This is a genomic window from Streptomyces endocoffeicus, from assembly GCF_016741935.1.
Taxonomy (GTDB): domain Bacteria; phylum Actinomycetota; class Actinomycetes; order Streptomycetales; family Streptomycetaceae; genus Streptomyces; species Streptomyces endocoffeicus.
The window spans coordinates 173,015-230,685 of the sequence record NZ_JAERRG010000008.1 but is presented as its reverse complement, the minus strand read 5'-3'; the positions used below and the strand labels follow the sequence as shown (position 1 = coordinate 230,685).

The window sequence follows — 57,671 nt, the reverse complement described above, 5'->3', positions numbered from 1 at the left end:
CCAGGCGGGCGGGCCCGGCTATCTCAAGGCGCTGCGGGGGCCGTTCCCGCAGGAGGTGTTCGTACCGGTCGGCGGCGTCGACGAGGCCGCGGCCCGCGCCTATCTTGCCGCCGGGGCGACCGCGGTCGGCATCGGCTCGCCCCTCGTCGGCGACGCCGCCGACGGCGGCAGCCAGGACGCCCTGCGCGCCCGCGCCCGCGCCTTCCGCACCGCGGTCCGGGAGGCCACCCGGTGACCGGGGAACCGCGCCCCACCCGCCCCGACCGCCTCGGCCTGGGCGAGGGCATCCGCTGGACCGGCGACGCCCTCGTGCTCGTCGACATCCTCGAGGGCCGTCTGCTGACGGCCCCCCAGGAGCCCACCGCGCCCCTGGAGACGCTGGCCGAGCTGCCCGTCCCGCTCGGCGCGGTGGCACCCGTGGCGGGCCGGCCCGGCACCTGGATCGCCGCCGCGGGCACCGGGATCTGCCTGCTCGGCCCCGGCTCCGCCACCACCTGGCTGGCGCGGCCCGAGGCGGATGCCCGCCCCGCCCGGCGCATGAACGACGGCACCGCCGACCCGTCCGGCAGGTTCTGGGCGGGCAGCATGGCCTACGACGCCGACGAGGACGCGGGTTCGCTCTACCGGGTGGACCACGACGGCACGGTGGTGCGGGTGCTGACGGACATCACCATTCCGAACGGGCCCGCGTTCACCGGCGACGGACGCACCATGTATCTGGCCGACAGCGCCCGCGGTGTCGTCCGCCGCTACCCGGTCGACCCGGCGACGGGCACGCTCGGCCCGCCGACGACGTATCTCACGGTCGACGACGGCAGCCCGGACGGGATGGCCGTGGACGACGAGGGCGCGGTGTGGACGGCGGTCTGGGGGACGGGGACGGTACGCCGTCATCTGCCGGACGGCACGTTGGAACGCACCGTGCGGCTGCCCGCGAGCCGGCCCGCCGGGGTGTGTCTCCAGGGTGACGTCCTGCACATCACGACGGCCACGGTGGGCCTCACGGCACCGGGCCCGTACGACGGCGCCCTGTTCTCGGTCCGGGTGGGAGTGTCGGGACCACCGGCGGCGGAGTACCGCCCGGCGGCCGGGACGATCGGGGGCCCGGTGTGAGCGCGTCGCGTGCCGCGGGCGATACGGGAACGCGTGCGGCCGCGCCGGACGCGGTGGCCGGTGGCGGTGAGGCGGGCGGTGGCGGCGGGGCGGCGCGGGCGGACGTGTCACGGGCGGAGGGCTGCCGTGAACCGGTCGTCGGCGGCGAGGCATCGCGGGCCGCCGCGTCCTGGCCGCCCGCCGACGGCACCGTGGTGTGCGTCGGCGAGACGATGGCCGCGCTCGCCCCCGAACCGCCCGCGTCCCTGGACACCGGTGAGAGCCTGCGGCTCTCCGTGGCGGGCGCGGAGTCCAATGTGGCGATGTACCTCGCGGACCTGGGCGTTTCCGCCGTATGGCTCTCGGCCCTCGGTGACGACCCGTTCGGCCGGCGGGTGCGTGCCGCCGTCGCGGCGGCGAACGTCGACGTCTCGGGCGTACGGTCCGACCCGCACCGGCCGACGGGCCTGCTGGTGAAGGACCCGGGACCCACCGGCACCCGCGTCCACTACTACCGGCGCGGTTCCGCGGCCTCGGCGCTGGGCCCCGAGCTCCTGGACGATCCGCGGCTCGGGTCGGCGGCGCTCGTGCACCTCACGGGCGTGACCCCCGCGCTCTCCGCGTCCTGCGGCGCCCTGGTGGAACGGGCGCTCGCGACCCCTCCGGCCGACCGCGCCCACGCCATCAGCTTCGACGTCAACCACCGCCCCGCGCTGTGGCCGGACGGCACGGCCGCCACGGTCCTGCGCGACCTGGCCGACCGCGCCGACATCGTCTTCGTCGGCCTCGACGAGGCGCGGCACCTGTGGGGCGCGGGCCTCGACGCGGGCGGCGTACGCGAACTGCTGCCGCGTCCGCGCCTGCTCGTCGTCAAGGACGGCGGGCGGGAGGCGACCGCCTTCGGCGACGGGCCGGAGGTCACCGTGCCGGTTCCGCGTACGGAGGTGGTGGAGCCGGTCGGCGCGGGTGACGCCTTCGCCGCCGGTTTCCTGGCGGGGCTGCTCCGCGGCGGGGCCCTGACCTCGGCGCTGCGGCTCGGCCACATCACGGCCGCGTCCGCGCTCGGGGTGACCGGGGATCACGGCCCGCTGCCGGACGCCGCCACGGTCGAGCGGCTGCTCGGGCTCACCGAACGGGGCTGGGCGGCGCGCGCCTGAAGCCCGCGCTGAAGCCCGCACCGGAGTCGTCGCCGAAGTGGTCACCGAAGGCCGCCGCTGAAGCCACCGGTGAAGCCGTCGCTGAAGCCACCGGTGAAGCCGTCACGCGCCGCGCGTGGAGCCTCCCGCCGGGCAACCGATGCCACCCATTTGCCTCGTATGGCGTGAATGCGCCTTTCGGTCCCTAGGTCCCGCCAAGAGTGGCCCACAGCCCCTTCCGGAACTATCGTCCGCTTCATACCGTCAAGGGCTGCGGTACTCCGCTTCACGCCGACCGACTGGACGCCTTCCGTGCCCGATCCCTCCCACGCCGCCACCTGGCGCTTCGCCCTGCCGCACACCACGGCCGCCGTACCGCTGGCGCGTGCGCTGATCCGGAACACCCTGGCCGACATCGGGGCGCCCGTGGACGGCGACACGGCGGAGCTGCTGACGGCCGAGCTGGTGGCCAACGCGGTGCGGCACACGACCGGCGACGAGCCGATAGAGCTGGTGGTGGAGCTGGTGCCGACCGGGGGCTGGCAGGTCGAGGTGCACGACCAGGACCCGAATCCGCCCGGCGGGCTGGACTCCCTGGGGCGACCCGAGGAGCCCCGGAGACCCGACGGCCTCGCCGAGGGCGGACGCGGTCTGCTGCTGATCCGGACCCTCAGCGCCGACGCGGGCTACCGGCCGACCCCCTACGGCAAGGCCGTCTGGTTCGTCCTCCCGCCCACGGACACGGAGGGCTGAGGGCCGCCCGGTAACCCTCGACGACCGAGGGCCGCCCGTCGAGCGCTACCGGGCGCCGAGCGTCGCGACCAGCACCGCCTTGATCGTGTGCATCCGGTTCTCCGCCTCGTCGAAGACGACGGAGTGCTCGGACTCGAAGACCTCGTCGGTGACCTCGAGCTCGGTCAGCCCGTGCCGCTCGTGGATCTCCCGGCCGACGTCGGTGCCCAGGTCGTGGAAGGCCGGCAGGCAGTGCAGGAACTTCACCGCGTCGTTGCCCGTGGCGCGCAGCACATCCATCGTCACCGCGTACGGCCCCAGCAGCGCTATGCGCTCGTCCCAGACCTCCTTGGGCTCGCCCATGGACACCCACACATCGGTGGCGACGAAGTCCGCGCCGCGCACGCCCTCCTCGACGCTCTCGGTGAGCGAGATCCGGGCGCCGGTGGACGTGGCGAGCTGGCGCGCCAGCTCCACGATGGTGTTGTCGGGCCACAGCAGGCTGGGCGCCACGATACGGACGTCCATGCCCAGCAGGGCGCCGGTGACGAGGTAGGAGTTGCCCATGTTGTACCGGGCGTCGCCGAGGTAGGCGTAGGCGACCTGATCCAGCGGCTTGTCGCTGTGCTCGGTCATGGTCAGCACATCGGCGAGCATCTGGGTGGGGTGCCACTCGTCGGTGAGGCCGTTGTAGACGGGCACCCCGGCGTGGGCGGCGAGCTCCTCGACGACGCCCTGGCCATGACCCCGGTACTCGATCGCGTCGTACATCCGGCCGAGCACCCGCGCGGTGTCCCGCACCGACTCCTTGTGACCGATCTGGGAGCCGACCGGATCGAGATAGGTCGTCGAGGCGCCCTGGTCGGCGGCCGCGACCTCGAAGGCACAGCGGGTGCGGGTGGAGGTCTTCTCGAAGATCAGGGCGATGTTCCGGCCCCGCAGCCGTCGCTCCTCGGTCCCCGCCCGCTTGGCCGCCTTCAGCTCGGCGGCCAGATCGATCAGGCGGCGGAACTCGTCGGCGGTGAAGTCCAGCTCCTTGAGGAAGTGGCGGCCGGTGAGGTCAATCGCCATAAGGGTGGCTCCTAGGTCACGGCGAACACGTGGCGGATCAGCGGCTACGGCGGGGTGCCGCGGCCCGGAACCATGGAAGCATATACGAGGTTCTGCATATATACGGAGACGGGTGGGTGAATCCTGGCCCTACGGCTCGAAGGTGAACTCCGGCCCTCCGCTCCAGGGCGGAACTTCGGCCCTCCGCTCCGGGGCGGCACTTCGGCCCTACGGCTCCACCGGGTCCCGCTCGACCGGACAGCTCATGCACCGAGGCCCGCCCCGGCCCCGGCCCAGCTCGCTGCCCGGGATGTCGATGACCTCGATCCCGCACTTGCGCAGGAAGGTGTTGGTCGTCGCGTTCCGCTCGTAGGCGACCACCACGCCCGGCTCGACCGCGAGCACATTGCAGCCGTCGTCCCACTGCTCGCGCTCGGCCGCGTGGACGTCCTGGGTGGCGGTGAGCACGCGGATGGAGTCCAGGCCGAGGGCCGCGGCTATCGCGCGGTGCATATGCTCCGGCGGATGGTCGGTGACCTTGAGTTCCTGGCTGCCCGCGCCCGGCTCGATGGTGTACGAGCGGAGCATCCCCAGCCCCGCGTACTGGGTGAAGGTGTCCCCGTCCACCATGGTCATCACGGTGTCCAGATGCATGAACGCCCGCCCCTTGGGCATGTCGAGCGCCACGATCGTCCGGGCCGAACCGGCCTCGAAGAGCCGGTGCGCGATCATCTCCACCGCCTGCGGAGTGGTCCGCTCACTCATCCCGATCAGCACCGCGCCCTTGCCGAGCACCAGCACATCGCCGCCCTCGATGGTGGAGGGGTACGCGGCCTGGCCCTCCGACCAGACGTGGAAGTCCTCCTTCGCGAAGAGCGGGTGATGGCGGTAGACGGCCTCGTAGTGCACCGTCTCGTGCCAGCGGGCGGGCCAGCGCATCGCGTTGATCGACACCCCGTCGTACACCCACGCGGAGGCGTCCCGGGTGAAGAGGTGGTTCGGCAGCGGATTGACCAGGAAGTCATCGGGTTCCATGGCGTGGAAACGGACGGAGATCGGCTCCGGGTACCGCCCCAGATACTCCCGCTTGGTCATCCCGCCGATCAGCGCCTCGGTCAGCTCCGGAGCGGTCAGCTCGTCGAAGGCGGCACGCAGATGATCGGTGGCCAGCGGCCCGTACTCCTTCTCGTCGAAGACCCGGCCCAGCACCAGCGCCCGCGCGTCCGGCAGGGTCAGGCTCTCGGCGAGCAGATCCCCGAAGAGATGCACCTCGACCCCGCGGTCCCGCAGCACATCGGCGAAGCCGTCGTGCTCCTGGCGGGCACGGCGCACCCACAGGACGTCGTCGAAGAGCAGGGCGTCCTTGTTGGTGGGCGTGAGCCGCTTGAGCTCCAGGTCGGGGCGGTGCAGTATGACGCGGCGCAGCCGCCCGGCCTCGGAGTCGACATGGAATCCCATGACCCCATCTTCGCCGCTCGCGGCCCGTTGTGAACGCTCCACGACACGGATCTCTCGATCTCTCACGCGGACCGCCCACCGCCTTCGGCGGAGTGGCGGGGGAAAAGCGCGCGCCGCGGGCGGTGAGCGGGCGCCGGTCGGTCCCCGCTGGTCCCGCCGTGGGGCGGGAGAGCCGCCAAGGCCCGGTGAGCCGGGCAGCAGGGATATGCGCGCCGCGCGAGAGGCGCCACGCGGTCCGCCACGGGCGGTGAGCGGGGGCCGGTCGGTCCCCGCTAGTCCCGCGAAAGCTGCCCATCGGCCGACCCCGGCGAGGGCGGGGCCCGGGTCGGCCTCGCCGGGGGTGGGATCCGTGTCGGTCCCGGCGGGGGCGGAGCCCGGGGCCGGGGCCGCGCCGGGCGGCTGAGCGGCCTCGCTGATGTCCGGTGCGGTTCGGTTGCGGCCCGGAGGGGCGCGGGGCTGTGTCGATATGCGGCTCCGCCGCGTGGCCGGCCACGACGCGGCCGCGGATGGACGACCGCACCTCGCGCCACTTCCCGCGGAGCGCTCAGCCCGCCGCGAGCACCACGATCAGCACCAGCGCCACCGCGATGAACCCCAGCAGGGCGGAGACCCACAGCTGGCCGGGCTTCAGATCGATACGGCTGGCGTCCTCGGCGCTGCCGCGCCGCCAACGCCGCCGTGCCGCGCGCCGGGCGGCGCGGACCGCCGCCTCCTGATGTTCCCGGGACTCCTCGGCCACGCCGCCGAACAGCGCCTTCCAGCCCTTCTCGCCGAACCCCGTGCTCTGCCGGGTGCCGACGATCCGGCGCACCACTTCGCGGCCCGCGCCGTCCCCGGCCGTCCACAGGCCGGGCAGGACGCAGGCCATCAGCTCCGGCACCGCGCCGCGCCGCGCGTACGGGCGGACCAGCCCCTCGTACAGCATCAGCGCGTTGCGCACCCGCAGCCTGCGGTCGGGGTCCGGGGCCGGTCCGCCCGCGCCGCCCGCCCCGCCCGCGCCGCCCGGGGCGCGGTGCGGCGGGTCGAGGTAGAGCTGGGCGAGCAGCACCTTCTCGCAGACCGCGTCCGCCAGCTCCGGGCCGCGCTCGGGCGCGCGGCGCACCAGCTCGACCACGACGCGGGTGGCCCGCTCGGCGGGCAGCCCCTCGTCGAGCGCGCTCAGCAGCAGGCCGTCGTCGGCCTCCCGCAGCGCCGCGGACAGGGCGTCCCCGCCGTGGCGCAGCGCCTCGCGCAGCATCCGCGCCCCGGTGACCGAGATCCGGCGCGCCCCCGCGCTCGCCGGCCTCTCGTGGGCGTGGTCGTGGGTGGTCTCGTAGGTGGTCTCCTGAGTGGACTTCTGGGTGGACTCCTGGGTCGTCTCCTGGGTCGTCTCCGTACCTGTCGGGTCCGCTGTCTCTTTCTCTTTCACCATCGACGTTCTCCTCACAGTGCCTCCAGCACCTCCCGTATCCGCGTGGCCGCCCCGGCGTCGAGCGGCTCGTCGCCGTCCTGCGCCAGCCGGGGCAGGAAGTCGCACAACACGGCCAGCTGCCGCTCGTCCCCCGCCGCCCGCCGGATCCAGCCGACCAGCGCGTCCTCGGCCGCCCCCGCCGATCTGGCCCAGGTCAGCGCGGCCCGCAGCAGTTCGGCCAGCCGTGGCCCGCACTCCGGATGGGCCGCGAGCAGCGCCGTGGCCAGCGGCCAGGCCGCGTACGGCTCCAGCTCGGGCACCTCGCCCAGCCCCCACAGATGCGAGGTGCGGGTGGTGACCGCGCGCAGCGTCGCGAGCAGCGCCAGGTCCCGGCGGGCCCGCCGGGTGTCGCGCAGCCAGTGGGTGAGCGCGGCCAGTACGGTCTCCGGCTCGGCCCCGGCCAGCAGCCGCACCACGCTGTGGGAGGTGGTGCGGCCGTCGTCGGCGCGGGCGAGCCGGCCGAGTTCCTCGAGGGACACCGCGACCGAGCCCGCTGCCAGGCCGTAGCCGTGGGCGAGCGCGGCGGTCTCGCGTTCCCGTTCGTCGTCGTCGCGCGCCCATGCGTGCAGCAGCCCGTTCACGGCCGGACGCACCTCCGGGGCGCGGGACGCCTCGGCGAGCGCGGTGGCCGCCGCCATCCGCTGCACCGGGCTGTCGGTGCGGGCCAGCGGCAGCGCCAGCTCGACCAGGCCGTAGAGGTAGTCGCGGGCGCACAGCACGCCCGCGGCGACCGCCGCGCGCACCCACACCTGGGGGCGCGGGTCGTCGCACAGCGCGCGCAGCCAACGGGCCATCGGGCCGCGGAGGTTGTGGTGGGCGTCCCAGGCCTCGTGGAGCACGGCGGGCGCCAGCCGCCGCCCCTCGAACCACACCGCGCGCACGGGCACCGAGGCGTCCCCGAGGTCCTCCACCCCCTCGCCGTGAACCGCGCGCGCCGTGGCGAGCCAGGCCCCGGGTCGGGCGGAGAACAGCGGGCGGCCGGGCGCGTACTGCGGATCGAGCGTGACGGCCAGTTCCCAGGCCAGCAGCTCGGCGGCCTCCGCCATGACGCTGTGGGCCGAGCCGTCGAAGACGGCGAGCGCGATCCGCAGCGCGGCGGCGCGCAGCGCGGGCAGCCCGGCGGGCAGGGTGCCGGGGTGCCCGGCCTCCAGGAACCAGTCCCGGGCCTGGTGCGGGGCGAACGACCGGCAGTGCTCCAGCAGCCGCTCGCCGGACAGCCGGCCCTCGGCGTGCGCGGCCAAGTGCCCGGCCAGCCGGGCGGCCTCGCCGGGCCGTGGCTCGTCCAGACCGAGCGCCTCGGCCACCTCGGCGCGCCGGGCGGTGGCCCGCGCCGTCTCCAGCAGTCCGGTGGGGCGGTCGGCGAGCAGCTCGGTGAGGTGGCGGTCGAGGACGTCGGCGGCGGCCGGGGGCCGGTACGCCACGGCGTGGCGGCGGCCGCGCAGCAGCCGGTCGGCGGCCGGGCCGCCCGCGACCAGCACCACGCAGAACGCCTCGTGCTCGGCGAAGTGGGCGCGCAGCCGGTCCAGCAGGGGTTCGGCCGTCACGTCGGCCTGGTCGGCGGGGAGTTCGAGGAGATAGCCGTGGCCGCGCTCGGTCTTCTCCACGCCGGACGCCCCGTCCGGGCCGGCGTATCCGAGCCGGGAGACCCCGCCGCCGGTCAGCTCGGTCAGTTCGGCGAGGAGGGCGAGCCCGGTCCAGGCGCGGCCGGTGCCGGGTTCGCCGCACAGCGCCACCAGGTGGGTGCGGCGCAGATGGTCGCGCATCGCGGCATGGCCGGGGACGGCCCGGTGGAGCCGGCGCAGCCGGGCCAGTTCCTCGCGCGGCACCGGGCCTTCGGGCAGCGGGTACGGCGCCGGATCGGCGCACAGCCGGGCCGGGCCGTAGGCGATGTGCAGATGGGCGCGGGCCTCGCGCGCCGTACGGGCGCCGCCCGGCTGGCCCGCCCCCTCCAGCGGGCCGCCCTGGGGGATCTCCAGCCGTCGTCCCCGCGACTGTGCCGGGGCGTTCACCTCTTCCGGTGCGCTGACGTCTTCCGGTGCGCTCATCGCCCGCCGTCCTTCATGCCGTGGCCCCCGTCCCGCGATGTGGTGGTGACGGGGTGCCGGTGATCGCCGGAAGCGGGCGGCGGGGCTCGTCCCCCTGCCCACCCCGCCGCCCTTCTCCGGTGCGGGGCGCTCGGGCCCTGTCCGGCAGACCGTCACCGGACAGCGGCCGGGCCGTGCGCACCCCCGTCGCTCACGGTCCCGCGCCCTGTGCCAACTCCAGGGTCGCCGGGGAACGGCGGGACGGCTGTAGCCGTTTACACAGTCGCGTCAAAACGCCGGGGAGTGCGCGCCCGCGCTCAGTCGCGGGGGCGCGCCGGGATCTGCTCCCCCGTCGCGCGGCCCTCGGCCAGCAGCCGAAGCAGCCCGATGTCCATCACCTCGAAGCGGCGCGAGGCGGTCCGGACCACGCCCTGGCCGCGCAGCAGCCGCAGCGCCTTGGCGACCGCCTCCCGGGTGGAGCCCACGGCGGCCGCGATGTCGTGCTGGGGCATCTGGAGATCGATGGTGATGGTGCCGTCGGCGCCGGAGTGGCCGGTGCGCTCGGCGAGTTCCACGAGCCGGGCCGCCAGCCGCTGCAGCACCTTCTCCGAGGCGAGTGACCGCCGCTCCCCGTCGGAGCTGCGCAGCCGGGAGCTGAACTGACGCATGATCAGTACGGTCGCGACGGGACGCGCGGCCAGATACGCCCGGAACCGGTCGCCGGAGACCACCACCGCCTCCATCCGGCCGAGCGCGGTGACGGTGGCGCTGCGCGAGCCGTGGTCCACCGCGGCCTGGTCGCCGACGACCTCACCCGCCCCGCGCAGCGCCAGGATCAGCCGCACCCCGCGCTCGGTCTCCACCGAGACGGTGGCCCAGCCGGAGGTGATCGCCACGACGAAGGTCGTACGGTCGTGCTCGCGCAGCACGACCTCGCCGGGGGCGTAGGCGCGGGGGGTGCCGAGGGTGAGCAGCGCGCGGCGGTCCTCGGCGGGGAGCGCGTGCAGGAAGGGCCGTCCGTCCTCGAAGAGGCTCATCCGCCCTCCCCGCTCAGCTCGTCGTCGTCATTGCCTGCGGAGAACCCAGGGGCCGCTCAGCACGCTAGGCAGGTGGCACGGGCACGTCAATGGTGCCGTATCGGGTCCGTGCCGGATCCACGGCTCTCACCGGGGCCGGCGGGCATCTCCCCGGGATCGGTGCGAACGCGTGTGCGCAAGGCGGCGCCCGCGACGGCCGCGAGTGCGGCCGTCACCGCCGTGAAGACCCATCCGGCGCGCAGCGCGTCAAGACCCGGCCGCGCGGCGCCGCCGGTGATCACGACCAGGGCCGCGACGCCCAGGGCCGAGCCGCCCTGCCGGGACATCATCAGCACCCCCGAGCCGAGGGAGAGCTGACGGGCCGGAAGCAGTCCGGCGGCCGCGAACATCACCGGCTGGTAGAGCCCCGCCCCGAGCCCGGTGAGCACCAGGCCGGGCATGAACTCCACGGCGTAGTGCGCACCGTCGCCGCCCGCGAGGAGCAGCCACCACATCGGCCCCGCGGCGAAGCACAGCCCGCCGACGATCGCCGTGGTCCGCTCACCCAGCGCCCGTACGATCCGCCCCGACAGCATCGACACCACCAGGACGGTGAGCGGCCAGGGCGTGACGGCGAGGCCCGAACGGGCCGAGGACCAGCCCCACACCCCGGTGAACAGCAGGGTCGCGGCGAGGAGCGAGGCGGCGTAGGCGAGGAAGTAGCTGAGCAGACCGAGCGCGGCGGCGGTGAAGGCACGGGTCCGGAACAGCGCCGGCTCCACTACCGGATCCGGGTGGCGGCGTACGTGCGCCACGGCCAGCGCGCCCAGGACCAGGCCCGCGGCGAGGAAGCCGAGGGTGGCCGGGGCGCCGTAGCCCCAGTCGGCGGCCTCGACGCAGGCGGTGGTGAGGGATCCGGTGCCGAGGAGGACGAGCAGCGTGCCCAGCGGATCGAGGCGGCGGCGCGCACCGCGGACGGGCCCGGTGCGCGGCAGCAGCCGCAGTCCGGCCACCCAGGCCACCAGCACCACGGGCGGGTTGATGAGGAAGATCCAGCGCCAGTCGGAGGCGGCCAGCAGACCGCCCGCCACCGGCCCCGAACTCGCCGCGACCGCGCTCACCGCCGTCCAGACGCCGACGGCCGTGGCCCGTTCGCGCGGCGGGAAGGCGGGCAGGGCGAGCGAGAGCGAGGTGGGCACCAGAACGGCCGCCGCCACGCCCTGGACCACGCGCGCCGCGATCAGCGTGCCGAGCCCGGGGGCGGCCCCGCAGGCGAGGGAGGCGAGCCCGAACAGCGCGATGCCGGTCAGGAACGAGCGCCGCCCGCCGATCGCGTCGGCCAGCCGCCCGGCCGGGACCAGCAGCGCCGCCAGCACGATGGTGTAGGCGTTGAGCACCCAGGACAGCTCGGCGGTGGACGCCGAACGGAAGTCCGCGCCGATCGCGGGGAAGGCGATATTGACCGCGATCATGTCGAGCACGGCGAGGAACTGGGCCGCCGACGCGACGGCGAGGATCAGCCAGCGGCGGCGGCCGGGGGCGGTGCCGGGGGTGTCGGCCGTATCGGGGGCGGTGGCGGGGGCTGTATCGGGGGCGTGGGCGGGGGCGGGGGCGGGCACACCGCTCCCCTGGGCCTTCGAGGAAGGGGTCGTCATGCCCGTCCAGCATCGGCCCCGGGGCACAGCGGAACGAGTGGCAGGAGTGACAGCATGCGCTACATTCCTGCCATGCGGTCCATAGCCCTCGCCGTCACCCCGGGCATGCCGATCTTCGATCTGGCGGTGCCCTGCCATGTCTTCGGCTCCGATCGCCCCGGACTCCCCGACCCCTGGTACGAGCTGCGGGTCTGTGCGATCGGGCCGGGCGGTGAGGGGGCCGGTGCACCGGTCGCCGCCCGCTCGTGGTTCGCCGCCCACACCCCGTACGGCACCGAGGAGCTGATCGCGGCGGACACCGTGATCGTCCCGGCCTCGGCCGATGTACGCGGCGATCCGCCCCGGGAGCTGATCCACGCGCTGCGCGAGGCCCATGGGCGCGGCGCCCGCATCGTGTCGCTGTGCTCGGGCGCGTTCACCCTCGCCGCGACCGGACTGCTCGACGGCCGTACGGCGGCCACCCACTGGATGTACGCGGCGCTGTTCGCCGAGCGCTATCCGGCCGTACGGCTCGATCCGTCCGTGCTCTACGTCGACCACGGGGATGTGCTGACGGGGGCGGGGTCCACGGCGTGCATCGACGTGTGTCTGCATCTGGTGCGCGAGGACTACGGCACCGAGGCGGCGAACACCCTGGCCCGGCAGCTCGTCGCGCCCGCCCACCGGCCCGGCGGCCAGGCCCAGTACATCGAGGCGCCGCTGCCGGAGCGCACCGACGACTCGCTCGCCCCGCTGCTGCACTGGGCCGCCGAGCGGCTGCACGAGCCGCTGACCGTGGCCGACCTCGCCCGCCGCGCCCACACCAGCCCGCGCACCCTGGCCCGCCGCTTCCACGCGGCCACGGGCACGACGCCGCTGCGCTGGCTCCAGGGCCAGCGGATCGCGCGCGCCCGGGAGCTGCTGGAGGGCGGCGACCTGCCGGTGGACCGGATCGCGGAGCTGTGCGGGCTGGGCACGGCGGCCAACCTGCGCCGCCACTTCACCCGGGCGGTCGGGGTGCCCCCACACGACTACCGCCGCGCCTTCCGCACCCGGGAGGCGCGGACGCCCTCAGCCGTCTGACGCGGGGCGCGCCGGGCCCACGGGGTGTCCGGCGGATCTTTCCCCTCCCCGCCCCTTCCCGATACTGGGGCTTCGCCCCAGCCCCCCGGGGTCCAGGGGCGAAGCCCCCCACGCGGCGGAGCCGCATAACGTCAGGTGCCGGGAAGGGGCGGGGAGGGGAACAGCCCGCCGCAGGCGCCAAGACCAGCCGGGCACCCCCAGACCGTCGCCCCTACAACCGTGGGTCCACCGGCTCCGACTCCAGCGCGAGCACCGCGAAGACCGCCTCGTGGACGCGCCACAGGGGCTCGCCCTCCGCCAGTCGGTCCAGCGCCTCCAGGCCGAGCGCGTACTCGCGCAGGGCGAGTGACCGCTTGTGGCCCAGGTGGCGCTCCCGCAGCCGGGCCAGGTTCTCCGGGCGGGTGTACTCCGGGCCGTAGATGATGCGCAGATACTCGCGGCCCCGGCACTTCACGCCCGGCTGGACCAGCCGGCCGTCGCCCTTGCGGACGAAGCCCTGGAGCGGCTTGACCACCATGCCCTCGCCGCCCGCGGCCGTCAGGTCCAGCCACCACCGCACCCCTTCGGCGACCGACGTCTCGTCCTCGGTGTCGACGATCAGCCGGCGGGTGGGGGCCAGCAGCCGGGCGCCGTCGGCAGCCGGTTTCTCCGCCTCGATCATCCGGTCGATCAGGGCGAGCTGCTGGTCGTGCGGAAGCGCGGTGGCGAGGTTGCGGCCCTGGACGGCCAGGATCTGGAACGGCGCCATCCGGATGCCGTCCAGCCCGTCGACCGGCCAGCAGTAGCGCCGGTAGGCAGCGGTGAAGGCGGCCGCGTCCGACGCCCGGTCACGCTCCTTGCCGAGCAGCGCGGACACCTCGACACCGCGCGCCTCCGCGCCCTCCAGCGCCGCGAGGACGCCGGGGAAGACGGCGCGCGAGGCGGCGCCCACCGCCGAGTACTGGTGGCGCAGCAGCCCCTCGGCCTTGAGCGACCACGGCATCAACTCGGCGTCCAGCAGCAGCCAGTCGGTGTCCAGCTCCTGCCACAGCCCGGCGCGGTCGAGGCAGCCGCTCAGCCCGCGCAGCACGGTCTCCGTGAGCTGGGCGTCGTCGAAGAACGGCCGTCCGGTACGGGTGTGGATCGAGCCGGAGACGCCGTCCGGCGTGCCGAAGCGCTCCCGCGCGATGTCCGCGTCACGGCACACCAGCGCCACCGCACGCGAGCCCATGTGCTTCTCCTCGCAGATCACCTGGCGCACCCCGTCCGCGCGGTAGGCGGCGAACGCCTCCGCCGGATGCTCCAGGAAGCCGCCGTCGGCGGCTCCGTCGCCGGTCCCCTCCTTGGAGGTGGCGGTCGGCGCCATGGTGGGCGGGAGATAGCCGAGCAGCCGGGGGTCGACCGCGAAACGGCTCATGACCTCCAGCGCCGCCGCCGCGTTCTCCTCCTTGACCGCGACCCGGCCCATGTGGCGGGTCTCGACGATCCGGCGGCCCCGTACGTCGCCCAGGTCGAGCGGGCGCCCGTCGGCGCCTCCGGGGGCCTCGGTGGTGAGCGGCTTGACCGGTTCGTACCAGACCCGCTCGGCCGGAACGTCCACCAGCTCGCGCTCCGGCCAGCGCAGCGCGGTCATCCGGCCGCCGAAGACACAGCCGGTGTCCAGGCAGATGGTGTTGTTGAGCCAGGAGGCGCGGGGGGTGGGGGTGTGGCCGTAGACGACGGCGGCGCGGCCGCGGTAGTCCTCGGCCCACGGATAGCGCACCGGCAGGCCGAACTCATCGGTCTCCCCGGTCGTCTCCCCGTACAGCGCGTGCGAACGGACCCGGCCGGAGGTGCGGCCGTGGTACTTCTCGGGCAGCCCGGCGTGACACACCACCAGCGCCCCGCCGTCCAGTACGTAGTGGCTGATCAGCGACTCGATGAAGTCCCGCACCCGGTCGGCGAACGCCGGGTCCGCACGGTGCTCCCGGTCCAGCTGCTCCACGGTCTCGGCGAGGCCATGGGTGACCCGGACCTTGCGGCCCTTCAGGTAGCGCCCGAGCTTGTTCTCGTGGTTGCCGGGCACGCACAGGGCCGCGCCGGAGGCGACCATGCCCATCACCAGGCGCAGCACCCCGGGGCTGTCGGGGCCGCGGTCGACGAGGTCGCCGACGAAGACCGCCGTACGGCCCTCGGGGTGGGCGGCGTCGACCGGGCGGCCGAGCTCGTCGCGGCGCAGGGCGTAGCCCAGCTTGGCCAGCAGGGTCTCCAGTTCGGAGCGGCAGCCGTGGATGTCGCCGATGATGTCGAACGGGCCGGTGAGATGGCGCAGATCGTTGTAGCGGCGCTCGGTCGCGACCTCCGCGGCCTCGGCCTCCTCGGCGCCGCGCAGGACGTGCACCTTGCGGAACCCCTCGCGCTCCAGGGCCTTCAGCGAGCGGCGCAGCTCACGGCGCTGGCGGGGGATCACATGCTCGGGCATTCCGGCGCGGTCGGGGCGCTGGGCGTTGCGCCGGGCGCACTCGCCCTCGGGGACGTCGAGGACGATCGCCACGGGCAGGACGTCGTGCTCGCGCGCGAGCCCGATCAGGCTGCGGCGGGACTCGCCGCGGACGTTGGTGGCGTCGACGACGGTCAGCCGTCCGGCGGCCAGCCGCTTGCCCACGATGTAGTGGAGCAGGTCGAAGGCGTCGGGGGTGGCGCTCTGGTCGTTCTCGTCATCGGCGACCAGCCCGCGGCAGACGTCGGAGGAGACGATCTGGGTGGGCAGGAAGTGGCGCCGGGCGAAGGTGGACTTGCCGGAGCCGGTGGTGCCGACGAGCACCACGAGGGACAGGTCGGGCACCCCGATGGTGCGCTTCTCCTCGGTCATGCTGCCGCCTCCTTCGTCGTGGTCGTGGCGGTGGTCGTGGCCGTGGTCATGGTGGCGGTCGCACCGGTCGCGGCGGCGGTGGGGGCCATGCCGGTCGCGGTGGCCGTGGCGGTCGTGGCGGTGCGGTCGCCGTTCCGGCTGTCCGTGCCGTCGTCGCCGCCCCCGGCGGCCACGCGGAAGAGCGCCAGCTGGGTGGGCGGGCCGACCTCGGGGTCCTCGGGGCCGACGGGGCGGAACTCCACCACGTAGCCGTGCCGTTCGGCGACCTGTCCCGCCCAGGCCCGGAACTCCTCGCGCGTCCACTCGAAGCGGTGGTCGCCGTGGCGCATCCGCCCGGCGGGCAGGGTTTCCCAGCGCACGTTGTACTCCACGTTGGGCGTGGTCACCACGACGGCCTTGGGCCGGGCGGCACCGAACACCACATGCTCGAGGGCGGGCAGCCGGGGCGGATCCACATGCTCGATCACCTCGCTGAGCACCGCCGCGTCATATCCGGCGAGCCGGGAGTCGGTGTAGGTGAGCGCGCCCTGGGTCAGCTTCAGCCGGGCCGACTGCCGCTCGGCCGCGGCCGTGTCGAAGCCGGGGCGGTCCAGCCGCAGCCTCCGCGCCGCCTCGTTGAGCGCGCGCATCGACACATCGACGCCCACGATCTCGGTGAACCGCGCCTCCTTCAGCAGCGCGCCCAGCAAGTGGCCCTGGCCGCAGCCCAGATCGAGCACCCGGGCCGCCCCGACCCCGCGCAGGGCGTCGAGTATCGCCTCCCGCCGCCGGACCGCCAGTGGCACCGGCCGCTCCTCGGCGCCCTCCTCGCCCTCATCCTCCGCCATCGGCTCGGCCGCCGCCGGTTCGCCGACGGCGTTGTCGATCTCCTCCGCCACGGTGTCGTCGGCCTCGGCGAGCCGCGCCAGCTCCAGCCGCTCCAGCGCGCTGCGCGTCAGCGACCAGCGCCGGGCCAGATAGCGGTTGGTGATCAGCCGCTGCTCGGGGTGGCTCTCCAGCCAGCCCTCGCCGGAGCGCAACAGCTTGTCGACCTCGTCCGGGGCGACCCAGTAGTGCTTGGCGTCATCGAGCACGGGCAGCAGCACATACAACTGGCGCAGGGCATCGGCCAGCCGCGGCTCGCCCTCCAGCACCAGCCGTACGTACCGCGAGTCGCCCCATGCCGGGAACTCCTCGTCCAGCGCCACCGGCTCCGCCGTCACCGCCCAGCCCAGCGGCGCGAAGAGCCGCTCGACCAGGGCGGCGCCGCCGCGCGCGGGCAGCGCGGGCACCTCGATCCGCAGCGGCAGCGCCCGCTCCGGCAGCTCGGGCCGGGCCTTGCACTGGCCCCGCAGAGCGCTGGAGAAGACCGCGCTCAGCGCGACAGCCAGCAGGGAGGAGGCGGCGTACGGGCGGTCGTTGACGTACTGCGCGAGCGCGGAGTCGGGGGCGCCGCCCCGGCCCTTGCCGCGGCCCCGCCGCACCAGCGCCACGGAGTCCACTTCCAACAGCAGCGCCGCGGTGCAGCGTTCGGCGGTCGCCTCGGGGTAGAGGACATGCGCGGTGCCGTAGGAGGTCGAGAACCGCTGCGCCTTGTCGGGATGCTTGTGCAGCAGAAACCCGAGGTCGGTCGCGGGGCGCTCGGCGGTGCCGGTGGTGGTTATCGTCAAGAACACCCGTCCGAGTATCGCCCGGCGGTCCTCCCGCACCTAATGGTTTCTCACCACCGCCGCCAGCTCCGCGATCCGCTCCGGGCCCACCCGGCAGCAGCCGCCGATGAGCCGTGCCCCCGCGTCCCGCCATGCCTTCACCCGCCCCGGGTCGAAGGTCGCCCGGCCGCGCCAGCTCCGTGCCGTGGCATCCCACTCCTCTCCGCTGTTCGGATAGACCACCACCGGCTTGCCTGTGGTGTCGGCCGCGATCTCCACGGCCCGGTCCGCGTCGCCCGGCTCACAGCAGTTGACGCCGACGGCGATCACCTGGTCGACCCCCGCGGCCAGGGCGAACGCGTCCCTCAGCGGCTGCCCGGCCCGGGTGGTCTCCCCCGCGATGCTGTAGGAGAGCCATACCGGCACCCCGCATCCCTCGACGGCGCTCAGCAGCGCCGCGGCCTCATCGGCGTCCGGCACCGTCTCCAGCGCCAGCGCGTCGGGACCGGCCGCGGCGAGGGCCTCGATCCTCGGCCGGTGGAACCGCGCCAGCTCGGCCACGCTCAGCCCGTACCGCCCGCGGTACTCGCTGCCGTCCGCCAGCATCGCCCCGTAAGGGCCGACGGAGGCGGCGACCCACACCGGCCCCGCGCCCCGCTCGCCCGCGGCCGTCCGTTCGGCGGCCGCCCGCTCGGCCCCCGCGCGCGCCAGCTCGACACTGCGCCGCAGCAGTGCCGTGGCCGCTTCGTGGCCCACGCCCCGGTGGGCGAAGCCCTCGTAGGTGGCCTGATAGCTGCCGGTGATGAGCACCCGCGCGCCCGCCCGTGCGTAGGCGGTGTGGGCCGCCTCGAGCTGCCCCGGGGCGTCGGCCAGCAGCCGGGCCGACCACAGCTCGTCGGAGAGATCGCAGCCCTGTGCCTCCAGCTGGTTGGAGAGACCGCCGTCGAGGACGAGCGGTCCGCGCTCCAGCGCGGCGGCCAGGGAGGCGGGGCTTGAGGCGGGGGTCACGGACATCACGGGTGCTCCTGGTGGTGCGCTCAGCCCAGTTGGGCCTGGACCTGCGAGGAGATCAGCTCCAGGTGGTCGAGGTCGTTCAGGTCCAGCATCTGCAGGTAGAGCCGGGAGGCGCCGGCCTCCGCATAGCGGCCGATCTTCTCGACGACCTCGGCCGGGGTACCCGCCAGGCCGTTCTCCTTCAGCTCCTCGACCTCCCGGCCGATCGCCGCGGCCCGCCGGGCGACCTCGGCGTCGTCCTTGCCCACGCACGCCACGAGCGCGTTGGAGTACACCAGGTCGTCACCCTTGCGGCCGGCGGCCTCGGCCGCCTCCCGCACCCGGCCGAACTGGCGCTCACTGTCCTCGGGCGAGGCAAACGGCATATTGAACTCGTCCGCGTACCGCGCGGCCAGCCGCGGGGTGCGGGTGGCCCCCTGGCCGCCGATCAGCACCGGCACCTTGCTCTGCGCGGGCTTGGGCAGCCCCGGGGAGTCCACCAGCTGGTAGTGGGCACCGTCGTGGCCGAAGGTCTCGCCGACCGGGGTCCGCCACAGCCCGGTGACGATGGCCAGCTGCTCCTCCAGCCGGGCGAACTTCTCCTTGGGGAAGGGGATCCCATAGGCCCGGTGCTCCTCCTCGAACCAGCCCGCGCCCAGGCCCAGCTCGACTCGTCCACCCGACATCTGGTCGACCTGCGCGACCTGGATCGCCAGCACACCGGGCAGCCGGAAGGTGGCGGCGGTCATCAGGGTGCCCAGCCGGATCCGCCGGGTCTCGCGGGCCAGCCCGGCCAGGGTGATCCAGGCGTCGGTGGGGCCGGGGAGGCCGTCCACGTCTCCCATGTGGAGGTAGTGGTCGGACCGGAAGAAGGCGTCGAATCCGAGGTCCTCGGTGGCCTTGGCGACGGTGAGCAGCGTGTCGTAGGTCGCCCCCTGCTGGGGCTCGGTGAAGATGCGAAGATCCATGGCACCCATCCTGCCTCGTCACGCGGCACCGCCCCACTCCCCACCCCACTCGCGGAAGGTGAGGTGCCTGAGCATGCCGTGCACCCGGTCCCGGGCCTCGTCCGCCGCGTCGATCGCCTCCACGCACTGCCAGTACAGCGCCTCCTCCTCGGTATTGGAGGCGACTCCGACCAGCGCGAAGCCCGCCTCCGCGAGCAGCTCCCCCAGTGCCAGCAGCACCTCCCTCGGATCACGCACCTCCGAGAGCTGGGCGGCCCGTAAACCGCCGCCGCGCAACGTGGGGTGGTGCAGCGCCGGGTGGAACAGGGCGCCGCGCGCCCGCCCGCCCGCCTCGCACAGACCGCGCGCCTCCGCTCGCGCGGCCGCCGGGCCGCTCACCACGAAATATCCGCCGACCGCTTCGGCCAGCGCTTGCACCTGCCAGGCTTCGGCCACGATGTCGTGCACGCTCCCGGCCTTCGCCAGGGCGTGCCGGGTGACACCGATCAGCCGCATCGCGTCCATTCCCCGCACCCCTCTCAACGGACTTCCGAGCCCGTCACTCCTCCACTACCCAGAGTGATAAGTAACAGGCCGAAAAGCTAGGGGAATTCAGGAATCTGTTGACAACAGTTGCGATGTGGATAACTTTCTCACTACGGAGAGTGACGGATCAAGGGGTCGGAGCCCCGCGCGCCACCGGAGATCACGGTTCACCGCCACGGCCCCCGTTCACCGCCATAGCCACCCGTTCACCGCGAGATCACCCATTCACCGCCAAAGCCCCCGTTCGCGGCCGGCCCCCGTCGGCGCCGCGCACAGCCTCCGTACGCGCTCAGCGCCGGCATGCGCTCAGCTCCCACTCCGTACGCGCTCAGCCCCCGTACGCCGTCAGCGCGCCCCGTTCACCGGAAACCGCACCTCGTTCCGGTCGATCTTCGCCGAGAGCGCCGCGAGCGCGTCGATCCCCAGCACCTCACAGAACTGGAGCAGATACGCCAGCACATCGGCGACCTCGTCCTCGACCCGGCCCGCCTCCCCCTCCTCCTCCATCACCCGCGCCGACTGCTCGGGCGTCAGCCACTGGAAGATCTCCACCAGTTCCGACGCCTCGACGCTCAGTGCCGCCGCGAGGTTCTTCGGGGTGTGGTACTGCTGCCAGTCGCGCGCCGCCGCGAAGGCGGCCAGCCTGCGCTGCAGCGCCGCCACGTCCAGGCCGTCGGTTCGTCGCTCGCTCTCATGGGACTCGCTCACGCCCCAGGTTTACCACCGTGACGGGGGCGTCCCCGACCGCCCCCGTCACGTCCCCCACCGTCCCCACGAGCCGGATGTGCCCCCGTGCGCACATCCGGGCCGCCACCCCCAGGAGCTCCCGCGCCTGCCGCCGGTCCAGACACCGGTCGAAACCGTCGGCCAGCACGGTCAGCACCTGCCGCGCGGGGAGCACATCGGCCGCCGGGTCCACGGCCAGCACACCGGGCCCGGTCAGCAGCACCAGTGCGAGCGCGAGATACCTCAGCTCGCCGTCGCCGAGGCGCTCCACGGGCATCGCGCCGAGCTCCCCCTGCTCGACCAGGGCCCGCACCACCCCGTCCGCCCGCCCCTCCGTGACCAGCCCCTCGACCGGCCCGGCGCACCCCGCCCGGACCGCCGCGACCAGCGCCGCGTGCCGCGAACCGCACTCCCGGCTGGTCCGCCGCAGCACCGTCGCCAGGTTCTCGCAGCCGCCGCGCAGCCGACCGTCCCTCGGCGGCGCCGGCGCCCGCATCCGGTCCGGCCGCGGGTCGCAGGGGAAGACCGAGCGCAGCGCGATGACCACCTGCTCGGCGGCGGCGAGCGCGAGCCGCTGCCCCTCCGTCGTGCCCGCGACCCGCAGCGGCAGCAGCGAGGTCGCCAGCCGGTCGTCCGGCAGCGGGGCGCGGGTCACCGCGACCGCGCCCGCCGTGTGCCAGGCGGCCTGGACGCAGCGCCGCCCCGGGTCGCGCAGCGCCGTCTCCAGCAGGGTCTCCCCCGCCCCTGTCATCCGCTCGCCCACGATGCGCAGTTCGGGCTCGGCCTGTACGGCGACATCGACCCGTACGGGCCCGACCGGGCCGTCCACGGTGCAGCCGATCCGGAAGCCGCGCCGCCCCTGCCGGTCCGGCCGCGCCCGGCGCGGGATGTACGCGCCCGGATCGCGGAACACCTCCGCGAGCCGGGCGCCGCCCGCGAGCCGGGCGAGCGCCGCGTACGCCTCCAGCACCCCGGACTTACCGCTGCCGCTCGGACCGGAGATCAGGGTCAGCGGCCCCAGCCGAAACGCGGCACGGCGGTGGCTCTTGAAGGCCGACAGCCTCAACTCGGAGACGATGGGACGCAGTTCGGTCCTGGCGGGCAGCAGCCCGGATGCGCTCATGCTCTGGAACATATCTGTGGCACATACCGCCGAACCGTTACTCCTTCCGTATCTTCCTACCATCGGGGGATAGCCGCCGTGGCCGATGATGACCGAGGGACAGCGGATGTTCGGCGCTCGAGGAATTGAGGACGGTACGGGGGCCCATGGCTGACAGCACGTTCTGGATCGCGGCCCTCACCGGTGGTACCGCCGTCCTGGCCAGCTGGGTCACCAGCCGCGGCAACACCCGGGCCGCCCGGATCCAGGCGGAGACCGCGGCACTCGCCCAGCGTGCGGAGCGGCTGCGCGACAGCAGGCGCACGGCGTATCTCGATCTGATCGAACAGACCCACGCCATCGGCGAGTTGTACTGGGAGGTCGACGCCGCGGAACGCACCGGCCCGGCGGACCGCCGCGCCGCGCTCCTGGACGAGCTGGCCGAGCGCGAACGCGACGCGTACGGCAGGATGCGCCGCTGTGTGCGGGTGGTCGAGCTGGAGGGCCCGGCCGCCGCGGCCACGGCCGCGAACGCGCTGCAGAAGGCCACCGGCCCGTTCCACCGCTCGCTGCGTGCGATGCGCTCCGGCGAACCGGCGGCGGGGCAGCGATTTCACGCCGCGTTCAGCCCGTTCTGGCAGGCCCTCACGGACTTCGTGGACGCCGCGAAGGCGGCCCTCCAGGAGGTCTAGCGGGGAGTCCTGACGAGGCGCGGCGGAGCGTCCCGACGAGGCGTGGCGAGGCGTCCTGACGAGGCGTGGCGAGGCGTCCTGACGAGGCGTGGCGAGGCGTGCCGACGAGGCGAATGGGGTGTGTTGTCAGGAAGCGGACGAGCCGGGCGGGAACGCGCCCGCGAGAGGCCGCCGGATGGCCAATTCTGTCAACTACATGTCAGACCGGCCCACTTCACGGCCCGCCCGCACCCCGGCCCCCGAAACTCGGACGGTGGCCGTCGGCCCGGGGCCCGAGGGGCGCCATCAGCACGGATGCTGAGGCGCGGATCGCTTCCCTAAACCCTTTGGCGGAGTCGCCCTCACCCCCCAGGCCGATTTCCACGAGGACACGTGGTGCCGCCCGAACGGCTGTCCTAGCGTGCCCTCTTACTGGAACCTTAACTCCCTAAGGAGCGTCATGTTCGGGCGAATAGGACGGTTCTCCGTCAACCGTCCATGGCTGGTCGTCGCGATGTGGGTCATCGCGGCGGTCGGCCTGGCCATCCTTGCCCCACCGCTGAAGTCCAGCACCGACCAAGCCGACTTCCTGCCCTCGCACTACGAATCGGTGCGGGTGACCAAGCTCCAGGAGCACGCGTTCCCGCAGCAGGAGAGCGCGGCCGCCATTCTGGTCTACCAGCGGCCGGACGGCGGAAAGCTCTCCGAGGCCGACAAGGCCGCCGTCATCAAGGCGACCAAGGGGTTCCAGGACAAGAAGTACGAGACCTTCAAGTCCGTGGTGACCACGCCCGAGGCCGTCTCCAAGGACGGCAAGATGGCGCTGGCCAACATCTACTCGACCAAGAAGGACCTCTACGACGAGGACACCCAGCAGTCGATCAAGGATCTGCGCGCGGACCGCGACAAGCTGCTGAAGGGCACCTCGCTGAAGGTCGATGTGGCCGGTCCGGCGGCCTCGGGGCTCGATTCCGCGGAGTCCGAGGGTGACACCGACGCCATGATCATGATGGCCACCCTGGTCCTGATCATCGTGCTGCTCGGCGCCATCTTCCGCAGTCCGCTCATCGCGCTGATGCCCGTGCTGATGATCATGGTCATGTTCATCATGGCCCAGGGTCTGATCGGCACCGCCAGTGACTGGTTCGGGCTCGAGGCCGACAGCGGAGTGTCCGCGATCCTGATCGTGGTGCTGTTCGGCGTCGGCACGGACTACATGCTGTTCCTGCTGTTCCGCTACCGCGAAAACCTCCGCCAGGGCGAGGAGCCCAAGGAGGCTCTGATCAACGCGGCCTCCCGGGTCGGTGAGACCATCGCGTCGGCGGCCGGCGCGGTCATCGTGGCGTTCCTCGCCCTGACGCTGTCGACGATGGGCAGCATGCGCGCCATGGGGCCCTCGCTGGCGATCTCCGTCGCGGTCACCCTGGTGGCGGCCCTCACCCTGGTGCCCGCGGTGTTCTCGCTGCTGGGGACGAAGGCGTTCTGGCCGTCCAAGGCGTGGAAGCAGGCGCCTCGCAACCGGCTCGCCAACGGCACCGGCTCCCTGATCTCGCGCCGTCCCGGCCTGATCGCCACGGTGTCCGCCTGTGTGCTGGCGGCCCTCGCGGTGGGCGCGTTCGGCTTCAAGGCCGAGTTCGACACCGACAGCTCGCTGCCGAAGGACCTGGAGTCCGTCAAGGCCATGGCGGAGCTGCAGAAGAGCTTCTCGGCCGGTGAGTCCGACCCGAGCCTGGTGTACGTCCAGTCCAAGGGCGGCGCCAAGCTGGACGCCGCGGCGCTCACCGGGTTCCGGAAGAAGCTGGAGGGGGTCGAGGGCGTCGGCGAGGTCTCCCCCGCCGTGCCCAACCCCAAGGGTGACGTGGCCCAGTTCAGCGTCGTGCTGAAGTACCGGCCCGCCTCCGAGAAGGCCATCGAGCTGGTGGCCGGGGACCTGCGGGACACCGCGCACGAATCCGCGCCCCCGGGCAGCGAGGCCCTGGTCGGCGGGACGACCGCGGTGCTGGGCGACATCGAGGACGCGGTCAACCACGACTACCGGCTGGTGTTCCCGGTCGCGGGCGTGGCCATCATGCTGATCCTCGGCCTGCTGCTGCGCAGCCTGGTGGCACCGCTGTACCTGATGCTCGCCGTGGGCCTCGGCTTCGCCGCGACCCTGGGCTCGACGGTCTGGCTGTTCCAGGACATCAAGGGCGAGCACGGTCTGCTCTTCATGCTGCCGATCGTGGTCTATCTGTTCGTGGTGGCGATCGGCACGGACTACAACATCCTGATGGTGGCCCGATTGCGGGAGGAGGTCGGGAAGGGCAAGTCCCCGGCCGAGGCGGCCCGGCTCGCGGTGGCCCACTCGGCGCCGACGATCGGTTCGGCCGCCATCATCCTGGCGGGCACCTTCGGTGTGCTGATGCTGGCCAGCAACACCATGCTGCAGCAGATGGGCTTCGCCGTCGCCTTCGGCATCCTGCTCACCGCGTTCATCATGGCGCTGCTGCTGGTGCCCACGGTGACCGCGATGCTCGGCTCCAAGGCGTGGTGGCCCAACCACCGCTTCGACTCCCCCCACGCGTCCGGTGGATCCGGCCCGGGGCGGGCCGAGGAGTCCGACACCGCGGAGACCGTACGGGTGTGATCCGCGGCTCACGAGCCGCCGAAACGCCGCGGTGGCCCTTCGCGACATCGTCGCGGAGGGCCACCGGTGGGGGGACGGGGGCTCGGGCGGATCAGGGGCCGACCGGCCGGAACAGCTCGGCCGGGGCCCCGCCGCCATGGCCCGTCGCATGGGCGTCGAACAGGTCCCGGAAGTCCGCCTCCGGCGGCCAGAGCATGGAGTGCTGCGAGCGGTAGCACTCGATCGCCTCGTACTTGGCGGACCAGGAGGCTTCCCCGGCGGTCTCGGCCACCGGGTCCAGCAGGGCATGGCCCTCGGGAAGCGGCGGGATGTCACTGCCCCGCAGCCCGTAGGGGAGATCCTCCCAGCACCGCACCGGGACCTTCCCGGCCAGCGCGGTCACTACCGCGTCACGGGTGCGCCGGTGGTCGATGTGGTTGCCGACCGCCGCGCTGGTCAGGACCTCCTCGGGCTGGATCCGCTCGGCCAGTTCGGCCACCGCGGCCGCCAGCAGGTCGCAGAGCTGCGGTTCGGCGGCCTCGCTGCCCTGCACCATCGGCCCGTCGACGTCGATGAGCCAGGTGCCGTCGGGCCGCCGCCGGTAGACCGCGTCGAGGAACTCGCCGTGGAGCGGGGTGGCGCCCAGCCGGGCCAGGGCCTTGCGGTCCTCCTCCCGCCGGTGCTCCATCGGCTCGGTCTCCAGGCCCCAGGTGTAGTGGAAGTACTCGGCGATGGGCGAGTACGGCAGCGGCGGGATGCCCGCGAACAGGGTGAGGACCGTGACCTCGGCGCCTTCGGAGGCCAGGTGGTGGATCCGGCTGCCGGCGGACAGCACGGCGTCGTCCAGGTGCGGGGAGACGACGAGGATGTGGGAGGGCATCAGGACGGGGACCGTTCGTCATCGGTGGTGGACGGTTCGTATCCGGCGGTGGACGGTTCGTATCCGGCGGTGGGCTCCGGCGCCCCGGTGGTACGGGGGACCCGCTGACGGGCGCCGTCGGCGGTCTCCGGCTCCCCGGTCTCGCCCTGGGCCATGGCGGCGGCGACGGCCGACGCGGAGCCGGGGCGGTTCTTCTGCACCCAGCCGGGGATGTTGCGTTGTTTGAGGGACCCCTCGGAGATGACGAGCGCGCCCGGCGGGACGTCCTCGGCGATCAGCGCGCGGGCGCCCGAGTAGACCCCGTCGCCGATGGTGACCGGTGCGATGAGCCCGTTCTGGCCGCCGATGCGGACGTTGCGGCCCACGACGGAGCGGTACTTCTTGCGGCCGTCGTAGTTGGCGAAGCCGGACAGGCCGCCGATGTTGCTGCCCTCGCCGATGTCCGCGTCACCGATGTACGACAGATGCGGGACCTTGGCCCCGGCGCCGAGCGTGGAGTTCTTGATCTCCACGAACGTGCCCACCTTGGCGCCCTTGTCGAGCCGGGTGTCGGGCCGCACATACGCGTACGGACCGACCTGCGCCGACGGGCCCAGGGCCGCCTGGTCCAGCACCGAGCTGGTGACCTCGGCACCGGCGCCGATCTCGGACGTGGACACGGTCGAGTAGGCCCGCACCCGGGCGCCCGCGCCGAGGTCCGAGGCGCTCACGGTGGACCGCTCCACCAGCGCCCCCTCGCCCACGGCGGAGTCCCGCACCTCGGTGTCCGGGCCGATCACCGCGCCGGACGCCACCGAACTGGAGCCGAGGACACGGGTGTTGGGCAGCACGATCGCCCCGGCGGCCAGCCTGGCGCCGACGTCGATCCAGGCCGTCCCCGGGTCGGCGATGTCGACCCCGGCCGCCAGCCACCAGCGGTTGATCCGGTCGCGCAGAACGGCCCGCACCCGGGCCAGCTGGATCTGGTCGTTGGCGCCCAGGATGTCGTCCGGGTCCTCCGCGACCGTGATGCCGACGCGCAGGTCGTGCGCGGCGAAGTGGTCCAGCACGGTGGCCAGGTACTCGCCGGTGGTGTGCCCGCCCGCCAGCAGATCGTCGAAGGCGGCGCGCAGGGCGGTGGCGTCGAACGCGTAGACCCCGGCGCCCACCTCGCGCAGCCGGCCGCCGGCCGGGCCGTCTCCGGGCCCCCGGCGGTCGCCCCGGTCCGGCGGCAGCAGGGCCTCGTACTCGCCCACCTCGGACCGCAGCACCAGGCTGTAGCCGACCGAGTCCGGCAGATGGCCGGACAGCAGGGTCATGGCGTTGCCCGCCTTCTCGTGCTCGGCCACCAGCCGGGCGAGGGTGTCCCCGGTGAGCAGCGGCGCGTCCCCGCAGCTGACCAGGATGGTCCCGGTGAAGTCCGGGAGCCGGTGCACGGCGGCGAGCAGGGCGTGGCCGTAGCCGCCCTGGTGCTCCTGGACGGCGGTCTCCGGCGCGGGACCGGCGTCGGCGAAGTGGGCGGCGAGGTAGGCCTCGACGTCCGCGCGCTGGTGTCCGGTGACCACGACCGTGTGCCGCGGCGCGAGTTCGGCGACGGCGTCGAGGACATGGCCGAGCATGGCCCGGCCGCCGACCTCGCGCAGCACCTTCTGGGGGCCGGGTCCCATGCGCTCCCCGTTCCCCGCGGCGAGCACCACGGCGGCCAGCTCCCGGTCGCGCTCCTCCCGGGCCCGCCCTTCCGGGTCGCCCCCCGGCCCGGAACGCCATTCGCTCTTACTATCGAGTATCTTTTGGGAAATCATCTCAATCAGCCCCTCCTGAGGTGGATCAGGCCGCCCGGACTGCATTTCGGACAGCGTGACGCAGGTCTCAGACAAGGGCGAAGCAGACAGGGCCGCAAGGGATGTCCAGGACCCTTGGCAGGAAGCTGACTGCGCGCTCGACCGCTCCGCCCGGCCTTCCTAGCATCGAATTCACCACATGACGTCAACCGGCCATCTGAGGCGTCCGGATGGCGGAAGAGGAGTTATCCGTGAGCGTCTCTCGTCCGGGCCTTCCGGAGGAAATTCCGGAGAATGCGCGACCGCTGCACATCGCGATGTTCAACATCCCGGCGGACGGTCATGTGAATCCGAATCTCGCACTCTGCGCGGAATTGGTGAAGCGGGGCCACCGGGTCAGCTTCTCCATCGACGAGGGGCACGCCGAGGCGGTGCGGGCCACCGGGGCCGAGCCGGTCCTGTACAAGACGACCTTCCCGGACGCGGGCCGCGGTGAGCGGTTCCCCATCACCGATGTGATCGCGATGTCCTCGCTCTTCCTGCGGGAGGCGGTCGCGGTGCTGCCGCAGCAGCTCGCCGCGTTCGAGGACGACCGCCCCGACCTGGTCCTCTACGACTACGCCGCGCTGTCGGCCCAGATCCTGGCCAAGCGCTGGGGCGTCCCGGCGGTGCGGCTCTCGCCGACCCGGGTGTCCAGCAACACCTACGAGCGGGATCTGGCGCCGTTCTACGCCTCGGTGGCGGACGACCCGGCGTGGCTGGCCTACCGGGAGGAGTTCCAGCACTTCCTGGACGAGGGCGGGATGGACCTGACCATCGAGGAGTTCCTCTACGTCGGCCGGGCCGACCACTATGTGGTCACCATCCCGCGGGCGTTCCAGGCCGACGCGGACGAACTCGGCGACGCCTACACGTTCGTGGGCCCCGTGGTGCGCGGGCAGGAGGTCCACCGGGCCCCCTGGCAGCCGCCCGCCGACGGCCGTCCGGTGCTGCTGATCGCCTTCGGCTCCATCGCACCCGAGGTGCCCGAGGTGCAGCGGGTCTTCTTCGAGTGCGCGGAGGCGTTCGCGGAGGGGCCGTGGCATGTGGTGATGTCGATCGGCAGGCATCTGGACCCGGCGGACTTCGGGCCGCTGCCCCCGCACCTGGAGCTCATCCCCGAGGCGCCGCAGCTCCAGGTGCTGGCCGAGGCGGCGGTGTTCATCACCCACGCGGGTATGGGTTCCACCTTGGAGGCGATCCAGTACGGGGTTCCCATGGTGGCCGTGCCCATGGGGTTCGACCAGATGGAGAACGCCCGGGTGATCGACGGGCTGGGCATCGGCGTACGGACGCCCTTCGAAGGCATCACCGGCGAGGAGCTGCGGGAGGCGGTGGAGCGGGTGTCCGCCGACCCCGAGGTGGCCCGGCGGCTGGCGGAGCTGCGCGCCGAGATCCTCGCGGAGGGCGGCGCCCGCGCGGCGGCCGACGCGATCGAGGGCGTGCCGCGGCACGCACGGGCCTGACGCGTGTCCGCGTCGGGGACGGCTGCCGGGGCGGGGCCGGCGCGGGAGTCGCGCCGGGCCGCCCTGGCCGCCTTCGTCTGGGCGGTGGTCTTCACCGCGATGCATGTGTACTGGTTCGCCGGGGGCCGGTTCGGGCTCGGCGACGCGCCCGAGGTGGTGCCGGAGGCCACCACCACCAGTGACCGGATCCAGGGCGCGGTCATCACCGGCATGTTCGCGGTGGGCATCGTGCTGCCGCTGGCGCTGACCCGGCCGTGGGGACGGCGGATCCCCCGGTGGGCGGCGCTGTTCTGCCTGTGGACCGGCGCCGCGCTGGTGGCGGTGCGCGGGGGCGCCGGGCTGCTGGACACGGCGCTGCGCGGCACCGGTCTGGCGCGGAACGGCCTGACCGGTCTGACGTACGAGCAGATCACCGGCGACGCCCACCCGTCGGCGTACACCATCTGGTCCGGCGTCTGCGTCGACGCCTACTTCGTGCTCGGCGGGATCCTGTACGGCCTGACCGCCCGGTGGCTGGGCCGGAGGGCCCGGCCCGGACGGCCCGTCACGGCAGAGTGACCACCAGCGCGGCGTGCGCCAGCCCCGCGCCGAACCCCGCCAGCAGGGCCAGTCCCCCCGAGGGCAGCGCCCCGCGGTCCCTGAGGGCCTCCATGGCGAGCGGGACGGACGCGGCGGAGGTGTTGCCCGCGGAGGTGATGTCGTCGGCGACCACGACATGCGGCGGCAGGTCCAGGGCCTTGGCCACCGCCTCGGTGATGCGCAGATTCGCCTGGTGCGGGACGAAGGCGGACAGCTGGTCCACCGTGACACCGGCCCGTTCCAGGGCGGTGGCCGCCGTGCGCGGCACCTCCCTGATCGCCCAGCGGAACACCTCGGACCCGGCCATCCGCATGTACGGCCCGGGGTGGTCCGCGTCGCGGGCGGCGGTCCAGGGCTCCTGATGGGCGATGAGGCCGTGCTGCTCACCGTCGGACCCCCAGGCCACGGAGTGGATACCGGGTTCGGCGGCGGGGCCGACCAGCACCGCGCCCGCGCCGTCCGCGAAGAGGAACGCGGCCCCCCGGTCGTCCGGGTCCACGATGTCGGTCATCCGCTCGGAGCCGATCACCAGCACCCGGCGGGAGGTGCCCGCGCGGATGAGCCCGTCCGCCACGGCCAGGGCGTAGCAGAAGCCCGCGCAGGCGACCTGCACATCGAAGGCGGCGGCGGACCGCGCGCCGAGGGCCGCTGCCACCTGGGGCGCCGCCGCCGGGGACTGGTACAGGTAGGACATCGAGGCGAGCAGCACGGTGTCGACGTCGGCGGGGGCCACGCCCGCGTCGGCCAGGGCCTTGCCCCCGGCGTGCGCGGCCATGGTGATCACCGTCTCGTCCGGCCCGGCGTAGCGCCGGCTGACGATGCCCGACCGGCGCCGTATCCAGGTGTCTGAGGAGTCCAGACGCGCGCACAGCTCCTCGTTGGGCACGGTACGGGCGGGACGGTAGCCGCCGAGGCCCAGGATGCGCGCGCCCGCCCCGCCCTGACGTCCGGTCATGCCGGGCCTCCGCCGACCCGTACCAGGGTGCCGTCCACGTACTGCTGGCGGCAGGTGCCCCGGCGCACCTTGCCGCTCGTCGTCTTGGGCAGGGTGCCGCGGCGGATGACGACGACGTCCTCGGCCTCCAGCCGGTGGTCGCTGCGGACCCGTTCGCGCACGGCGCTGACCAGCACGTCGTGGCCGGCCGCACGCAGCGCCCGGCCGTCCGCCTCGATCACCACGACCAGGGCCTCCCGGTCGCCCCGGTCCACCGCGAAGGCGGCGGCGGAGGCGGGGCGCAGCGCGGGGTGGCTGCGCTCGGCGGAGTACTCCAGGTCCTGCGGGTAGTGGTTGCGGCCCTTGACCACGAGGAGGTCCTTGAGCCGTCCGGTGACATAGAGCTCGCCGTCGCGGACGAAGCCGATGTCGCCGGTGCGCAGGAACGCCCCGGTGTCGGCGTCGTCGGCGATCCGGGCCCGGAAGGTCTCCTCGCTCTCCCGCTCGCGGCCCGCGTAACCGGCCGCCACACAGGGGCCGGTGGCCCAGATCTCGCCCACCCGGCCGGGTCCGGCCGCGCGCCGGGTGGCGGGGTCCACGATGCGCACGCGGGTGTCGCCGATGGTGCGGCCGCAGCTGACCACGGGGATCGCGTCGGCGTCCGTGGTCTCCGTGACCCGCCCCCGGCCGAGGTCGGTGGGCGACAGGGTGAGGGCGCGCGGCGGTTCGCCGGGACCACTGCCGCTGATCTTGAGGGTGTGTTCGGCGAGTCCGTAGCCCGGCGAGACCGCCTGGGGGTCCAGGCCGTACGAGGTGAACGCCTCGGTGAACGCCCGGACGGTGTGGAGCCGGACCGGCTCGGCGCCGTTGACGGCCGCCCGCCAGGCGGACAGGTCGGTGCCCGGCGCCGGGCGTGCCTCCCGTACGCACAGGTCGTAGGCGAAGTTGGGGGCGGCGGCGTGGGTGCCGCCGAACCGGGAGAGGGCCTCCAGCCAGCGGGCCGGGCGGCGTACGAACGCCTCGGGGCCCATGAGGTAGGAGGGGATCCCGGCCCACAGCGGCAGGACGACGCCGAACAGCAGCCCCATGTCGTGGAAGAGCGGGAGCCAGGAGACCACGGTGCCGCCCTTGGTGGGCCACAGGGCGTCGGTCTCGGCGGCGTTGTGCCAGAAGTTGCGGTGGGTGACCATCACGCCCTTGGGCGTGCCGGTGGAGCCGGAGGTGTACTGGAGCAGCGCCACGTCGTCGAGTCCGGCGTCGGGCAGGGGCTCCCCGGCCGGCGCCGTATCGGGCCATTCGTCGGTGGCCGCCAGTTCCAGACCGCGCAGCTCGGGGGCGCCGGGGAAGTCGGCCAGCAGCCGGTCGCGGGTCTCGGCGGTGGTGAGGACCAGGGTGGTGCCCGAGTCGTCGGCCACGGAGCGCAGCCGGCGCAGCGCCTGGCCGTTCCTGGGCACCTGCACGGGCGCTCCCATGACCCCGGCGGCGGCGCATCCGAGCCAGGCTCGGACGAATTCGAGGCCGGTGGGGTAGAGCAGTACGGCGCCGCGGCCGCGGACGTCCCGGCGGCGGAGTTCGGCCGCGCGGCCCAGGGCCTGGCGCAGGAGTTCCGCGTAGGTGACCCGGTCGTCCGGGTCCTCGCCATTGCGGAGATAGCAGTAGGCGAGGTCGTCCGGATTCTCGGCGGCGCGCCGGGCGAGCAGGGCCGGCAGGGACATCAGCTTTTCGGGGTCATGGCCGACAGAAGTCATGTCCATCCTTTTCAGCGGTGGATGGCTCCTGTATAGCCAGGGGCACCGGGCCCCTCAAGGCCGGTATCACCATGCTGCCAATATCACGGAATACCGTCCGGTAACAATTCCGGACGGTCATTCCATGACCATTCCCTGGCCCTTCAATGCCGCATCAGTTCCGTCCGCCGCCACGCGAAATGAGGAAAAGCACCTTCAGGCCGATCACTCCGGAGATCACCAGCAGGTGATAGCCGAGCAATTGGAAGAGTCCTATTCCGGGAACGACCACCGGACCGCCGTCGATACTGAGCAGGATCACCGACATGACCCCGCTCGTGGCGGCGATGAAGGTCAGCAGGATCTCGTGCACCAGCGATCTGATGTACGTACGGTCGCGGGCGTTGGCGAAGAGCCGTACCCCGACGCCGAGGCGGCCCTGTTCGAGCGCGCTGGTGACCCGGTCCAGCCGCCGCGGCAGTCTGCGCAGCAGCTCCCAGGCCGCCATCACATCGGTCGGGCTGATCAGCTGGCCCAGCGGTTCGCCGCCGACGTGGGCGAAGCCCCCGTCGGCGAAGGTCCGGGCCTCCTCCACCATGACGAAGCCCGGGGCGATGAGCATCAGGGTGCCCTCGAGGGTGCCCAGGGCCCGGAAGACGGCCGCGACCTCGGGCGGGATGGTCAGCCCGTGCCGCTGGACCAGCCGGAAGAGGTCGGTGAAGATCTGCACGCTGGGCGTGGAGCCGGGGGCGAAGTAGCGGGACAGGAAGCGGCCGAGCTCCCGCTGGAGCCGCTGCTCGTCGATCTCCTCGGGCCGGGTGACCACTTCCAGCAGCGCGTCACAGAGGGCGGCCGGATCCTGGCTGTTGAGCGCGAAGAGCAGGGACCGCAGACCGGAGCGGACCTGGGCGTCGACCCGGCCGACCGAGCCGAAGTCGATCACGCCGATGGCGCCGTCGTCCAGCAGCAGGATGTTTCCCGGGTGGGGGTCGGCGTGGAAGGTGCCGTCGGTCATCACCTGGTGGAACATGTTGACCATCACCTTCCTGGCCAGTGCCAGGCGTTCCTCCGCGGTGCCCTTCAGGACCGCGGCGGCCGAGCCGATGGGGGTGCCGGAGAGCCGCTCCATGACCAGCACCTGCTCGCCCGACCACTCCTCGTACACCCTCGGCAGCCGGATGCCGGTGCCCTCGGAGCGCCGGCTCCAGGCCGCGCTCACGGTGGCGATATTGGCCGCCTCGATGCGGAAGTCCAGCTCCTCGCGGACCGAGGTGGCGAATCCGTCGGCCAGGTCCACCACTCCCAGCGCGCGGGCCCAGCCGGCCCGCCGCTCCAGCGTCCTGGCGAACCGCAGGATGATCTGGAGGTCGCATTCGGCGACCTCCCGGACCCCCGGGCGGCGCACCTTGACCACGACCTCCTCGCCCGAGTGCAGCCGGGCCGCGTGGACCTGCGCGATGGACGCCGCCGCCAGCGGCTCGTGGTCGAAGTGGGCGAAGGCCTCCTCCAGTGGCACGCCCAGCTCCCGCTCCAGGGCTTCCCCCACCACCTGCCAGGGCTCCGGGGAGACCTGGTGGTGCAGCCGCCCCAGCTCGGCGATGAACGCGGGCGGGAGCAGGTCCCGGCGGGTGGACAGCACCTGGCCCAGCTTCACGAAGGTGGCGCCGCCCTCCTCCAGCGCCAGCCGCAGCGGCCTGGCCATCCGGCCGGACCCCGGCCCCCGGCCCCCGGAGGGGACCGCGCCGTACCGGCCGGGGCGCAGCCCGTGCCGCATCGCGATGGACACGATGTGCCAGTAGCGGCGGGTGCGGGCCACCCGGGACCGCACCGAGCGCACCCAGCCGCGCGGCCCGCCCAGCGTGCCGCTGGGCGCGACCACTTCGAGGACGGCCAGGAAGCCGGTGGTCACCACCAGCGTGGAGCCGAACTGCACCCCGGTGAGGATGCCGCGCTGCTCGGGGCGCTGCATCAGCAGGCTGAAGACGGCCAGGCCGACCACGCTGACCAGCCCGGCCAGCAGGGACCGTACGATCCCGATGCGCAGGCCCAGCAGCCTCCGGGCGCTGAACACGAACGCCATGATGAACGCGCTCATCACCAGGAGGGCCAGGAGGAACTGGGCCAGCTTCATCACAGCGCGGGGTCCTTAGGGGTCCTTCGGAGTCCTTCGGAGTCCTTCGGGTTCAGCGTGCGGCGGCCCGGTGGTAGGCGCGGGCGGCCATCGGGGCCACCACGATCAGCAGGCAGCACAGGATCAGACAGCCCGCGGCCAGCGGATGCTGGGCCGGCAGGGCGTCGCTCACCACCGTGGAGGGGTTGCCCCACAGGTCCCGGCAGGCGCTCACCACGGAGCTGATGGGGTTCCACTCACCGATGATCTGCATCCAGCGCGGCAGCCCGTCCAGCGGTACGAAGGAGTTGGACAGCAGCGCGAACGGCAGGACCATCAGCGAGGAGATGGTGTTCACCGCCTCCGGGCTGCGCACCACCAGGCCGATCAGCGCGCCGATCCAGCACATGGTGAAGCCGAGGAGGAGCAGCAGGCCGAAGCCCGCGGCGGTCTTCACCACGCCGTGGTGCGCCTTCCAGCCGATGAGCAGGCCGACCAGCGCCATCACCAGGCAGCTGAGCGCCGTCATCGCCATGTCCGAGACGGTCCGGCCGAGCAGCACCGCGTAGCGGGACATCGGCAGCGACCGGAAGCGGTCCACCAGACCGTTCTTGAGGTCGTCCGCGACACCGGCGGCGCTGGTGCCCACCGCGGAGAACATCACCTGGGTGAAGATGCCCGCCATGATGTACTCGCGGTAGTTGCCGCCGGGCACCGACATCGCGCTGCCGAAGAGATAGCCGAAGATCAGCACCATCACGACGGGCGCGATGGTCACCCCGATCAGCTTCTCGGGCACGCGGGCGATGTGCTTCATATGACGCCCGGCCAGGATCCAGGTGTCGGTTGCCAGTTCTCTCATGCTGCCGTCTCCCCCTCGTCCCCGTCGGACTCCCCGGCGCTGCTGCGCCCGGTCAGCGCGAGGAACACGTCGTCCATGGACGGCCTGCGCATGGCGAAGTCCGTCACCTCGATTCCCTTGCCGCGCAGCGCGGTCGCCGCGTCGGCGATGGAGTCGATACCGGAGCCCACCGGCACCGACACACTGCGGCCCTGGTCCCCGACCACGGGCTCGCCGACCGCGACGCGCTCCAGCAGCGCGGTGGCCTCCGGGACCGTGGCCGGGTCGGCGAGGCTGACCTCGAGGCGCTCCCCGCCGACCTTGCGCTTGAGCTCGTCCGGGGTACCGTCGGCGATGAGCATCCCCTTGTCGATGACCGCGACGCGGTCGGCGAGCTGGTCCGCCTCCTCCAGGTACTGGGTGGTCAGCAGGACGGTGACGCCCGCGTCGACCTGCTCACGGACCATGGACCACAGGGTCATCCGGCTGGTGAGGTCCAGGCCGGTGGTCGGCTCGTCCAGGAACAGCACGTTCGGGTCGGCCAGCAGGCTCGCGGCCAGGTCCAGCCGGCGCCGCATACCGCCCGAGTAGGTCTTGGTCTCCCGGTCGGCGGCGCCGGTGAGGTCGAAGCGCTCCAGCAGTTCCTCCGCCCGCCGCTTGGCGCTGGCGCGGCCCATGCGGTAGAGCCTGCCGATGAGGACGAGGTTCTCCCGGCCGGTCAGCCGCTCGTCCACGGCCGCGTACTGTCCGGCCAGGCCGATGCGGCGGCGGACGTCCAGGGGCGCCTTGACGATGTCGTGGCCGGCCACCATCGCCCGGCCGCCGTCGGGCGGCAGGAGGGTGGCCAGGATCCGTACGGTGGTGGTCTTCCCGGCTCCGTTGGGTCCGAGGAGGCCGAGCACGGACCCGGCGGGCACCGTGAGGTCGACGCCCTTCAGCACCTCGTTGTCGCCGTACCGTTTGCTCAGGCCCTCGGCCTCGATCGCCACGTCCATGTTCTCTCCTGGAAAGGTCGCCGGTGGGTGCGTGATCGGGGCGGCGCCGTCATCGGTCGATGCCCGCGAGACCGCGGGCATTTCGGCGGCCGGTGCCCCGGGAGACGGCGAGCGGATCCCAGCGCTCGTCGCGGTCGGGCAGCAGGTCCGTATCGCCCAGCACGGCACCGTCGTGCACCTCGTGGATCAGCCGGCGGCCGACGATGGCCGAGGCGCAGGCGATGCCGCCGACGGCGACACCGGTGATGCCGCTGCCGTAGCGGGTGTTGGCGCCCACCACGTGCAACCCCTCGACCTGGGTGCGGGTGTCGGGGCGTGCGCCGACGCCGCCCCAGTCCGCGAGGCCGAAGGGGGTGCCCCCGGTGGACAGGGTGTAGCGCTCATGGGTCAGCGGGGTGGCCGCCTCGAGGTGGGTGATGTGGTCCCGGAAGGGGCCGATCGCCCGCTCGGCGGCGGTCAGCATGGCCTCGGTGAACTCTTCCTTGCTCTTCCGGTAGGCGCCGTTACGGCGGTAGCGGGTGCCGTCGGCGGGCCCGGTGGTCACGCCCCAGCGGTCGTACTCGGGCGGGCAGAGCGTCATCACCTGGAAGTTGCTGTGGCCCGGCGGGCACACGGCGCGCCCCTCGGGGTCCTTCTGGGAGGCGAAGGACAGGAAGAGGAAGGAGACCGGGTCGATGTCGCCCTCGGCGAGCCGCCGGTAGTAGGTGTCGATGTCGTCGTCCGCGTACCACCACAGATTGGCGTTGCGGCGCTCGGGCAGCGGCCGGTCCAGGGCGACGTACAGCGTGGCGAACGGCAGCCCCATGGCCGCCTCGCGGGTCTTGGTCACCAGCTTGGCCGGGAAGTGCTCGGCGCCCACCAGGTCCAGCACGGTACGGCGGTAGTCGGCGTTGGAGACCACCAGCGGGGCGGAGAACTGCCGCCCGTCGGCCAGCCCCACCCCGGTGACCTTGCCGTCGTCGACGAGGACGCGGGTCACATGGGCCCGGGTGAGCAGGGTCCCGCCGTGCGCCTCCAGGGACTCCACCAGGCCCGCGGCCAGCATCTGGCCGCCGCCCTCGGGGTAGTAGGCGCCGCGCACATAGTGGTCGGTGACGGTCGCGTGCATCGAGACGGTCGCCTGGTCGGGCCCCATGCCGTAGTTGGGCGACTGGGCGGCCAGCACGGTCCTGGCCCGCGCGGAGAGACCGCAGTGGTCGAAGAGCCTGGACAGCGGGTGGCGGCCCCATTTGAGGGTCACGGGCGTGCGCGCGACGAGGTCGGCGACGGTCAGCTCCTCCCCGGACAGCAGGGCCGAGCGCATCTCGGCGCCCAGGGCCTCGCAGATGTCGAGGAAGGTGTCCAGGCCCTCGGCGTCCGCCGGCAGCGTCTCCTTCAGGCGCCGCCGGTAGCGGTCCCAGCCGGCGGGCATGAACATCGAGGTGCTCGGCAGCACGATCTCGTCGAAGCCGTCCTGGTCCATCTCGCGGTAGGTGATCCGCTTGTCCAGGCCGAGGCCGCCGAGGATCGCGGGCAGTACCCCGCCGGGTCCGCAGTCGCCGAGGTAGTGGACGCCGACGTCGAACTCGTAGGCCCGGCGGCGGCGGAACACATGGCTGTTGCCGCCCGCGACGTCATGCTGCTCGAGCACCAGGACCCGCCGTCCGGTCACCGCCAGATAGGCGGCGCAGACCAGGCCGCCGATGCCGGAGCCGACGACTATCGCATCCCAATCATCCCGGTTCGTCATGCTGGGGATCCCATCTCTGTCTCAATCGCCGTAACCGTCGCAGCAATCGGGGCCGCGGTCCCGGGCGGTGACCGGAAGCTGCCACCCACACCTTTCGCCCGTACGGCGCCGTGGAGCCGCTTCCCCTCACTCACCTGCGCCGTCACCTTCGCCGTCACCTTCATCGCAGCCGCAGCAGCGCGCAGCCGACGGCCCCGTCGCGGTCCACCGAGGTGATGACCGCGACCTTGCCGGAGGCGTCCGGGGCGTCCTCGGCGGTGGCGAGGACCGCGACCACCTGGAAGGCCGCCGCGGCGGCCGAGGTGTCCCCGATCGGCTCGGGGTGCGGCACCCAGCGTGGCTCCACCGCGCCGAACAGCGCCTCCAGCACGCCCCGTTCGGCCACTCCGGCGGTCCCGGCGGGGGCGGAGGGCGAGACGGCCCACACCTCGGCCGGGGTCACCCCGGAACGCCGCAGGGCCCGCTCCACGCACCGGGTCAGCGCGGGCGCCGGCCCGTCCGGGCCGGCCACCCCCGACTCCACCAGCACCACTTCGGCCAGTCCCGCCGCCGCGTCCGGCGCGTCGGCGGGGACCAGCCGCAGCACGGCGCAGCCCTCGCCGAGCACCACGGCGTCGGCCCGCTCGTCCTCGCCCCGGGTGTGGTGCTCCAGCCAGGCGCGGGCGGCCGAGTGCTCCTCCACCGCGCCGACCAGCACACTGCCCGCCCGGCCCGAGGTCAGCAGCCGCCGTCCGTAGTGCAGCGCCTGGAGCCCGGAGGCGCGGCCCGCGGCCACGGTGGCGTTGGGCCCGCGCAGCCCGTACCGGATGGCGCACTGCCCCGAGGCGCAGTTCATCACCGTGTTGGGGAACTGCGAGGGGTCGACGTAGAAGGGCTTCTCCTGCAGGAAGGTGTCGCGGGTGTGGTCCATGATGGACCGCGCGCTGCCGGTGTTGGTGCCGAGCACCAGCGCCACGTCGTCCCCGCCCGAGGCGGGGCCGGGGTCGCCGTCCGTGACCTCCCGGAGCAGCCGGTCCACGGCCGTGACGGCCAGTCCGGTCACCCGGTCCATGGACCGGGTTCCCTTGCGTCCCAGCACCTCGCGGAGGACGAAGCCCGGCACCAGACAGGCTCGTTCACCGGGGCCCGACCACTCGGCCGGGTCGAGTTCCACCGCCGTGCTCCGCCCGGACCGCAGGCCCTCGACGAAGGCGTGGCGCCCGATCCCGTACGGCGACACCGCCGACCAGCCCGAGATCACGGGACCGCGCACCGCGGCAACCATGGCCGTCACAACCGATCCACTCCTTGGGGAATCCACGCGGGTCCCGGCGGCCGCGCCCCGGGAGCCCGCTCACAGATAGAAGACCGCGCGGTAGCCGGGCCAGCGGGCCGCCATGGCCCCGGCCGGTACCGTGCGTACGCCGGGCAGCAGACCGGACGTGGCGTCCGGGCCGTACGCCCGCAGGTCCTGCTCCTCGATCCACACGCCGACCCCGGCCGCGAGCAGCACGTCCAGGCCCTCGCCCGGGGTGTTGACCTGGGTCAGCTCCCGCTTCCCCAGGCGCGGTACGGGCGTCCGGGCGGCCCGGACGGCGTAGCCGACCGCCGGGCCGCGCAGCAGGACGTCCAGGCCGCCCAGGTGGCGGTGGAACAGATAGGCGCAGTAGAGGCCGTCGGAGAACTGGGTCTCCACCGCGCCCCGATAGGCGCGCTCCACGATGGCCAGCGCGCGCCGCTCCTCCTCCGCCACGGTCACATCACCCCCAGGTAGAGCGTCTTGTCCGCGGCGGCCACATGCTCGGCGAACCGCGCCGGGGCCCGCACCGGGACCTCCGGGATGTGGTCCACCGCGCCGCGGTCGTCGCTGCAGAACCGGCAGGCGTACCAGCGCAGCCGGCCGGGGAAGGCGGTGAGCAGCTCCCGCACCAGCAGGCTGGTGGACGGGTAGTCCACGGACCATGCGGCGAGGTTGCGGGGTTTGCTGTCGCCCAGCCCCCGCTGGGTGAGCATGGTGGCGTAGCCGCACGCCCAGATCTGCACCGTGGCCCCGTCCTCCAGCATGGCCTGCGCCAGCCGCAGCACGCTGGTGAGCAGGTCGTTCTCGTACGGCGCGCCCATGACCGTCAGCAGCACGTCCGAGCGGGGAACCGTCGTGGTCCTGGCCATCTCAGTGCCACACCACCCGGACGCCGGGGGCGAGCACGCGGGCGGAGACCTCCGGCATGCCCACCACCCGTGCCCCGGGGATGAGCCGGTCCGCGGGCAGACCGCGCTGGGCGAGGGAGAAGTCGTCCACCCACACCTCGCCGCCCGCCTCGGCCAGGGCCCGCACCTCCGCCGAGTCCTCCGCCGGCTCGCGCACGGCGGCGGTGACGGCGTCCTGCACCAGCACCAGCTGCACCGGGTGGCCGGAGAGGGCCAGGGTGCGGGCGTCCCGGACGAACGCGCCACAGGCGGCGCCCGCCCAGGGGCCACGGCTCTCGATGAGCAGATGAGGGGAGTTGAGTACCGGTGGGTCTTCTCGCGTCATGATGTCCATGCCTTCAGCCGACCGTCGTGCCGTTCACGGCGTGGCCAGCATCGCCAGGGCCGGGGCGGTGTTCCAGGCGGGCGACATGATCCTGCCAGTGCTCCCGCCGGCCGTGGAGCACGAATTCGATCAGATCGGCCGAGGTCACCGCGCCGTTGAGCTGCCGCATCCGCTTCCGCGTGGCGGCGGTCCTGGCCGCGATCCCGGGGTCGGAGGCGACGAAGGACACGGCGTCCCGCAGCCGTGCGGCCGTCACCTTGTCCAGCGGGACGTGCCGCCCGAGCCCCAGGTCCACGACCCGCTCGGCGTTGAGGTGCTGGTCGTTGACCTGCGGGACGGTGACCATGGGGACCCCGTGGTGCATGGCCTCGAGCACCGAGCCCATACCGCCGTGGGTGATGAAGGCCGAGGCCCGCTCCAGCACCGCCAGCTGGGGTACCGAGCGGCGCTGTTCGACATTGGGCGGCAGCGGGCCGAGCAGCGCGGGGTCGAGGGTGCCGGTGGCCAGCACCACATGCCAGGGCGTGCCGGTGAAGGCCGCCACCACCTCCCGGTAGAAGGCCGGCTGACCGCCGCCCGCGGACCCCAGGGCCACCAGCAGCACCGGCCGGTCGTCCGCGGGGGCCCGCCACTCGCCCTGGTGCCCCCGGTCCCCGATGCAGGGGCCGACGAAGGCGTAGCGCCGGTCCACGGCGTCCCCGTCGAGCTGGAACTCCCGGGGCATCGGCACCAGACAGCGTTCGGGCAGCCCGGTGTAGTCGTCGATGGACAGGGCGATACCGGCCTCGTCCAGGAACGTGCGGAACTCCCGGCGGTACTCCGACCAGCGCGGATCGTCGGCGAAGAACTCGTCGAACATCTCCTGGCGGGCCCGGCGCTCCTCGGCGTCCGCCGCGGACACATGGGTGGAGGCCAGGCAGATGACCGGGACTTGCCAGCGGTGGGCCAGCAGCCGGCCGGTGAGCGCGCCGAAGTCGTGCAGCACCAGGTCGGGCCGGTCCGCCTCGAACGCCCGCAGCTGCCCGGGGAGGATGGCGATCGCCTCGTCGAGGGCGAGGCGGGACATGGCGACCGGGTCGTCCGAGGGCCAGTCCTCGACCCGGTCGGAGGCGGGCAGTGTCGTCTCGTACGGCACCAGGGTGGCGCCGGTGGCCCGCACCTGCGGGCCGAACTCGGCGGGCACGGCATAGCTCACCCGGTGCCCGCGGCGCACCAGCTCGGCCACCGTGCCGAGCGTGGGGTTCACATGGCCGTGGGCCGGGATGTTGAAGAACGCGATATGGGCGACAGATCTGTCACTCGGATCCATGGCACGCTCCGGGTCAGTCTCTGGTGACGACGACGGGGAGCCGCGAGGCGCCGATCATGTCCGAGGTGTCGAGGAACTCGATGTCCGCGTCCGGCACCACCTGGACGGAGCGGTAGCGGTCCAGCAGCAGATTGAAGGCGATCCTGCTCTCCAGGCGGGCGAGCGGGGCGCCGATGCAGTAGTGGATGCCCTGGCCGAAGCCGACGTGGCGGTTGTTCTCCCGGTGGATGTCGAACCGGTCGGGGTCCTGGAAGGCGCTCGTGTCGCGGTTGGCGGAGGAGATCCACACATGGACCAGCTCCCCGGCCGGGATGATCTCCCCGCCGATCTCCACGTCCTCGGCCGTCATCCGCACGAAGTTGCTGAACGAGGGCCGGATGCGGACGACCTCCTCGATCGCCTGGGGCACCAGGGAGCGGTCGGCGCGCACCTCGCCGTACAGCTCGGGGAAGCGGTCGAAGGTCAGGACGATATTGCTGATCAGGGCCGCGGTGGTGGTGATCCCGCCCATCAGCAGGACGCCCGCGAAGCCCACGATCTCCTCGTCGTCGAGCGTCCGGCCGTCCATCTCGGCCCGCACGAGCGTGGTGATCAGGTCGTCCCGCGGCTCGGCGCGGCGCCTGCGGATCTGCTCGAACATATAGGTGTTGAGGGACTTCAGCCGCATCGCGGTCGCCCGGTGCCCCTCGACGCCCTGATTGCTGGCGTGCAGCAGATTGGCCCATTCCGCGAAGAGGTGGGCGTCCTCGCGGGGGGCGCCGAGGATATCGGCGATGACGGCCACGGGGAACGGGAAGGCGAAGTCCGCCGCGATGTCGAAGTGCTTCTTGTCGCCCACCGCGTCCAGCAGCCCGGTGGCGATCTGGAGCAGCTTCGGCTCCAGGCCGGCTATGTAGCGGGCGCTGAACGCCTTGCTGACCAGCATCCGGAATTTCCGGTGCCGGGGCTCGTCCATCGCGGCGATGTTCCCCTTGAAGAAGACGTCGTAGTCCTCCTGGGGCGGCGTGATGTCGGACATGTCGTTAACGAAGACATCGGTGTTGGACATGATGTGGGTGACATCCTCATGCCGGAACACCGACCACTGGAAGGTCTGCTCGTTGTAGCTGACCGGCTCTTCTCGCCGCATCTTCGCCAGCCATTCGAAGAAGTGCGCGTTCGCTTCGGCGGCCTGTGGGGGACGCACGGCATCACTGGTCGTCATCGCGTGTCTGCTCCTTATGAAGTTACGGGTCTACTGGGCCGCCGCACCGTGAGCGTCCGGTCCGGGGCCGTCCATTTCCTCGAGTTTCGCGGCCAGAATGCGGCCGATTTCCGCCAGCGGACCGGGCTTCATCAGGTCCGTGTGCTGCCGGTCGACCTCCCTCGTCTCGATCCGCCCGCCGACATAGGGGCCCCAGGTGGCCGGCGTCGGGGAGATGTCGATCTTGTCGAGCGTGGCCACGACCAGCAGGATGTCTCCGCTGAACTTGTCCGCCTGATGGGTGTTGAACAGCTCGCTGTTGTTGGCGTAGATCCTGGTGATGGCCTCGATGTGGCGGCCCTCGAGGGTGGCCATGGCGCTGCCGAGGCGCTGCAGCACCTCGGTCACCCGCTCATGGGTGAGCGGTCCGCCTCCGAGGTAGCGGCGGTCGTAGCCGACCCACCGCAACAGGTCGGCCAGCACGTCCTGTTCGTCGATGGGCGGCATCTTCTGGTTCGGGTAGGTGTCCAGCACGCCCAGCAGATCGGTCTCCTCGCCCAGCGCCTCCAGGCGGGCGGCCATGGCGTGGGCGATGACCCCGCCGGCCGAGTAGCCGACCAGCCGGTAGGGGCCGGTGGGCTGGACGGTGCGGATCTGCCGCACATAGTCGTCGGCCATCTCGGCGATGGTCGAGGGCAGTCGCTCGCCGTCGTCGTCGAGGCCGCGCGCCTGGAGGCCGTAGACGGGGTACTCCTGGCCCAGGTGCTTGATCAGCCCGGAGTAGCACCAGCTGAGGCCGCCCGCCGGGTGGACGCAGAAGACCGGGGGACGGGTGCCGTGCGGCCGCAGCGGCAGCAGCACGTCCAGCGGCTGTCCCCGGTCGTCGTCGTCCAGGTGGACGGCGAGTTCGGCGGGGGTCGGGGCCTCGAAGAGGCTGCGGATGGTGAGTTCGACGCCGAACGTGGCGTGGATGCGCTTGAGCAGCCGGGTGGCCAGCAGCGACTGTCCGCCGAGGTCGAAGAAGTTGTCCTCCACGCCGACGCGGGGAGCGTCCAGGATCTCCGCGAACAGACCGCACAGGATCTCCTCGCGCGGCGTACGCGGCGCCCGGCCACCCGCACTCACCGGAGACTCCGGAGCGGGCAGCGCCTTACGGTCCAGCTTGCCGTTCACCGTCAGCGGCAACCGCTCCAGCACCACGAACGCGGAGGGGACCATGTGGTCGGGGAGCATGCCTGACGCATGCGCCCGCAGGTCCCTCGCCGCCACCTCGGTGCCCGCGTCCGGGACCACATAGGCCACCAGGCGCTTGTCGCCGGGACGGTCCTCACGGACCACCACGACCGCCTGACCGACCCCCGGGCACTCCCCCAGAACGGACTCGATCTCGCCCAGCTCGATCCGGAAACCGCGCACCTTGACCTGGTCATCGGCCCGTCCGACGAACTCCAGCACGCCCTGGTCGGTCCACCGCGCCACATCCCCGGTCCGGTACATCCGGCTGCCCGCAGGGCCGAACGGGTCGGCCACGAACCTACCCGCCGTCAGCCCGGGACGGTCCCAATAGCCGCGTGCCACGCCCGCGCCCCCGACATACATCTCCCCCGCCACCCCGGCGGGCACCGGACGCAGACCGCCGTCGAGGACATAGACCCGGAGGTCGGGAATTCCGACGCCGATGACACTTCCCGCGCCGGATGTCGCGATACGGGAATCCAGCGCCGCATAACTGACATGCACCGTGGTCTCGGTGATTCCATACATGTTCACCGGCACCGGCCCGGAATCCCCATGCCGGTCGAACCACTCCTCCAACCGCCAGACATCCAACGCCTCACCGCCGAACACCACCCACCGCAGCCCCAACCGGGCACCCATATCCGGGGCCTCACGATCGGCCTGCATCAGCTGATAAAAGGCCGACGGCGTCTGATTCAGCACCGTCACACCCTCATCCACCAGCAACCGCAGAAACTCCCCCGGCGAACGGCTCACCTCGAACGGCACCACCACCAGCCGCCCACCCCGCAGCAGCGCACCCCACAACTCCCACACCGAGAAGTCAAAGGCGAAGGAATGGAACAGGGTCCACACATCGTCCGGGCCAAAGCCGAACCAGCGATCCGTGGCCTCGAACAGCCGCACCACATTTCCGTGCGGCACCACGACGCCCTTGGGCCGTCCCGTGGATCCGGAGGTGTAAATGATGTACGCGGCCGCGTCCGGCGACGTCCGCACCCCCACATCCGACCCGTCCAGTCCCGCCAACTCGGCCGTGACCCCGGCGTCGTCGAGCACCACCAGCGGAACCCCCGCCGGCACCCCGACCCCCGCACCCGCCACCGTCACCACCAGCGACGGACCCGCGTCCTCCCACACATACGCCACCCGGTCCGCCGGATAACCCGGATCCACCGGCACATACACCGCCCCCGCCTTCAACACCGCGAGAACACCCACCACCAGATCCACCGACCGCGGCAGCACCAGCCCCACCCGGTCCTCGACGCCCACGCCCCGCGCCACCAGCAAACGCGCCAGCCGATTCGCCCGCGCGTTCAACTCCCCATACGTCAGGGACTCCTGGCCGCACACCACCGCCACGCTCCCGGCGGACTCCCGCGCCCGCGCCTCGAACAGCTCGGTGAGGGTGGTGTCCGGGCGCGCGGCCGGGGCGGCGTCCCCCGGCGGCAGCAGCCGGGCCCGCTCCTCGGGCAGGAGGATGTCCACGGTGCCGAGGGCGCGGTCCGGGCCCGCGTCCGCGAGGGACTCCATCAGCCGGACGAACCGGCGCTGGTGGAGGGCGAGGTCGTCCTCGCCGTACAGCTCGGGGTTGCCCTCGAAGTCGATGCGCAGCCCCTGGCCCTCCCCCAGGTCGTGGACCACGACCGACAGGTCGTCCACCGGGCCGAGGTTGAGGGTGTGCGGGGTCGCGGGCAGCTCGCCGAAGGTCAGCCCGTGGCCGAACATCATGATGTTGATCTGCGGTCCGACCAGGCGCTGGTCGCCGCCGAGCAGGCCGAGGTCGCGGCGCAGGTCCTCGTAGCGGTAGCGCTGGTGCCGCAGCACCCGCCGCATCGCCCCGGCGACCTGGGTGAGCAGGGCGTCGAAGGTGGACTCGGGCCGTACGGACAGCCGCAGCGGCAGGACGTTGGAGACCATGCCCGGGGTGGCGCGGGCGATCTTGCCGAGCCTGCCGGTGACGGGCAGTCCGACGACGATGTCCTCGCCTCCGCCGAGGCTCTGAAGGTAGGCGGCGAGGACGGCCGTCACCACCGGCGGCCAGGGCACCCCGGCCCGGTCCCCGGCCGCCCGCAGCGCGCGGGTGGACTCCGGGGACAGCCAGGTGGTGCCGCGCCGCAGGCGGGTGGGCAGGGTGGGGTCCGCGGCCGTCAGGCTGGGCGGCCTGGGGCGGTCGGCGAGCAGGGCGTTCCAGTGCGCCTTGTCCTTGGCGAAGTCCTCCGAGGCGCGGTAGCGCTCGTCGGCGGCCACCAGCTCCGCGAGCGGGGCGAACTCAGCTGCGGGCACCGGGGTTCCGGCCGCCAGGGCGGTGTAGACCTCGGCGACCCGCCGGGTGACCAGGGCGCCGCTGAAGCCGTCCAGCACGATGTGATGGCAGCGCAGGTACCACAGGAAGCGGTCGGGGGCGGTCTCGAGGACGGCGAAGAGGACCAGCTCGTCGTCGAGGAGGTTCAGCGGGCGCCGGAAGTCGGCGCGCATCCACGCCTCGGCCGCGGCCTGGGGATCGTCCTCATGGCTGACGTCGAGGTACCGCACCGTGCCCGTGCCGTCCGGGTCGACCACCTGCCATACGCCCTCGGCGTCCTCGACGAAGCGGGTGCGCAGCGCGTCGGTCTCCCGGACGACCCGGCGCAGCGCCTCCTCCAGGAGGTCGGGGTCGAGCAGTCCCTGGATCTCCAGGTACTGGGCACCGTTGTAGATCGGGTTGTCGGGGTCCAGCCGCTGGGCGTACCACATTCCCGACTGGGCGGCGGTCAGGGGGAGCCGGGTGGTCCGGGCGTCAGGCATGTCTCGTTCATCCTCGGTCGCGGTGAGGCTCGCGTATCGGGTGGCGCGCTCTCGCGCGGCGGCGGTGCCAGGAGGCGGGCCCCGGCCCGGGACGGCCGCACGGGTCAATGTGCGGCCGTCCCCGGGCCCGGCGTGGTAGGGCGGTGGGGCGGTGGGGTCAGGCGGCGCTCATCGCCTCGACCAGGCTCTTGGGCCGCATGTCGGTCCAGTTCTGGTTGATGTGCTCGAGGCACGCGTCGCGGGTGTCCTCGCCGTGGACGACCGTCCAGCCGGCCGGGACCTCGGCGAACGCCGGCCAGAGGGAGTACTGCCGCTCCTCGTTGACCAGGACGAAGAAGCGGCCCTCGGCGTTCTCGAACGGGTTGCTCATGTCGTGTCTCTCCTTGTTTCGGTTCCCGAAGGGTTTCGGTGCTCCGGGCGGCTCCCGGAGCGGAAGGGCCGGGTTCAGTCGCCGGTGCGGAGCCGCTCCCGGAGGATCGGCCCGATGACCCGCATGGCCACCGGCTGGGTCATCTCGCCGTGGACGCACTCGATGTCATGGACCTCGACCCGGCCGTCCACGTACCGGTCCCAGGTGTGCGGGTGCAGCCCGAGCTCCTCGCTGGAGCGGGTGGCGCGGAAGAAGACCATGTCGCCGGTGAACCGGTCGGGGGTGAACGCCTCGCTCACCACGGCGAAGTTCCGGTAGATCCGGAACATGTTCTCCGACTGGGCCGCGCTGAGCGTGGCGAAGGGCGAGCCCTCCTCGCGGATGGCCGCCATCACCTCGTCGCGGTCGAGGGGGCCGTCGTGGCCGAGGTCGATGCCCGCGACCTCCAGCAGGTCCAGGAGGAACTGCTGCTGGCTCCACGGCTCGGCGTTGACCGGCGCCGCGTCCATCGGATAGCCGTCCAGGCTCATCAGCAGGGCGACCTCCTCGCCGGACGCCTGGAGCCGGGTGGCGATGCCCTGGGCGATGGGCGCGCCGAGGGACCAGCCGAGCAGGTGGTAGGGGCCGTGCGGCTGGATCTCCCGGATCGTCCCGAGGTAGTCCTCGATGGCCTCCTCGATGGACCCGGGCAGTTCGGCGAGGTCGCGGAGCCCCCTGGCCTGGAAGGCGTAGATGGGCCGGTCGCGGTCCACCTCGGGGATGAGCCGGGTGTAGGGCCAGCCGACGCCCGTACCGGGGTGGACGCAGAACAGCGGGGGCAGGGAGCCCTGCGGCCGGATGGGCAGCAGGACGTCCAGGTCGTCGCCGTGGTCCAGTTCGTACAGCCGCTCGGCGAGGCCCGCGACGGTCGGGGTGTTGAGGACGGTCCGGATCGTGAGGTCCACGCCGAAGGCGAGCCGCACCTGGTTGGCCAGCCGCACCATGAGCAGCGAATGGCCGCCCAGCTCGAAGAAGTTGTCGTCGATCCCGACCCGGGGCAGCCCCAGGACGTCGGCGAACACTCCGCACAGGATCTGCTCGCGCACATTGCGCGGGGCGCGGCCCTCGGCGTCGGCGGGTGCCTCCGGGGCGGGCAGCGCCTTGCGGTCCAGCTTGCCGTTGGGGGTCAGCGGCAGCTCGGGCAGCGTCACGAAGGCGGACGGCACCATGTACTCGGGCACCTCGGCCGCCAGGTGGTCGCGCAGGGCCGCCGGGTCCGGCGCGGAAGGAGTCGTCGCGCCACCGGCCGCCGGGGCGCCACCGGCCGTCGGCGCGCCACCGGCCGCCGGGGTGACGACGTACGCCACCAGGCGCCGGTCGCCGGGCTGGTCCTCGCGGACGACGACCGCGGTGTGCGCCACCTCGGCGTGGCGGGCCAGTACCGCCTCGATCTCGCCCAGTTCGATCCGGAAGCCGCGCAGCTTCACCTGGTCGTCGGCGCGGCCGAGGAAGTCCAGCGCGCCGTCGTGCCGCCAGCGGGCGACGTCCCCGGTGCGGTACATCCGGCCGCCGCCCGTCGAGAAGGGGTCGGCGACGAACCGTTCGGCCGACAGGCCGGGGCGGCCCAGATAGCCCCGGGCGAGCTGGACGCCCGCCAGGTACAGATCGCCGGGCACCCCGGGCGGCACCGGGCGCAGCGCGTCATCGAGCACGTACAGCCGGGTGTTCCACACCGGACGGCCGATGGGCACCGGGCCCGGCGCGGCCGCGCGCTCGCACTCCCAGGAGGTGACGTCCACCGATGCCTCGGTCGGGCCGTACAGGTTGTGCAGTTCGGCGTCCAGGGTGCGCAGGAACTCGTCCTGGACCTCCCGGGGCAGCGCCTCGCCGCTGCACAGGACGCGCCGCAGTCCGGTGCACCGGGCGGCGTCCGGCTCCTGGAGGAACACCTGGAGCATCGAGGGCACGAAGTGGACGGTGGTGACGCCCTCCGCCCGGATCAATTCGGCCAAGTAGGCGGGGTCCTTGTGGCCCTCGGGCCGGGCGACGACGAGCGCCGCCCCTTCGAGCAGCGGCCAGAAGAACTCCCAGACGGAGACGTCGAAGCCCGCCGGTGTCTTCTGCAGCACCCGGTCCTCGTCGGTGAGGCCGTATCGCGCCTGCATCCAGGCGAGCCGGTTGACGATGCCCTCGTGCGGCACCATCACGCCCTTGGGGCGGCCGGTGGAGCCGGAGGTGTAGATGACGTACGCGGGCGAGGCGGGGTGCAGCGGCGCGCGCCGCTCGCCGTCGGACACATCGCCCGCCGGGAGCCCGGCGAGGGTGTCCAGGGTGCCGGGCGCGTCCAGCGCGAGAACCGGCACTGATTCGCCGACGGGCAGTCCGGCGGCCGTCTCCGTGGTCGTCAGCAGCAGCGCCGGGGCCGCGTCCGCCAGCATGAAGCGGATGCGGTCGGCCGGGTAGCCGGGGTCCACCGGCACATAGGCCGCACCGGTCTTGACCACCGCGAGCAGCGCCACGACCAGCTCCATCGAGCGCGGTACGGCGATGCCCACGTACTTCTCGGGGCCCACTCCGCGCTCGATGAGCAGCCGGGCGAGGCGGTTGGCCCGCGCGTTGAGCTCCGCGTAGCCGAGGGTGGTGCCCTCGAAGACCAGCGCCGGCCGGTCGGGGGTGCGGGCCGCCCGCTCCTCGAACAGCGCGGGCAGGGTGGTGGCGGGCACCTGGTGGGCGGTGTCGTTCCAGCCCCGCAGGATCCGCTCGCGCTCCTCGGCGGTCAGCACGTCGACGTCGGCGATGGAGGTGTCGGGGGTGGCGGCCATCGTCCGCAACACCCGGACCAGCCGCTCGGCGAGCGCCTCGGCGGTGCCGTGGTCGAAGAGGTCCGTGCTGTAGCGCAGCACGCCGTCGATGCCGTCGGCGCCGCCGTCCGCGAGCAGTTCCTCGCTGAGCTCCAGGCTCAGGTCGAACTTGCTGATGTCCACCGCCACCGGCTGCGGCGTGGCGTTCAGACCGGGCAGCACCACGTCGGTGTCCGCGGTGTTCTGCAGGGTGAGCAGCACCTGGAACAGCGGGTGGCGGGCCTGGGACCGCTCCGGGTTGAGGACCTCCACCAGCCGCTCGAACGGGACGTCCTGGTGCGCGAACGCGCTCAGGTCCCGCTCCCGGACCCGCTGGATCAGCTCCTTGAAGGTCGGCGCCCCCGAGGTGTCGGTGCGCAGGACGAGGGTGTTGACGAAGAAGCCGATCAGGTCGTCCAGCGCCTCGTCGGTGCGGCCCGCGACCGGGGTGCCGATCGGGATGTCGGTGCCGCCGCCGAGCCGGTCGAGCAGGGTCGCGAGACCGGTCTGGAGAACCATGAACAGCGTGGCCCGGCCCGCCCGCGCCAGCTGGGCGAGCGAGGCGTGCAGTCCGGGGTCGATCCGGAAGACCACCGCGCCGCCGCGGCCCGAGGCGACGGCGGGCCGGGGCCGGTCCGCGGGCAGGGCCAGCTCCTCGGGCAGCCGGTCCAGGCTCTCCTTCCAGTAGGCGAGCTGGCGGGCGATCGGGCTGTCCGGATCGGCCTCCTCGCCCAGCACCTCGCGCTGCCAGAGGGTGAAGTCGGCGTAGTGCACCGGGAGTTCGCGCCAGTCGGGGGCGTCGCCGCGCAGCCGTGCCACATAGGCCGTGGACAGGTCGCGGGCGAGCGGGCCCATGGACCAGCCGTCCGACGCGATGTGGTGGATGGTCACCAGCAGTACGTGGTCGGTCTCGCCCAGGGTGAACAGGCGCGCCCGTACGGGGATCGCCGCGGCCAGCTCGAAGTGGGCCGTGACCTCGGCGTTGAGGGCGTCGGGCAGTTCCTCCTCGCGCACCTCGGAGTGGCCGAGGGAGATCCCGGACGAGTCCAGGACGACCTGCCGGGGCACCCCGTCGGTCTCCCGGAACACCGTCCGCAGGCTCTCGTGCCGGGCGACGACATCGCGCAGCGCGGCCTCGAGGGCGTCCCGGTCCACCTGGCCGGCGAGCCGCATCGCGGTGGGGATGTGGTAGGCGCCGCGGTCGTCGCCGAGGCGGTCGAGGAACCACAGCCGCCGCTGGGCGAAGGACAGCGGGAGCTCCGCGGGCCGCGGCTGCGCGGTGAGCGGGGTGCGGGCCGTTCCGGCCCCGGCCAGCAGGCCCGCGAGCCGGGCCGGGGTGGCGGCCTCGAACAGGGAGCGGATGGCGAGCTCCACGCCCAGCGCCGAGCGCACCCGGGACACCAGCCGGGTGGCGAGCAGCGAATGCCCGCCCAGGTCGAAGAAGTTGTCGTCCACGCCGACCCGCTCCACGCCGAGGACCTCGGCGAAAAGACCGCACAGGATCTCCTCCTGCGGGGAGCGCGGCGGGCGGGCCGACGCCCCGGCCACCTCCGGCGCGGGCAGCGCCTTGCGGTCCAGCTTCCCGTTGGCGGTCATGGGCAGTTCGGGCAGGGTGACGAACGCCGACGGCACCATGTACTCGGGCAGGGTGGCCGCGAGCCGGGTGCGCAGGGCGGCCACGTCGGGGCGGCTCCCGGGGTCGGCGACCACATAGCCGACCAGGCGCCGGTCGCCCTCCTGGTCCTCCCGGACGACCGCGGCCGCGTGGCCCACGCCGGGGTGTGCGGCCATGACCGACTCGATCTCGCCGAGCTCGATACGGAAGCCGCGCAGCTTGACCTGGTCGTCGGTGCGGCCGAGGCACTCCAGGAGGCCGTCGGGGGTCCACCGGGCGCGGTCCCCGGTGCGGTACATCCGGCTGCCCGCGGGCCCGTACGGGTCGGCGACGAAGCGCTCCGCCGTGAGGCCCGGCCGGTTCAGATAGCCCCGGGCCACGCCCTCCCCGGCGAGGTACAGCTCGCCGTCGGTGCCGGGAGCGACCGGCCGCAGCCAGCGGTCCAGGACCAGCGCCCGGTAGTTGTGCAGGGGGCGGCCGATGGGCGGCGCCGACTCCACGGGGGTGTCGGTGTCCCACGCGGTGGCGTAGACGGTGGCCTCGGTGGGGCCGTACACATTGGCCAGCCGGCCGGCGGACAGGGTCTTCTGGATGTCCACGGCGGCCTGGGTGCCCAGCCGCTCGCCGCACAGCAGCACCGTGTCGGCGGTGAGCCGGACGTCCCCCTGGCCGACCAGCTGGGCCAGCGCCGAGGGCACGGCGCTGACCGCGGTGCCGGGCTGCTGCGCGGTGGGCCGTTCGGCCAGCGCCAGGAGGTCGTCCAGGACCTCCAGGGTGCCGCCCGACATCAGCGTCCCGAACATCTCGAAGACGGAGACGTCGAAGCTGAGCGAGGTGGTGAACAGCAGCCGGGTCAGCCGCTCGGGGCCCAGGGCGGTACGCGCCCAGGCCGCGAGGTTGACCACCGCGCGGTGCGGCACGGCGACGCCCTTGGGGCGGCCGGTGGAGCCCGACGTGTAGATGACGTACGCGGGCGAGGCGGGGTGCAGCGGTGTGCGCCGCTCGCCGTCGGCCGGGTCGGTCGCCGGGGCGCTCTCCAGGGCCCGCTCGGTCTCGGGGTCGTCGAGGACGACCACCCGGTGGCCGGTGGCGGGCAGGGCCGCGTCGACGCCGGACTCGGTGAGCACCAGCGCCGGGGCGGCGTCCCGCACGATGTAGGCGATGCGGTCGGCCGGGTACTTGGGGTCGATGGGCAGATACCCGGCGCCCGACTTGAGCACCGCGAGGACGGCCACCAGGGTGCGGTCGTTGCGCGGCAGCGACAGCGCCACCAGCTGCTCCGGGCCCGCGCCCAGCGAGATCAGGTGGTGGGCGAGCCGGTTGGCCCGCTCGTTGAGCGCGGCGTAGCTGAGGGCGGTGTCGCCGTGCACCACCGCGAGCTGGTCCGGGGTGCGCGCCACCTGCTCCTGGAACATCCCGGGCAGGGTCGTGGCGGGCACCTCGCGCGCGGTGTCGTTCCAGTCCACCAGCACCTGGCGGCGGACGGCGGGGTCGAGCGCGTCCACCCGCCCGACGAGCTGCCCGGGGTCGGCCACCACCGCCTCGAAGAACCGGGTGAGCCGGTCGACCAGGGAGGCGACCGTCGCGCGGTCGAACACATCGGGGCGGTAGCCCACCTTGAGCAGCATCGTGGGCCCGGGGGCCATGGCGAGGCTCAGCGGGTAGTGGGTGGCGTCGCGGCCGGAGCCGCCGGTGACCCGGGCGCCGGCGAGGGAGGACTCGACCGCGCCGGAGTCCACCCGGTAGTTCTCGAAGAGGACGAGGGTGTCGAAGAGGGTGCCGACACCGGCCAGGCCCTGGATCCGGGTGAGCCCGAGGTGCTGGTGGTCCATCAGCTCGGTGTGCTGGTCCTGGAGCCGCCCGAGCAGCCGCGCCAGCGACTCGGCCGGGTCCAGCCGCACCCGCACCGGCAGGGTGTTGATGAACAGCCCCACCATCGTCTCCACCCCCGGGACCTCCGGAGGGCGGCCGGACACCGTGGTGCCGAACACCACGTCGTCACGGCCGGTCAGCGACGCCAGCAGCAGACCCCACGCGCCCTGCACCACCGTATTGAGCGTCCAGCCCCGCGACCGCGCCAGCGCCGTCAGGCCCTCGGTCAGCCCGGCGGACAGCGACGCGCTCAGCTCCTCGGGGACCACCTCGGCGTGGCCGGTGGCGCGCGGCGCGAGCAGGGTCGGCTCGGCCAGACCCGCCAGCGCGGTCCGCCAGGCCGCCTCGGCGGCCGCGGTGTCCTGGCCGGCCAGCCAGGCGAGGTAATCGCGGTACGGGGTGACCGGCGGCAGGCCCGAGGCGTCCCCGCCCCGGGCGTACAGCTCGAAGAACTCGCCCGCCACGATCGGCGAGGACCAGCCGTCCATGAGGATGTGGTGCTTGGTCAGCAGCAGCCGGTGGTCCCGCGGGCCCATCCTGACCAGGGTGAACCGCATGAGCGGCGGCCTGGCCATGTCGAACCGGCGGATGCGGTCCTCGTCCACGACGCGGCGCACCGCGTCCTCGCGCCGCTCCTCGTCCGCGATGGTGCTCAGGTCGTGCTCCTGCCAGGGCAGGGGCACCTCGCGCCGGATGACCTGCACCGGGCTCTCGCCGCCCTTGTGCCGGAACCCGGCGCGCAGCACGGCGTGCCGCTTCAGCAGGGCCCGCCCGGCGGCCCTGAGGGCCTCGGTGTCGATGTCGCCCTCGAGGTGGAACACGCTCTGCACGGTGTAGGGGTCGATCCCCTCGGTGTCGTACAGGGCGTGGAACAGCAGTCCCTCCTGCAACGGCCCCAGGGGCAGTACGTCCTCGATCCGGGATTGCTTCACCGGGTGATCCCCCACTCCTCGTCGAGCTCGTCGTCGTCCAACTCGTCCTCGAGTTCGTCGATCTCCTGCTGGCTCAGCGACACCAGCGGCAGGTCCGAGGGCGTGTGGCCGCCGGAGGCGCCGCCCTCGACATGGGTGACCAGGGCCTGCAGCGCCTGGGCCCAGACCTCGCTGAGCTCCTTCACCTCGGGCTCGCGGAACAGCGCTCCGGGGAACGCCCAGGCGACCCGCAGGCGGGGGCCGTCGGCGTGGTCCTCGGTGACCGCGTTGAGGGACAGGGCGTACAGCATCGGGGCGTCCTGGTCGGAGAACCCGGGGGCCTTCTCCGGCGCCGCGGCCCAGTCGGCGTACTCCGCGCGGCCCGCCATGTCGAACCGGCCCAGGTAGTTGAAGCCGATCTGGCGGGGCAGGAAGCCGGCCAGGACGGGCTTGGTGTCCAGGTTGAGATGGCGCAGCAGCCCGAAGCCGAGGCCGTTGTCGGGGATGGAGCGCAGCTGCTCCTTCACCCGCTTGAGCGCGTCCCCGAGGGCCGGTCCGCCCGCCAGGACCTCCCGCCAGTCGAGCGGGCCGGGGTCCAGGCGCACCGGGTGGATGCTGGAGAACCAGCCCACCGTCCGGGACAGGTCCACACCCTCGGTGAACTCCTCACGGCCGTGGCCCTCCAGGTCCACGAGGACGGCCGGGTGGTCCGCACCGCCGCGCGAGCGCCGCCAGTGGGCGACCGCCAGGGCGAGCGCGGTGAGCAGCACGTCGTTGACGCCCGCGTTGAACGCCGCCGGGACCTTGGTGAGGACCGGCCCGGTCAGCTCCGGCGGCAGGATCTGCCACAGCCCGCCCATGGTGTGGTTCATGTCCTGCGACGGGTCCAGCGGCCGGTCGCTGAGCAGCGGGTCCGGCACATCCAGGGTGCTGGACCACAGCTCCGCCTCCTTGACCCGCCCGGAGGCGTACGCGGAGGCCACCAGGTGCTCGGCCCAGCGCCGGTACGAGGTGCCGACCGGCTGGAGTTCGGCCGGACGCCCCTCCTTGGCCGCCTGCCAGGCCGCCTCCAGATCGGTCTCCAGGATGCGCCAGGAGACGCCGTCCACCACCAGATGGTGGATGATCACCAGGAGCCGGCCGGAGCTCTTCGGACCCGCGTCGAACCAGACCGCCTGGAGCATCCGCCCCTGCTCGGGGGAGAGCCGCGCCCACGCGGTCTCCGCCTCCCGCTCGATGACGGCCTGGAGGGCGTCCGCGCCCAGCCCGGCGACGTCGACCCGGGTGAGGGACTCGGCCGCGCGCACCGTGCCGCGCGACGGCACCTCCAGCGACCACTCGCCGCCGCCCTCGGGGCGGGTCAGCCGCATCCGCAGGGCGTCGTGGTGGTCGAGCACGGTCTGCACCGTGGTCTCCAGCGGCTCCTCGCCGAGTCCGGCCGGGACCTGCAGCAGCACCGACTGGGCGTACTTGCCGATCGGGCCGCCGCGGTCGCGCAGCCGGTGGATGATCGGGGTGAGCGGCACCGAGCCGACCCCGGTGTCGGTCCCCTTGCCGACGCGCTTGCCGACGGTGCCCGCGTGGGCCGCCAGGGCCTCGACCGTCTTGTGCTGGAAGACGGCCCGCGGGGTGAGCGAGAGCCCGGCCTTGCGGGCCCGGCTGACCAGCTGGATGGAGATGATGCTGTCGCCGCCGAGGTCGAAGAAGCTGTCGTGCACACCGACCTCGGACAGGTCGAGCAGATCCGCGAAGATCTCGCAGAGGATCTCCTCCTGCGGGGTGCGCGGCCCCTGCTTGGTGACCGTGGCGGCGAAGTCCGGCGCGGGCAGCGCCGCCCGGTCCAGCTTGCCGTGCGCGGTCAGCGGCAGCGCGTCCAGCAGGACGACCGCGGCGGGCACCATGTAGTCCGGCACCGCGTCCGCGACCCGGGTCCGCAGCGCCGCCGGGTCGGGGCGGGCGCCCGCGGCGGGCACCGCGTAGCCGACCAGGCGCCGCTCGCCCGGCTGGTCCTCGCGGACGACGACCACGGCGCGCTCCACGTCCGGGTGGCCCGCGAGCACGGTCTCGATCTCGCCGAGCTCGATGCGGAAGCCGCGCACCTTGACCTGGTCGTCGGCGCGGCCGACGTACTCCAGGTCGCCGTCGGCGCGGCGGCGTGCGAGGTCGCCGGTGCGGTACATCCGGGCGCCGGGCGCGCCGTACGGGTCGGCGACGAAGCGCTCGGCCGTCAGCGCGGCACGGTCGAGGTAGCCGCGGGCCAGGGCGGTGCCCGCGATGTACAGCTCGCCGGTCACCCCGGGCGGGGCGAGCCGCAGCCCCTCGTCGAGGACGTAGAGACGCGCGTTGCCCTGCGGGCGGCCGATCGGCACGGGTCCTGACGGGACCTCGTCACCGGGCTCGATACGGAACTCCGCGACGTTGACGGTCCCTTCGGTGGGCCCGTACACGTTCAGCACGGTGGCCCCGGGGTGGCGGGCCCGCCAGTCCTGGAGCGCCTCGCCGAAGAGGGCCTCGCCGCCGAGCAGCAGCTCATTGCCGGGCGAGAACGCGTCGGGGAGGGCCGCGAGCAGCGGCAGATGGCTGGGGGTGGCCTTCAGGAAGGTCACCGGGCGCCCGGCCAGGGCCCGCTCGGCGGCGGGGTCCTCCTCCAGCGCCGCGAGATGCACCGCGCCGCCGACGACGAGCGGGGTGTAGAGCGCGGTCACCGTCAGGTCGAAGGAGACCGGCGAGTGCAGCAGCGCCGCGCCGGCCGCGCTCGGGTAGGAGCGGCTCGTCCAGTCCAGGTAGTCGGCCAGGGAGCGGTGGGTGACGACGACGCCCTTGGGGCGGCCGGTGGAGCCGGAGGTGTAGATGACATACGCCGGGTGGTCCACCGACAGCGGCGCCAACCGCTCACCGTCGACCAAGTCCGTCCCGGCCAGGGCATCGACCCGCACCCGGGTCTCCTCCGCGTCCACCACCACCCGCGTCAGACCATCGGTCTCGGGCAGCCCGGGGGCGGTGGCACTGTCCGTCAACAGCAGCGCCGGATCGGCGTCGGCGAGCATGTAGGAGATCCGCTCTGCCGGATAGTCCGGATCCACCGGCAGATACGCACCACCGGCCTTCACCACCGCCAGCAACGCCACCACCTGCGACGCCGAACGCGGCAACGCCAGCGCCACGATCCGCTCCGGACCCACACCCATCCCCACCAGCAACCGCGCCAGCCGGTTCGCCCGCGCGTTCAGCTCCCGGTAGGACAGGGACTCCGCGCCCTCGATCAGCG

At 73.2% G+C, this 57,671-nt stretch carries 39 protein-coding genes and 1 pseudogene (2 of these 40 running past the window's edge); 9 read left to right on the top strand and 31 right to left on the bottom strand.

Annotated features, from left to right (window positions below; genetic code table 11):
• From JK364_RS21490 to JK364_RS21475, 4 genes are all read left to right on the top strand, one after another.
• A protein-coding gene (locus JK364_RS21490) for a bifunctional 4-hydroxy-2-oxoglutarate aldolase/2-dehydro-3-deoxy-phosphogluconate aldolase (protein ID WP_201852761.1) crosses the window boundary here: on the top strand, positions 1-235 show its final stretch. Its footprint begins 398 nt before the window's first position; only the last 235 of its 633 coding nucleotides appear in the window; its start codon lies beyond the left edge, outside the window; it ends in the stop codon at positions 233-235.
• On the top strand, positions 232-1,113 hold the full coding sequence (locus tag JK364_RS21485) for an SMP-30/gluconolactonase/LRE family protein (RefSeq protein WP_201852760.1): 882 nt from the start codon (positions 232-234) through the stop codon (positions 1,111-1,113). Before JK364_RS21490 ends, JK364_RS21485 begins: the two co-directional genes overlap by 4 nt.
• Before the next feature lie 191 nt (positions 1,114-1,304).
• Positions 1,305-2,249, top strand: coding sequence for a sugar kinase (locus tag JK364_RS21480; protein ID WP_307841357.1), 945 nt, complete (start codon positions 1,305-1,307; stop codon positions 2,247-2,249).
• Positions 2,250-2,540: 291 nt separating this feature from the next.
• Positions 2,541-2,981: an ATP-binding protein gene (locus tag JK364_RS21475; protein ID WP_201852759.1), complete on the top strand. Its 441-nt coding sequence runs from the start codon at positions 2,541-2,543 to the stop codon at positions 2,979-2,981.
• Between the two features lie 45 nt (positions 2,982-3,026).
• Here the strand turns inward: JK364_RS21475 and argF are convergent, their stop codons facing one another.
• The 6 genes from argF to JK364_RS21445 form a co-directional block, all read right to left on the bottom strand.
• On the bottom strand, positions 3,027-4,031 hold the full coding sequence (gene argF / locus JK364_RS21470; RefSeq protein ID WP_201852758.1) for an ornithine carbamoyltransferase: 1,005 nt from the start codon (positions 4,029-4,031) through the stop codon (positions 3,027-3,029).
• Between the two features lie 207 nt (positions 4,032-4,238).
• Positions 4,239-5,468, bottom strand: coding sequence for an arginine deiminase (locus JK364_RS21465; protein WP_201852757.1), 1,230 nt, complete (start codon positions 5,466-5,468; stop codon positions 4,239-4,241).
• A 544-nt stretch (positions 5,469-6,012) separates the two neighbouring features.
• On the bottom strand, positions 6,013-6,879 hold the full coding sequence (locus tag JK364_RS21460; protein ID WP_201852756.1) for a hypothetical protein: 867 nt from the start codon (positions 6,877-6,879) through the stop codon (positions 6,013-6,015).
• A gap of 11 nt (positions 6,880-6,890) precedes the next feature.
• Positions 6,891-8,963 carry a hypothetical protein gene (locus JK364_RS21455; RefSeq protein WP_201852755.1) on the bottom strand — a complete coding sequence of 691 codons (2,073 nt, stop codon included), beginning with the start codon at positions 8,961-8,963 and terminating at the stop codon, positions 6,891-6,893.
• Between the two features lie 296 nt (positions 8,964-9,259).
• On the bottom strand, positions 9,260-9,979 hold the full coding sequence (locus tag JK364_RS21450; RefSeq protein WP_201852754.1) for a Crp/Fnr family transcriptional regulator: 720 nt from the start codon (positions 9,977-9,979) through the stop codon (positions 9,260-9,262).
• 86 nt (positions 9,980-10,065) lie between these two features.
• Positions 10,066-11,613: an MFS transporter gene (locus JK364_RS21445; RefSeq protein WP_201852753.1), complete on the bottom strand. Its 1,548-nt coding sequence runs from the start codon at positions 11,611-11,613 to the stop codon at positions 10,066-10,068.
• Between the two features lie 54 nt (positions 11,614-11,667).
• On the opposite strand from JK364_RS21445, the gene JK364_RS21440 reads away from it, so the two are divergent.
• The gene (locus JK364_RS21440) at positions 11,668-12,675 is read left to right on the top strand and encodes a GlxA family transcriptional regulator (protein WP_230992289.1); all 1,008 of its coding nucleotides are present in this window, start codon (positions 11,668-11,670) and stop codon (positions 12,673-12,675) included.
• Positions 12,676-12,886: 211 nt separating this feature from the next.
• On the opposite strand, the gene JK364_RS21435 is transcribed toward JK364_RS21440, so the two are convergent.
• The 7 genes from JK364_RS21435 to JK364_RS21405 form a co-directional block, all read right to left on the bottom strand.
• Positions 12,887-15,505 carry a polynucleotide kinase-phosphatase gene (locus tag JK364_RS21435; protein ID WP_201852752.1) on the bottom strand — a complete coding sequence of 873 codons (2,619 nt, stop codon included), beginning with the start codon at positions 15,503-15,505 and terminating at the stop codon, positions 12,887-12,889.
• Positions 15,502-17,160 carry a 3' terminal RNA ribose 2'-O-methyltransferase Hen1 gene (locus JK364_RS21430; protein WP_201852751.1) on the bottom strand — a complete coding sequence of 553 codons (1,659 nt, stop codon included), beginning with the start codon at positions 17,158-17,160 and terminating at the stop codon, positions 15,502-15,504. Before JK364_RS21430 ends, JK364_RS21435 begins: the two co-directional genes overlap by 4 nt.
• Positions 17,161-17,193: 33 nt before the next feature.
• A complete protein-coding gene (gene mmuM, locus JK364_RS21425; RefSeq protein WP_201852750.1) occupies positions 17,194-18,147 on the bottom strand; it encodes a homocysteine S-methyltransferase in 954 nt (317 codons plus the stop codon).
• A 23-nt stretch (positions 18,148-18,170) separates the two neighbouring features.
• Positions 18,171-19,094 (bottom strand): LLM class F420-dependent oxidoreductase, encoded by a 924-nt coding sequence (locus JK364_RS21420; RefSeq protein ID WP_201852749.1) that lies wholly within the window; start codon positions 19,092-19,094, stop codon positions 18,171-18,173.
• Between the two features lie 18 nt (positions 19,095-19,112).
• Entirely contained in the window at positions 19,113-19,598 is a 486-nt protein-coding gene (locus JK364_RS21415) for a DUF6099 family protein (RefSeq protein ID WP_020867923.1), read from the bottom strand.
• 366 nt (positions 19,599-19,964) lie between these two features.
• Positions 19,965-20,327 carry a nucleotide pyrophosphohydrolase gene (locus JK364_RS21410; protein ID WP_201852748.1) on the bottom strand — a complete coding sequence of 121 codons (363 nt, stop codon included), beginning with the start codon at positions 20,325-20,327 and terminating at the stop codon, positions 19,965-19,967.
• Positions 20,311-21,468, bottom strand: coding sequence for an AAA family ATPase (locus JK364_RS21405; protein ID WP_201852747.1), 1,158 nt, complete (start codon positions 21,466-21,468; stop codon positions 20,311-20,313). The genes JK364_RS21410 and JK364_RS21405 overlap by 17 nt, the downstream gene beginning before the upstream one ends.
• 146 nt (positions 21,469-21,614) lie before the next feature.
• Here JK364_RS21405 and JK364_RS21400 point away from each other — a divergent pair, with 146 nt between their 5' ends.
• Together JK364_RS21400 and JK364_RS21395 are read left to right on the top strand one after the other, a co-directional pair.
• A complete protein-coding gene (locus JK364_RS21400) occupies positions 21,615-22,139 on the top strand; it encodes a hypothetical protein (RefSeq protein WP_201852746.1) in 525 nt (174 codons plus the stop codon).
• 439 nt (positions 22,140-22,578) lie between these two features.
• Positions 22,579-24,744 carry an MMPL family transporter gene (locus JK364_RS21395; RefSeq protein ID WP_201852745.1) on the top strand — a complete coding sequence of 722 codons (2,166 nt, stop codon included), beginning with the start codon at positions 22,579-22,581 and terminating at the stop codon, positions 24,742-24,744.
• A 91-nt stretch (positions 24,745-24,835) separates the two neighbouring features.
• Here JK364_RS21395 and JK364_RS21390 read toward each other — a convergent pair whose 3' ends face one another.
• Both JK364_RS21390 and JK364_RS21385 read right to left on the bottom strand, forming a co-directional pair.
• Positions 24,836-25,603 carry a PIG-L deacetylase family protein gene (locus tag JK364_RS21390; protein WP_201852744.1) on the bottom strand — a complete coding sequence of 256 codons (768 nt, stop codon included), beginning with the start codon at positions 25,601-25,603 and terminating at the stop codon, positions 24,836-24,838.
• Entirely contained in the window at positions 25,603-27,384 is a 1,782-nt protein-coding gene (locus tag JK364_RS21385) for a bifunctional UDP-N-acetylglucosamine diphosphorylase/glucosamine-1-phosphate N-acetyltransferase GlmU (RefSeq protein ID WP_201852743.1), read from the bottom strand. Before JK364_RS21385 ends, JK364_RS21390 begins: the two co-directional genes overlap by 1 nt.
• A gap of 230 nt (positions 27,385-27,614) precedes the next feature.
• On the opposite strand from JK364_RS21385, the gene JK364_RS21380 reads away from it, so the two are divergent.
• On the top strand, positions 27,615-28,868 hold the full coding sequence (locus tag JK364_RS21380; RefSeq protein ID WP_201852742.1) for a macrolide family glycosyltransferase: 1,254 nt from the start codon (positions 27,615-27,617) through the stop codon (positions 28,866-28,868).
• Positions 28,869-28,871: 3 nt separating this feature from the next.
• Positions 28,872-29,426 carry a DUF3995 domain-containing protein gene (locus JK364_RS21375; protein ID WP_307841342.1) on the top strand — a complete coding sequence of 185 codons (555 nt, stop codon included), beginning with the start codon at positions 28,872-28,874 and terminating at the stop codon, positions 29,424-29,426.
• On the opposite strand, the gene JK364_RS21370 is transcribed toward JK364_RS21375, so the two are convergent.
• The 16 genes and pseudogenes from JK364_RS21370 to JK364_RS21295 form a co-directional block, all read right to left on the bottom strand.
• Positions 29,413-30,402, bottom strand: a complete 990-nt coding sequence (locus tag JK364_RS21370) for a beta-ketoacyl-ACP synthase III (RefSeq protein ID WP_201852741.1) — start codon at positions 30,400-30,402, stop codon at positions 29,413-29,415. The genes JK364_RS21375 and JK364_RS21370 overlap by 14 nt on opposite strands.
• Positions 30,399-32,129 carry a fatty acyl-AMP ligase gene (locus JK364_RS21365; protein WP_230992288.1) on the bottom strand — a complete coding sequence of 577 codons (1,731 nt, stop codon included), beginning with the start codon at positions 32,127-32,129 and terminating at the stop codon, positions 30,399-30,401. The genes JK364_RS21370 and JK364_RS21365 overlap by 4 nt, the downstream gene beginning before the upstream one ends.
• A 154-nt stretch (positions 32,130-32,283) precedes the next feature.
• Positions 32,284-34,239 carry an ABC1 kinase family protein gene (locus JK364_RS21360; RefSeq protein ID WP_201852739.1) on the bottom strand — a complete coding sequence of 652 codons (1,956 nt, stop codon included), beginning with the start codon at positions 34,237-34,239 and terminating at the stop codon, positions 32,284-32,286.
• A gap of 52 nt (positions 34,240-34,291) precedes the next feature.
• Complete coding sequence (locus JK364_RS21355) at positions 34,292-35,080, bottom strand: ABC transporter permease (protein ID WP_201852738.1); 789 nt, start codon at positions 35,078-35,080, stop codon at positions 34,292-34,294.
• Positions 35,077-36,054, bottom strand: a complete 978-nt coding sequence (locus JK364_RS21350; RefSeq protein WP_201852737.1) for an ATP-binding cassette domain-containing protein — start codon at positions 36,052-36,054, stop codon at positions 35,077-35,079. Before JK364_RS21350 ends, JK364_RS21355 begins: the two co-directional genes overlap by 4 nt.
• A gap of 49 nt (positions 36,055-36,103) precedes the next feature.
• Positions 36,104-37,783: a phytoene desaturase family protein gene (locus JK364_RS21345; protein ID WP_201852736.1), complete on the bottom strand. Its 1,680-nt coding sequence runs from the start codon at positions 37,781-37,783 to the stop codon at positions 36,104-36,106.
• 160 nt (positions 37,784-37,943) lie between these two features.
• Positions 37,944-39,047, bottom strand: coding sequence for a beta-ketoacyl synthase N-terminal-like domain-containing protein (locus JK364_RS21340; RefSeq protein WP_201852915.1), 1,104 nt, complete (start codon positions 39,045-39,047; stop codon positions 37,944-37,946).
• Between the two features lie 69 nt (positions 39,048-39,116).
• Entirely contained in the window at positions 39,117-39,521 is a 405-nt protein-coding gene (locus JK364_RS21335; protein WP_201852735.1) for a hypothetical protein, read from the bottom strand.
• Complete coding sequence (locus tag JK364_RS21330; RefSeq protein ID WP_201852734.1) at positions 39,518-39,931, bottom strand: hypothetical protein; 414 nt, start codon at positions 39,929-39,931, stop codon at positions 39,518-39,520. The genes JK364_RS21335 and JK364_RS21330 overlap by 4 nt, the downstream gene beginning before the upstream one ends.
• A gap of 1 nt (position 39,932) precedes the next feature.
• Positions 39,933-40,295 carry a DsrE family protein gene (locus JK364_RS21325; RefSeq protein ID WP_201852733.1) on the bottom strand — a complete coding sequence of 121 codons (363 nt, stop codon included), beginning with the start codon at positions 40,293-40,295 and terminating at the stop codon, positions 39,933-39,935.
• Between the two features lie 115 nt (positions 40,296-40,410).
• Positions 40,411-41,604: pseudogene (locus tag JK364_RS21320) on the bottom strand (macrolide family glycosyltransferase); the annotation flags it as partial.
• Positions 41,605-41,617: 13 nt separating this feature from the next.
• The gene (locus tag JK364_RS21315) at positions 41,618-42,808 is read right to left on the bottom strand and encodes a cytochrome P450 (protein WP_201852731.1); all 1,191 of its coding nucleotides are present in this window, start codon (positions 42,806-42,808) and stop codon (positions 41,618-41,620) included.
• Between the two features lie 30 nt (positions 42,809-42,838).
• A complete protein-coding gene (locus tag JK364_RS21310; protein WP_201852730.1) occupies positions 42,839-46,816 on the bottom strand; it encodes a non-ribosomal peptide synthetase in 3,978 nt (1,325 codons plus the stop codon).
• A gap of 157 nt (positions 46,817-46,973) precedes the next feature.
• A complete protein-coding gene (locus JK364_RS21305) occupies positions 46,974-47,186 on the bottom strand; it encodes an MbtH family protein (protein WP_201852729.1) in 213 nt (70 codons plus the stop codon).
• A 74-nt stretch (positions 47,187-47,260) separates the two neighbouring features.
• Entirely contained in the window at positions 47,261-54,424 is a 7,164-nt protein-coding gene (locus JK364_RS21300; RefSeq protein ID WP_201852728.1) for a non-ribosomal peptide synthetase, read from the bottom strand.
• Positions 54,421-57,671 carry the 3' portion of a non-ribosomal peptide synthetase gene (locus tag JK364_RS21295; protein ID WP_201852727.1) on the bottom strand. It continues 4,633 nt past the right edge of the window, so the window shows 3,251 of its 7,884 coding nt (coding positions 4,634-7,884); the start codon falls outside the window, past its right edge; the stop codon is at positions 54,421-54,423. Before JK364_RS21295 ends, JK364_RS21300 begins: the two co-directional genes overlap by 4 nt.

Coding starts and splice junctions, on each gene's coding strand:
- argF (WP_201852758.1), bottom strand. CDS start 4,031: ATGGCGATTGACCTCACCGGCCGCCACTTCCTCAAGGAGCTGGACTTC.
- JK364_RS21465 (WP_201852757.1), bottom strand. CDS start 5,468: ATGGGATTCCATGTCGACTCCGAGGCCGGGCGGCTGCGCCGCGTCATA.
- JK364_RS21460 (WP_201852756.1), bottom strand. CDS start 6,879: ATGGTGAAAGAGAAAGAGACAGCGGACCCGACAGGTACGGAGACGACC.
- JK364_RS21455 (WP_201852755.1), bottom strand. CDS start 8,963: ATGAGCGCACCGGAAGACGTCAGCGCACCGGAAGAGGTGAACGCCCCG.
- JK364_RS21450 (WP_201852754.1), bottom strand. CDS start 9,979: ATGAGCCTCTTCGAGGACGGACGGCCCTTCCTGCACGCGCTCCCCGCC.
- JK364_RS21445 (WP_201852753.1), bottom strand. CDS start 11,613: ATGACGACCCCTTCCTCGAAGGCCCAGGGGAGCGGTGTGCCCGCCCCC.
- JK364_RS21440 (WP_230992289.1), top strand. CDS start 11,668: ATGCGCTACATTCCTGCCATGCGGTCCATAGCCCTCGCCGTCACCCCG.
- JK364_RS21435 (WP_201852752.1), bottom strand. CDS start 15,505: ATGACCGAGGAGAAGCGCACCATCGGGGTGCCCGACCTGTCCCTCGTG.
- mmuM (WP_201852750.1), bottom strand. CDS start 18,147: ATGTCCGTGACCCCCGCCTCAAGCCCCGCCTCCCTGGCCGCCGCGCTG.
- JK364_RS21420 (WP_201852749.1), bottom strand. CDS start 19,094: ATGGATCTTCGCATCTTCACCGAGCCCCAGCAGGGGGCGACCTACGAC.
- JK364_RS21415 (WP_020867923.1), bottom strand. CDS start 19,598: ATGGACGCGATGCGGCTGATCGGTGTCACCCGGCACGCCCTGGCGAAG.
- JK364_RS21405 (WP_201852747.1), bottom strand. CDS start 21,468: ATGAGCGCATCCGGGCTGCTGCCCGCCAGGACCGAACTGCGTCCCATC.
- JK364_RS21400 (WP_201852746.1), top strand. CDS start 21,615: ATGGCTGACAGCACGTTCTGGATCGCGGCCCTCACCGGTGGTACCGCC.
- JK364_RS21395 (WP_201852745.1), top strand. CDS start 22,579: ATGTTCGGGCGAATAGGACGGTTCTCCGTCAACCGTCCATGGCTGGTC.
- JK364_RS21390 (WP_201852744.1), bottom strand. CDS start 25,603: ATGCCCTCCCACATCCTCGTCGTCTCCCCGCACCTGGACGACGCCGTG.
- JK364_RS21385 (WP_201852743.1), bottom strand. CDS start 27,384: ATGATTTCCCAAAAGATACTCGATAGTAAGAGCGAATGGCGTTCCGGG.
- JK364_RS21370 (WP_201852741.1), bottom strand. CDS start 30,402: ATGACCGGACGTCAGGGCGGGGCGGGCGCGCGCATCCTGGGCCTCGGC.
- JK364_RS21365 (WP_230992288.1), bottom strand. CDS start 32,129: ATGACTTCTGTCGGCCATGACCCCGAAAAGCTGATGTCCCTGCCGGCC.
- JK364_RS21360 (WP_201852739.1), bottom strand. CDS start 34,239: ATGAAGCTGGCCCAGTTCCTCCTGGCCCTCCTGGTGATGAGCGCGTTC.
- JK364_RS21355 (WP_201852738.1), bottom strand. CDS start 35,080: ATGAGAGAACTGGCAACCGACACCTGGATCCTGGCCGGGCGTCATATG.
- JK364_RS21350 (WP_201852737.1), bottom strand. CDS start 36,054: ATGGACGTGGCGATCGAGGCCGAGGGCCTGAGCAAACGGTACGGCGAC.
- JK364_RS21345 (WP_201852736.1), bottom strand. CDS start 37,783: ATGACGAACCGGGATGATTGGGATGCGATAGTCGTCGGCTCCGGCATC.
- JK364_RS21340 (WP_201852915.1), bottom strand. CDS start 39,047: ATGGTTGCCGCGGTGCGCGGTCCCGTGATCTCGGGCTGGTCGGCGGTG.
- JK364_RS21330 (WP_201852734.1), bottom strand. CDS start 39,931: ATGGCCAGGACCACGACGGTTCCCCGCTCGGACGTGCTGCTGACGGTC.
- JK364_RS21325 (WP_201852733.1), bottom strand. CDS start 40,295: ATGACGCGAGAAGACCCACCGGTACTCAACTCCCCTCATCTGCTCATC.
- JK364_RS21315 (WP_201852731.1), bottom strand. CDS start 42,808: ATGACGACCAGTGATGCCGTGCGTCCCCCACAGGCCGCCGAAGCGAAC.
- JK364_RS21310 (WP_201852730.1), bottom strand. CDS start 46,816: ATGCCTGACGCCCGGACCACCCGGCTCCCCCTGACCGCCGCCCAGTCG.
- JK364_RS21305 (WP_201852729.1), bottom strand. CDS start 47,186: ATGAGCAACCCGTTCGAGAACGCCGAGGGCCGCTTCTTCGTCCTGGTC.